The sequence below is a fragment of the Streptomyces sp. NPDC034084 genome, assembly GCF_055575535.1.
Window position 1 is genome coordinate 1,110,941 of sequence record NZ_JBVISK010000002.1, and the last position, 56,641, is coordinate 1,167,581.

Annotated in this window: 45 protein-coding genes (2 of these 45 cut by a window edge); 13 read left to right on the forward strand and 32 right to left on the reverse strand. The window is 71.8% G+C overall.

The features are described 5' to 3' along the window. From pucL to ACZ51I_RS10580, 5 genes are all read right to left on the reverse strand, one after another. Positions 1-260 carry the 5' portion of a factor-independent urate hydroxylase gene (pucL, locus tag ACZ51I_RS10560; protein WP_468873602.1) on the reverse strand. Its footprint begins 664 nt before the window's first position, so only the first 260 of its 924 coding nucleotides appear in the window; it begins with the start codon at positions 258-260; the stop codon falls past the left edge of the window. 5 nt (positions 261-265) lie between these two features. Continuing rightward, entirely contained in the window at positions 266-667 is a 402-nt protein-coding gene (uraH, locus tag ACZ51I_RS10565; RefSeq protein ID WP_468873604.1) for a hydroxyisourate hydrolase, read from the reverse strand. Then, the gene (gene uraD, locus ACZ51I_RS10570; protein ID WP_468873607.1) at positions 664-1,188 is read right to left on the reverse strand and encodes a 2-oxo-4-hydroxy-4-carboxy-5-ureidoimidazoline decarboxylase; all 525 of its coding nucleotides are present in this window, start codon (positions 1,186-1,188) and stop codon (positions 664-666) included. Before uraD ends, uraH begins: the two co-directional genes overlap by 4 nt. A gap of 155 nt (positions 1,189-1,343) precedes the next feature. After that, positions 1,344-1,682 (reverse strand): helix-turn-helix domain-containing protein, encoded by a 339-nt coding sequence (locus ACZ51I_RS10575; RefSeq protein ID WP_468873846.1) that lies wholly within the window; start codon positions 1,680-1,682, stop codon positions 1,344-1,346. Between the two features lie 44 nt (positions 1,683-1,726). Then, a complete protein-coding gene (locus ACZ51I_RS10580; RefSeq protein ID WP_189803626.1) occupies positions 1,727-1,981 on the reverse strand; it encodes a YkoF family thiamine-binding protein in 255 nt (84 codons plus the stop codon). A gap of 137 nt (positions 1,982-2,118) precedes the next feature. On the opposite strand from ACZ51I_RS10580, the gene ACZ51I_RS10585 reads away from it, so the two are divergent. The 3 genes from ACZ51I_RS10585 (at position 2,119) to ACZ51I_RS10595 (ending at position 5,550) form a co-directional block, all read left to right on the forward strand. Beyond that, positions 2,119-2,970, forward strand: coding sequence for a TIM barrel protein (locus ACZ51I_RS10585; RefSeq protein WP_468873610.1), 852 nt, complete (start codon positions 2,119-2,121; stop codon positions 2,968-2,970). A 47-nt stretch (positions 2,971-3,017) separates the two neighbouring features. Next, positions 3,018-3,908: a 2-hydroxy-3-oxopropionate reductase gene (locus ACZ51I_RS10590; protein WP_468873612.1), complete on the forward strand. Its 891-nt coding sequence runs from the start codon at positions 3,018-3,020 to the stop codon at positions 3,906-3,908. A gap of 184 nt (positions 3,909-4,092) precedes the next feature. Beyond that, the gene (locus ACZ51I_RS10595; protein ID WP_468873615.1) at positions 4,093-5,550 is read left to right on the forward strand and encodes a catalase; all 1,458 of its coding nucleotides are present in this window, start codon (positions 4,093-4,095) and stop codon (positions 5,548-5,550) included. Between the two features lie 401 nt (positions 5,551-5,951). On the opposite strand, the gene ACZ51I_RS10600 is transcribed toward ACZ51I_RS10595, so the two are convergent. Next, positions 5,952-7,145, reverse strand: coding sequence for an MFS transporter (locus tag ACZ51I_RS10600; RefSeq protein WP_468873617.1), 1,194 nt, complete (start codon positions 7,143-7,145; stop codon positions 5,952-5,954). Between the two features lie 58 nt (positions 7,146-7,203). Here ACZ51I_RS10600 and ACZ51I_RS10605 point away from each other — a divergent pair, with 58 nt between their 5' ends. Next, the gene (locus tag ACZ51I_RS10605; protein WP_468873619.1) at positions 7,204-8,220 is read left to right on the forward strand and encodes an ArsR/SmtB family transcription factor; all 1,017 of its coding nucleotides are present in this window, start codon (positions 7,204-7,206) and stop codon (positions 8,218-8,220) included. 9 nt (positions 8,221-8,229) lie between these two features. Here the strand turns inward: ACZ51I_RS10605 and gcl are convergent, their stop codons facing one another. Next, complete coding sequence (gene gcl / locus ACZ51I_RS10610; RefSeq protein WP_468873848.1) at positions 8,230-10,008, reverse strand: glyoxylate carboligase; 1,779 nt, start codon at positions 10,006-10,008, stop codon at positions 8,230-8,232. 707 nt (positions 10,009-10,715) lie between these two features. Here gcl and ACZ51I_RS10615 point away from each other — a divergent pair. From ACZ51I_RS10615 to ACZ51I_RS10625, 3 genes are all read left to right on the forward strand, one after another. Further along, a complete protein-coding gene (locus ACZ51I_RS10615) occupies positions 10,716-11,387 on the forward strand; it encodes a hypothetical protein (RefSeq protein ID WP_468873850.1) in 672 nt (223 codons plus the stop codon). A gap of 90 nt (positions 11,388-11,477) precedes the next feature. Then, the gene (locus tag ACZ51I_RS10620) at positions 11,478-12,278 is read left to right on the forward strand and encodes a TIGR04222 domain-containing membrane protein (protein WP_468873621.1); all 801 of its coding nucleotides are present in this window, start codon (positions 11,478-11,480) and stop codon (positions 12,276-12,278) included. Positions 12,279-12,297: 19 nt separating this feature from the next. Continuing rightward, positions 12,298-12,813 (forward strand): GNAT family N-acetyltransferase, encoded by a 516-nt coding sequence (locus ACZ51I_RS10625; RefSeq protein WP_468873623.1) that lies wholly within the window; start codon positions 12,298-12,300, stop codon positions 12,811-12,813. On the opposite strand, the gene ACZ51I_RS10630 is transcribed toward ACZ51I_RS10625, so the two are convergent. Together ACZ51I_RS10630 and ACZ51I_RS10635 are read right to left on the reverse strand one after the other, a co-directional pair. Further along, the gene (locus ACZ51I_RS10630) at positions 12,810-14,396 is read right to left on the reverse strand and encodes an AMP-binding protein (protein ID WP_468873625.1); all 1,587 of its coding nucleotides are present in this window, start codon (positions 14,394-14,396) and stop codon (positions 12,810-12,812) included. The genes ACZ51I_RS10625 and ACZ51I_RS10630 overlap by 4 nt on opposite strands. Then, positions 14,393-16,078 carry an AMP-binding protein gene (locus tag ACZ51I_RS10635; RefSeq protein WP_468873627.1) on the reverse strand — a complete coding sequence of 562 codons (1,686 nt, stop codon included), beginning with the start codon at positions 16,076-16,078 and terminating at the stop codon, positions 14,393-14,395. The genes ACZ51I_RS10630 and ACZ51I_RS10635 overlap by 4 nt, the downstream gene beginning before the upstream one ends. 91 nt (positions 16,079-16,169) lie before the next feature. Here ACZ51I_RS10635 and ACZ51I_RS10640 point away from each other — a divergent pair, with 91 nt between their 5' ends. After that, on the forward strand, positions 16,170-16,994 hold the full coding sequence (locus ACZ51I_RS10640) for a helix-turn-helix transcriptional regulator (protein ID WP_468873629.1): 825 nt from the start codon (positions 16,170-16,172) through the stop codon (positions 16,992-16,994). A gap of 70 nt (positions 16,995-17,064) precedes the next feature. Here the strand turns inward: ACZ51I_RS10640 and ACZ51I_RS10645 are convergent, their stop codons facing one another. After that, positions 17,065-18,177 (reverse strand): winged helix DNA-binding domain-containing protein, encoded by a 1,113-nt coding sequence (locus ACZ51I_RS10645; RefSeq protein ID WP_468873631.1) that lies wholly within the window; start codon positions 18,175-18,177, stop codon positions 17,065-17,067. 202 nt (positions 18,178-18,379) lie between these two features. Here ACZ51I_RS10645 and ACZ51I_RS10650 point away from each other — a divergent pair, with 202 nt between their 5' ends. Then, complete coding sequence (locus tag ACZ51I_RS10650) at positions 18,380-19,486, forward strand: magnesium and cobalt transport protein CorA (protein ID WP_468873633.1); 1,107 nt, start codon at positions 18,380-18,382, stop codon at positions 19,484-19,486. 95 nt (positions 19,487-19,581) lie between these two features. On the opposite strand, the gene ACZ51I_RS10655 is transcribed toward ACZ51I_RS10650, so the two are convergent. Both ACZ51I_RS10655 and ACZ51I_RS10660 read right to left on the reverse strand, forming a co-directional pair. After that, positions 19,582-19,878, reverse strand: coding sequence for a hypothetical protein (locus tag ACZ51I_RS10655; protein ID WP_468873635.1), 297 nt, complete (start codon positions 19,876-19,878; stop codon positions 19,582-19,584). A gap of 230 nt (positions 19,879-20,108) precedes the next feature. Next, the gene (locus tag ACZ51I_RS10660; RefSeq protein ID WP_468873638.1) at positions 20,109-21,074 is read right to left on the reverse strand and encodes a glycoside hydrolase family 6 protein; all 966 of its coding nucleotides are present in this window, start codon (positions 21,072-21,074) and stop codon (positions 20,109-20,111) included. Positions 21,075-21,370: 296 nt separating this feature from the next. Between ACZ51I_RS10660 and ACZ51I_RS10665 the strand changes: the two genes are divergently transcribed. Beyond that, positions 21,371-22,384, forward strand: a complete 1,014-nt coding sequence (locus tag ACZ51I_RS10665) for a LacI family DNA-binding transcriptional regulator (RefSeq protein WP_468873641.1) — start codon at positions 21,371-21,373, stop codon at positions 22,382-22,384. A 167-nt stretch (positions 22,385-22,551) separates the two neighbouring features. Here ACZ51I_RS10665 and ACZ51I_RS10670 read toward each other — a convergent pair whose 3' ends face one another. The 8 genes from ACZ51I_RS10670 to ACZ51I_RS10705 all read right to left on the reverse strand — a co-directional run bounded on the left by ACZ51I_RS10670 (position 22,552) and on the right by ACZ51I_RS10705 (position 36,369). Next, positions 22,552-25,179, reverse strand: a complete 2,628-nt coding sequence (locus ACZ51I_RS10670; protein ID WP_468873643.1) for an RICIN domain-containing protein — start codon at positions 25,177-25,179, stop codon at positions 22,552-22,554. Positions 25,180-25,220: 41 nt separating this feature from the next. Continuing rightward, a complete protein-coding gene (locus ACZ51I_RS10675) occupies positions 25,221-27,584 on the reverse strand; it encodes a non-reducing end alpha-L-arabinofuranosidase family hydrolase (RefSeq protein WP_468873645.1) in 2,364 nt (787 codons plus the stop codon). A 547-nt stretch (positions 27,585-28,131) separates the two neighbouring features. Next, positions 28,132-29,751: a sigma-70 family RNA polymerase sigma factor gene (locus ACZ51I_RS10680; RefSeq protein ID WP_468873647.1), complete on the reverse strand. Its 1,620-nt coding sequence runs from the start codon at positions 29,749-29,751 to the stop codon at positions 28,132-28,134. Positions 29,752-29,893: 142 nt separating this feature from the next. After that, complete coding sequence (locus ACZ51I_RS10685; RefSeq protein WP_468873650.1) at positions 29,894-31,135, reverse strand: amidohydrolase; 1,242 nt, start codon at positions 31,133-31,135, stop codon at positions 29,894-29,896. Beyond that, a complete protein-coding gene (locus ACZ51I_RS10690) occupies positions 31,132-31,953 on the reverse strand; it encodes an ATP-binding cassette domain-containing protein (RefSeq protein ID WP_468873652.1) in 822 nt (273 codons plus the stop codon). The genes ACZ51I_RS10685 and ACZ51I_RS10690 overlap by 4 nt, the downstream gene beginning before the upstream one ends. Then, complete coding sequence (locus ACZ51I_RS10695; protein WP_468873655.1) at positions 31,950-33,806, reverse strand: dipeptide/oligopeptide/nickel ABC transporter permease/ATP-binding protein; 1,857 nt, start codon at positions 33,804-33,806, stop codon at positions 31,950-31,952. The genes ACZ51I_RS10690 and ACZ51I_RS10695 overlap by 4 nt, the downstream gene beginning before the upstream one ends. After that, positions 33,806-34,801, reverse strand: a complete 996-nt coding sequence (locus ACZ51I_RS10700) for an ABC transporter permease (protein WP_468873657.1) — start codon at positions 34,799-34,801, stop codon at positions 33,806-33,808. Before ACZ51I_RS10700 ends, ACZ51I_RS10695 begins: the two co-directional genes overlap by 1 nt. Further along, positions 34,801-36,369: an ABC transporter substrate-binding protein gene (locus tag ACZ51I_RS10705; RefSeq protein WP_468873659.1), complete on the reverse strand. Its 1,569-nt coding sequence runs from the start codon at positions 36,367-36,369 to the stop codon at positions 34,801-34,803. Before ACZ51I_RS10705 ends, ACZ51I_RS10700 begins: the two co-directional genes overlap by 1 nt. Before the next feature lie 124 nt (positions 36,370-36,493). On the opposite strand from ACZ51I_RS10705, the gene ACZ51I_RS10710 reads away from it, so the two are divergent. The 3 genes from ACZ51I_RS10710 (at position 36,494) to ACZ51I_RS10720 (ending at position 41,119) form a co-directional block, all read left to right on the forward strand. Next, positions 36,494-37,558 (forward strand): Lrp/AsnC family transcriptional regulator, encoded by a 1,065-nt coding sequence (locus ACZ51I_RS10710; protein ID WP_468873662.1) that lies wholly within the window; start codon positions 36,494-36,496, stop codon positions 37,556-37,558. Between the two features lie 157 nt (positions 37,559-37,715). Beyond that, entirely contained in the window at positions 37,716-39,167 is a 1,452-nt protein-coding gene (locus tag ACZ51I_RS10715; protein WP_468873664.1) for an amidase, read from the forward strand. A 26-nt stretch (positions 39,168-39,193) separates the two neighbouring features. Further along, a complete protein-coding gene (locus tag ACZ51I_RS10720) occupies positions 39,194-41,119 on the forward strand; it encodes an acyl-CoA synthetase (RefSeq protein ID WP_468873666.1) in 1,926 nt (641 codons plus the stop codon). 15 nt (positions 41,120-41,134) lie between these two features. On the opposite strand, the gene ACZ51I_RS10725 is transcribed toward ACZ51I_RS10720, so the two are convergent. From ACZ51I_RS10725 to ACZ51I_RS10780, 12 genes are all read right to left on the reverse strand, one after another. After that, positions 41,135-41,848, reverse strand: a complete 714-nt coding sequence (locus tag ACZ51I_RS10725) for an alpha/beta fold hydrolase (RefSeq protein ID WP_468873669.1) — start codon at positions 41,846-41,848, stop codon at positions 41,135-41,137. Between the two features lie 170 nt (positions 41,849-42,018). After that, the gene (locus ACZ51I_RS10730) at positions 42,019-42,819 is read right to left on the reverse strand and encodes a helix-turn-helix domain-containing protein (protein WP_468873671.1); all 801 of its coding nucleotides are present in this window, start codon (positions 42,817-42,819) and stop codon (positions 42,019-42,021) included. A gap of 151 nt (positions 42,820-42,970) precedes the next feature. Further along, positions 42,971-43,822 carry an alpha/beta fold hydrolase gene (locus tag ACZ51I_RS10735; protein WP_468873674.1) on the reverse strand — a complete coding sequence of 284 codons (852 nt, stop codon included), beginning with the start codon at positions 43,820-43,822 and terminating at the stop codon, positions 42,971-42,973. A gap of 137 nt (positions 43,823-43,959) precedes the next feature. Further along, entirely contained in the window at positions 43,960-45,207 is a 1,248-nt protein-coding gene (locus ACZ51I_RS10740; RefSeq protein WP_468873677.1) for a PucR family transcriptional regulator, read from the reverse strand. Between the two features lie 136 nt (positions 45,208-45,343). Next, positions 45,344-48,205: a helix-turn-helix transcriptional regulator gene (locus ACZ51I_RS10745; RefSeq protein ID WP_468873680.1), complete on the reverse strand. Its 2,862-nt coding sequence runs from the start codon at positions 48,203-48,205 to the stop codon at positions 45,344-45,346. A 104-nt stretch (positions 48,206-48,309) separates the two neighbouring features. Next, positions 48,310-49,146 carry an alpha/beta fold hydrolase gene (locus tag ACZ51I_RS10750; RefSeq protein ID WP_468873682.1) on the reverse strand — a complete coding sequence of 279 codons (837 nt, stop codon included), beginning with the start codon at positions 49,144-49,146 and terminating at the stop codon, positions 48,310-48,312. 131 nt (positions 49,147-49,277) lie between these two features. Then, positions 49,278-52,016, reverse strand: coding sequence for an ATP-binding protein (locus tag ACZ51I_RS10755; protein ID WP_468873684.1), 2,739 nt, complete (start codon positions 52,014-52,016; stop codon positions 49,278-49,280). 26 nt (positions 52,017-52,042) lie between these two features. Beyond that, positions 52,043-52,930, reverse strand: coding sequence for a carbohydrate ABC transporter permease (locus tag ACZ51I_RS10760; RefSeq protein ID WP_468873686.1), 888 nt, complete (start codon positions 52,928-52,930; stop codon positions 52,043-52,045). Beyond that, the gene (locus tag ACZ51I_RS10765; protein ID WP_468873688.1) at positions 52,927-53,892 is read right to left on the reverse strand and encodes a carbohydrate ABC transporter permease; all 966 of its coding nucleotides are present in this window, start codon (positions 53,890-53,892) and stop codon (positions 52,927-52,929) included. Before ACZ51I_RS10765 ends, ACZ51I_RS10760 begins: the two co-directional genes overlap by 4 nt. Further along, positions 53,892-55,226 carry an ABC transporter substrate-binding protein gene (locus ACZ51I_RS10770; protein WP_468873690.1) on the reverse strand — a complete coding sequence of 445 codons (1,335 nt, stop codon included), beginning with the start codon at positions 55,224-55,226 and terminating at the stop codon, positions 53,892-53,894. The genes ACZ51I_RS10765 and ACZ51I_RS10770 overlap by 1 nt, the downstream gene beginning before the upstream one ends. A 104-nt stretch (positions 55,227-55,330) precedes the next feature. Next, the gene (locus tag ACZ51I_RS10775; RefSeq protein WP_468873692.1) at positions 55,331-56,056 is read right to left on the reverse strand and encodes an alpha/beta fold hydrolase; all 726 of its coding nucleotides are present in this window, start codon (positions 56,054-56,056) and stop codon (positions 55,331-55,333) included. 42 nt (positions 56,057-56,098) lie between these two features. Then, positions 56,099-56,641 carry the 3' portion of a GPR1/FUN34/YaaH family transporter gene (locus ACZ51I_RS10780; protein WP_468873694.1) on the reverse strand. It continues 192 nt past the right edge of the window, so 543 of the gene's 735 nt are visible here — the last part of the coding sequence; its start codon lies off the right edge, out of view; it ends in the stop codon at positions 56,099-56,101.

Below are 56,641 nucleotides of genomic sequence, written 5' to 3' on the forward strand. Positions count from 1 at the left end.
AAGTGGCGGGCGAGATGGATGCCGAACTGCTCGGCGGACTCGATGCCGTACTCCTTGGCGAACGCGAAGACGGTGTTCTTCGTCGTGTCGGTGGGGAGGCAGTGGGCGTTGGAGCCGGTGAGGTGGACGTCGTCGAGGTCGCCGGAGAGGGCGACGGAGACGTTCAGGTCCTTGATGTGGTGGGTGGCGCCGTCCCGCGTGATCTTGACGACGCGGTTCTCTGCTTTGCCGTACTGGTTCTGGCCGAGAATCGTGGGCATGTCTGCTAGCTCCCTCGGTAAACGGAGTAGCCGAACGGGTTGAGCAGCAGCGGTACGTGGTAGTGCTCGCCCGGCTTGACGGCGAACGTGATCGCCACCTCCGGGAAGAACGCACCGCTGTCCCTTACGCGGGGGGCGTCCTGCTGCGCCTCGGCTTGCTTCTTGGCGAAGTACGTCTCGGTCTCGAAGTCGAGACGCACGTGGGTGGTTTCTTCCGGCAGCGCCGGCAGGTCCTTGCAGCGCCCGTCCGCGTCGGTGGCGGAGCCGCCGAGCGTGACCCATTCCGCGTCGGAGCCGCTGCGGGCCGCGAGCGTGATGGCCACGCCCTCGGCGGGGCGGCCGATGCTGGTGTCCAGGATGTGCGTGGACACGGAACTTCTCGGCGTGGCCGCGGTGTCGGTGCTCATGCGGAGCTCTCTTCCTCGGAGGTCTCTACGAGACGGGTCAGGCGGATGCGGTTGATCTTGCCCAGTTCGGCGCGGACGATCTCCCGCTCCGTCTCGGGTGAGTTGCCGATCCGCTCCCGGACCGCGTCGCGCATCTGCTCGCCGGTCCTGCCGGTGGCGCAGATGAGGAAGACATGACCGAACTTGTCCTGGTAGGCCAGGTTGAGTTCGAGCATCTCGGCCTTGAGCTCCGCGGAGGCGCCGGCCATCCCGCTCTGTTCGCGGGAGGACGTCGGGTCCCCGGCCTTCGGACGACCGATCGGCGGGTGCCCCGCCATCGCCTCGGCCAGATCCTCGGCGGTCAGTTCGGCCATGGCGGCGTCACTGGCGAGGAAGAGGGCTTCGACGGTGGTGTACGGGCGCTGGGCGAGCAGCTTGCTCCCCCACGCCGAACTGGAACACACCTCGTGGAGCGCGGCGAGGGCCTCGCTGTCCGAGGAGGTGTTGAACCGGGTGAGGCCCGGTGTCGTACCTGAAGTCACGGGAAGCCTCCGTGGCTGTTTTTCGCTGTGCGTCGGACGGGCTGCGGATAGCTAACGCCCTCCGCAACACAACGTCAACACTTTGTTGAAAACTCGGCCACACAAAAGCCGTCGTCCCGACATCCGGACGACGGCTTCTGGTCATCGGTGATCAACTACTCGGCCTTGGCGGCCTTTTCCCTGTTCAGGGCGGTTTCCCGGTTCAGGTAGTTGTACACGGTGAAGCGGCTGACGCCGAGCGCGCCCGCCACCGTCTCCACTCCATGGCGCACCGAGAAGGCACCGCGTGCCTCCAGGACCCGCACGACCTCCTGCTTCGCCTTGCGGTCCAGTTCGGCCAGCGGCATCCCGTGCCGTCTCTCCATCGCCGCGAGGATGTGGTCCAGGGAGTCCGAGAGCTGCGGCAGGCGCACGGCGAGCACGTCCTCCCCCTCCCAGGACAGGACGACGTCATCGCCTTCCGCCTGCGCGGGGACCAGCAGCTCGGCGCCCATGGCGTCCACCAGGGGCTTCACCGCGGCGACCAGGGGGTGCTCGCTCACTTCTCGCCCTCCCCGATCACGTTGACCTGGAGCGAGACGCGCGTGGCACCGGCCGCGAGCGACCTGCGCAGCAGGGCGTCGACGGCGGTGAGCACCGCGTCGGCGCCGCCTTCCGCCGTGTTGCCGAAGGGGCCGACGTCGACCGCGTCGAGCTCGGCCGACTGGATCACCTCACGGGCCACGACCGCGTGCGCCGGCGCCTCGTCGAGGTCGAACGGCTCGGTCGTGAACTCCACTCTCAAACGCTCCATGGCCCCACGCTACGGCCCCTCCCCGCCCCACGGGAGCCCCGGACCTGCGGGGACCTCTTGACAAGTGCGTCGCCCGCCTTGCAACATTCCGTCAGACAGAAACTTACTTCCGCAATACGGAAGGAGCGCCGCCCCTCATGGCCCGCTTCTCAGTAGGCGCAGGCACGGACCAGCGCTTCGATGTGAACCTGTCGATCCTCTTCACGGAACTCCCGCTCCTGGAGCGCCCCGCGGCCGCCGCCGCGGCGGGCTTCACCGCGGTCGAGCTGTGGTGGCCCTGGATCGACACCGCCACCCCCGAGCAGAGCGAGCTCGACGCCCTCAAGAAGGCTCTTGAGGACGCCGGCACCCAGCTGGTGGGCCTGAACTTCTACGCCGGGCAGCTCCCCGGCCCGGACCGCGGAGCCCTCTCCGTGCCCGGGGAAGAGTCGGACCGCTTCCGCGCCAACATCGAGGTGGCCGCCGACTTCGCCGCCTCGGTCGGCTGCAAGGCGCTCAACGCCCTCTACGGCAACCGCGTCGAGGGCGTGGACCCGCAGATCCAGGACGCCCTCGCCCTGGAGAACCTGGTGCTGGCCGCCCGCGCGGCCGACCGCGTCGGCGCGATCCTCCTCGTCGAGACCCTGAACAAGCCGGAGTCGCCGCTCTACCCGCTGGTGAGCGCCCCCTCCGCGATCGAGGTCATCGACAAGGTGAACGCGGCCACCGGCCTCGGCAACGCCAAGTTCCTCCTCGACATCTACCACCTGTCGATGAACGGCGAGGACGTCAGCCAGGTCATCGCGGAGTACGCGGCCAAGACCGGCCACGTCCAGATCGCGGACAACCCGGGCCGCGGCGCGCCGGGCACCGGCGACCTGCCGCTCGAGCAGCTCCTCGACGAGCTGAAGAAGGCCGGTTACGACGGCTGGGTCGGCCTGGAGTACAAGGCCGCCGACGCCGCCGCTTCCTTCGAGTGGCTGCCCGCCGAGGCCCGCCCGGCCCGCTGACGCAGGCTCCCTCCCCGTACCACCTTGTTTTGAGAGGCACCCTCACCATGAGCACTCTTCCCAAGATCGCATGGATCGGCCTCGGCATCATGGGCTCCCCCATGTCCGAGAACCTGATCAAGGCGGGCTACTCCGTCACCGGCTTCACCCTGGAGCAGGACAAGCTGGAGCGCCTGGCCAAGGCCGGTGGCACCGCCGCGGGCTCGATCGCCGAGGCCGTCAAGGACGCCGACGTCATCATCACGATGGTGCCCGCCTCCCCCCAGGTCGAGGCCATCTCCTACGGGCCCGAGGGCATCCTGGAGAACGCCAAGCAGGGCGCGCTGATCGTCGACATGTCGTCGATCACCCCGCAGACCTCGGTCGACCTCGCCAAGAACGCCAAGGAGAAGGGCATCCGCGTCATCGACGCGCCCGTCTCCGGCGGCGAGGCCGGCGCCATCGAGGCCGTGCTCTCGATCATGGTCGGCGGCGAGCAGGCCGACTTCGACGAGGCCCTCCCGATCCTGGAGGCCCTCGGCAAGACGATCGTCCTCTGCGGCCCGCACGGCTCCGGCCAGACGGTGAAGGCCGCCAACCAGCTGATCGTCGCGGTCAACATCCAGGCCTGCGCCGAGGCCGTGGTCTTCCTGGAGAAGTCCGGCGTGGACCTCAACGCCGCCCTGGACGTCCTCAACGGCGGTCTGGCCGGCTCGACCGTGCTGACCCGCAAGAAGGACAACTTCCTGAACCGGGACTTCAAGCCCGGCTTCCGGATCGACCTGCACCACAAGGACATGGGCATCGTCACCGACGCCGCCCGCAACGTCGGCGCGGCCCTCCCGGTCGGCGCGGTCGTGGCCCAGCTCGTCGCCTCGCTGCGCGCGCAGGGTGACGGCGGCCTGGACCACTCGGCCCTGCTGCGTGCCGTCGAGCGCCTCTCCGGCCAGCAGGTCTGATCCCCCGCCCCTCCTCGGGGGCCCCTGATTTCCGGTCGGCGGCGGCGCTGACACCTGTCCTGTCGCGCCCAGGCGTCGCCGCCGACCGGAACACCACACTTCACTTTCAACAAACTGTTGACGTCTTGTTCGAGCCGAATTTACGCTCCTCGGACTCAGCAGAGCTCCCGTACGGAAGGTCACGATGTCGAAGCGCGTGCTTACGACCGAGTCCGGCGCCCCCGTCGCCGACAACCAGAACTCCGCCACCGCCGGCGTCGGTGGCCCTCTCCTCCTCCAGGACCAGCACCTGCTGGAGAAGCTCGCGCGCTTCAACCGTGAGCGGATCCCGGAGCGCGTGGTGCACGCCCGTGGCTCCGGCGCGTACGGCTACTTCGAGGTGACCGACGACGTCACCGCGTACACCAAGGCGAACTTCCTCGGTGAGGTCGGCAAGAAGACCGAGACCTTCATCCGCTTCTCCACCGTGGCCGACTCGCTCGGCGGCGCGGACGCGGTGCGCGACCCCCGCGGCTTCGCCCTGAAGTTCTACACCGAAGAGGGCAACTACGACCTCGTCGGCAACAACACCCCGGTGTTCTTCATCAAGGACCCGATCAAGTTCCCCGACTTCATCCACTCCCAGAAGCGCGACCCCTTCACGGGCAAGCAGGAGCCGGACAACGTCTGGGACTTCTGGGCGCACTCCCCCGAGGCCACCCACCAGATCACCTGGCTCTTCGGCGACCGCGGCATCCCGGCCTCGTACCGCCACATGAACGGCTTCGGCTCGCACACCTACCAGTGGACCAACGAGGCGGGCCAGGCCTTCTTCGTCAAGTACCACTTCAAGACGAACCAGGGCATCCGCTCCCTCTCCGCCGAGCAGGCCGCCGAGCTCGTCGGCAAGGACGCCAACTCGCACCAGACCGACCTGCTCCAGGCCATCGAGCGCGGTGTGAACCCCTCCTGGACCCTGTACGTCCAGATCATGCCCGCCGCCGAGGCCGCGGACTACCGCTTCAACCCGTTCGACCTCACCAAGGTGTGGCCGCACGCCGACTACCCGCTGCAGCGCGTGGGCCGCCTGGTCCTCGACCGCAACCCGGACAACGTCTTCGCCGAGGTCGAGCAGGCCGCGTTCTCCCCGAACAACTTCGTCCCGGGCATCGGCCCCTCGCCGGACAAGATGCTCCAGGGCCGCCTCTTCGCCTACGCGGACGCCCACCGCTACCGCCTCGGTGTGAACCACACCCAGCTGCCGGTGAACGCCCCCAAGGCGACCGTGGCCGAGAACTACGGCCGCGACGGCCTCATGGCCACCCGCAACGGCTCGCGCCACGACAAGAACTACGAGCCCAACTCGTACCAGGGCCCGGCCCAGACCGACGCCGCGCTCTCCGCGCCGCTCGCGATCCACGGCTGGACCGGCACCCACGAGGCGCCGCAGCACGCCAAGGACGACGACTTCTTCCAGGCCGGCGAGCTCTACCGCCTGATGTCCGAGGACGAGAAGAAGCGCCTGGTCGCCAACATCGCCGGCAGCCTGTCCCAGGTGTCCCGCGAGGACGTCATCGAGAAGAACATCGCGCACTTCGCCGCCGCCGACGCGGACTACGGCAAGCGCGTGGCCGAGGCGGTCAGCGCCCTGCGCGAGGACTGATCCCACCGCAGCACCCAGACTGCGTACGGCACCTGACGGGAGGTCAGTGCCGTACGCGGTCCGGATCGCCGGCCCGGATGAGGGGTGGCCGGCGGACCGGACAAGCGTGAGGACCGCGGCGGCGCCGAGCCAGTGCGGTGGTCAGGACGCCGGGCCCCCTTCTTGACCTGAAGGAAGGGGAACCGCCACGGCGCCCGTCGGCACCGCCGCGGTCCCAACGCCCCCTCCCTCCGAGGGGATCCCGCAGCACCCGCGACAGTCCCCATATCTCCGCCCGGCGACGCGAACGTCCTGTCGCGCCAGCCTCGCGCCGCCGGGCGGTCACCAACGGGAGAGCGCGGAACCAGGTTTACGGTCCCTGGTTCCGCGCTCTTCTTCGTTGTACGGAGATGCCGGCCGGCCTACGCCGCGGAGAGCGTCACCGGTCCCGGGGCGCTCCGCCCACCCCGGTCGGCACGGGCGAGGAGGAACGTCACGGTGAGCGAGGCGAGGGCGAGCAGCACCATCCCCGTGCGCGGTGACGTGCACTGGGCGAGGGTGCCGGCCAGCGCCGCGCTCACCCCCTGGAGCGCGAGCATCCCCGAGGCGTGCAGCCCGAGCGCGTGCCCGCTCAGCTCCTCCGGCACCAGGGCCATCAGCCGCTCCTGGTGCAGCAGACTCGCCCCGTACCCGACCGCCGACACGGTCACGAGGACGAGCGCGAGGGGCAGCGCCGGATCGAGGGCGAACAGCAGGAACGGGGCCGCTAGCAGCGCCTGGAGCGGGAAGCGGAGGCCGGCCCGCAGCCGCGCCGGTACGAAGCGGCCGACGGCGGTGTCCCCGACGAGCATCCCGAGCGCGCCGCAGGCGAAGAGGAGCCCGGCGCTCTCGGGGGCGTACGGCACGAAGAGCGATTCGCAGCCGACGACGAGACCGTTCGGCACCCAGAGCGCGAGATAGACCCGGCGGCGGGCGGGCACGGACCAGAGCCGTCCGTTGGTGCGCCAGGTCTCCGCGACCGACGGCCGCCCGGAGGCGCGGGGTGGACGCGCCCCGAGGCCGAGGCGGGCGGTCAGGGCGGCGGCGAGGTAGAGCCCGGCGCCGGCCAGGACCGCGCCGCGGGGCGAGAGCAGGGCGATGAGAAGCCCGCCGGTGGCGAAACCGCCGATCTGGAAGGCACCGGTGGCCATGTTCGTCACCGAGCGGCCGAGGAGGTACTCCTCGCGCGGCAGGACCTCGTTGAGGAGCCCGTAGCGCACCCCGCCGCCCAACGAGGCCGCGAGACCCTCGGCGAGCAGGATCACGAAGACCGCCCAGGTCGGCAGGGCTGGGATCGCCAGGACGGCGGTGCCCAGGGCGAAGAAGAGAGCGATGCCGGAGAGCGCGGCGCGCGGCGGCAGCCGGTCGGCGGCGGAGAGCAGGGTGGTCGCGCCGAGGAGCTGGGCGAGCGACGGGCCGAAGAGGGCGAGCGCGGAGAGGAACGGGGACCCGGTCGCGCGGAGGACGAGCGTGGCGAGACCGAGTCCGGCGACGGTCTGGGCCGAGGTGTGGGCGGCGCCGGTGAGGAAGAGCGGGGTGAACTCGGGCGTACGGAAGAGCGCGCGGTAGCGGGGCATGCGGGGAGTCTCGGAGAGCGCGGCGGACCACCGGTAATCTTTCGCGGGGAGGCGAAACATGGGCTGGTGGCGGATCGGCACGGACACCCTCGCGGGGAGCTCGTTCCTGCTCTCGCCGCTCGCCGAGACGGTCGCCTCGCTCAAGACCCTGCACGCGGCGGCGGCGACGCACCCGGGCGAGCGTGCCTGGCTCGACCGGCACCTGCCCGCGTACCGGGAGCGGCTCGCGGCCGAGCCGCTCGACGCGCTGCTCGTACGCGCGGCGATCGGACCCACCTGGAACGCGGACTTCCTCACGCCGACCCCGCTGGGAGACCGCGAGCACGGCTTCGAGGAGGAGGTCGAGGCGGTCCGGGCGACCGAACCGGCCGAAGCCGTGGACCAGTTGGCGGTGGCGCTCGGCGGCCCGGTGCCGGAGCCGCTGCGCTCGGCACGGGATCTGCCGGAGCGGCTCGCGGGCGTGCTCGGCTGGGTGTGGCAGGAGACCGTACGGCCGGAGTGGGCGCGGCGGCGCCGCGTCCTGGAGGCCGACGTGGTGGCGCGGACGGCCCTGCTGGGCCGGGGTGGCTGGGCGGCGGCGCTCGACGAGCTGAGCCCGGGGAGGATGCGCTGGCTCGGCGACGGACGGCTCCAGATCAACACCCGCGACTACCCGCCGCGTTCGGTCGACAAGGGGCGGTTGCTGCTCGTGCCCGTGACGCCGGCCACCGGCTGGGTGTCGTGGGAGGCGACGGAGCGGTACGCGATCGTCTACGCCTGCTCGGGAGTCCTGGCGGACGCGGCGGGACCGGCGGTGCCGGAAGCCTTGGGGGCCCTGCTCGGAACGGCCCGCGCCGGCGTGCTCGTACGGCTCGGATCCCCGCTGTCGACCAGCCAGTTGGTGGCGCTCACGGGGCAGGGGCTGGGCTCGGTCGGTCGTCACCTGAAGGTGCTGCTCGACGCCGGGCTCGTACGGCGTGGGCGGGCTGGCCGCTCGGTGCTGTACGAGTGGACGGAGGCGGGCGCGGTGCTCGTGGCGGCGCAGGAAGGCCCCCGCTCCGGTGCTCCTCGGGGCGGGGGCCGGTCCCTCTGCTGAGGGGGTCGATCAGACCTTGAGGGCCTTGATCGCGGTCGGCGCGTGGCCGGGCTCGGTGGCCAGGTCCTCGAACTCGGTGACGTCGCTCATGTCGACGGTCTTGCTCATGGCGATGTTGGTGATGCGCTCCAGGATCGCCTCGACGACGACCGGGACCTGGTGCTCGACGGCCAGCTTCTTGGCCTCCTCGAGCGCCTCGCCGAGCTTGTCCGGGTCGGTGACGCGGATGGCCTTGACGCCCAGGCCCTCGGCGACCTTGACGTGGTCGACGCCGTAGACGCCGATCTCCGGGGTGTTGATGTTCTCGAACTCGAGGTTGACCTCGAAGTTGATGCCGAGGCCGCCCTGCGCCTGCCGGATCAGACCGAGGTAGGCGTTGTTCACGAGGACGTGGACGTAGGGGACCTTGTGCTGGGCGGCGACCGCCAGCTCCTCGATCATGAACTGGAAGTCGTAGTCGCCGGAGAGCGCGACGACCGGGGTCTCCGGGTCGGCGGTGGCGGCGCCGATCGCGGCCGGGATGGTCCAGCCGAGCGGGCCGGCCTGGCCGCAGTTGATCCAGTGGCGCGGCTTGTAGACGTGCAGGAACTGGGCGGCCGCGATCTGGGAGAGACCGATGGTGGTGACGTAACGGGTGTCCTGGCCGAACGCCTTGTTCATCTCCTCGTAGACGCGCTGCGGCTTCATCGGGATGTTGTCGAAGTGCGTGCGGCGCTGGAGGGTGGCCTTGCGCTCCTGCGCGGAGGCGGCCCAGGCGGTGAAGTCCGGCAGCTTGCCGGCGGCCTTCAGCTCCTTGGCGATCTCGATGAAGAGCTCCAGGGCGACCTTGGCGTCGGAGGCGATGCCGTAGTCGGGGGCGAAGATCTTGCCGAGCTGCGTGGGCTCGATGTCGACGTGGACGAACTTCCGGCCCTTGGTGTACGCCTCCAGGTTGTAGCCCGTGTGGCGGTTGGCCCAGCGGTTGCCGATGCCCAGGACGAAGTCCGACTCCAGGAAGGTCGCGTTGCCGTAGCGGTGCGCGGTCTGGACGCCGACCATGCCGGCGGCGAGCTCGTGGTCGTCCGGGATGGTGCCCCAGCCCATGAGGGTGGAGATGACCGGGATGTTGGTCAGCTCGGCGAACTCGACGAGGAGGTCGGTCGCGTCGGCGTTGATGATGCCGCCGCCGGCGACGATCAGCGGGCGCTCGGACTCCAGGAGGAAGCTCAGGGCCTTCGCGGCCTGCGCGCGGCTGGCCTGCGGCTTGTAGACCGGCAGCGGCTCGTAGGTCTCCGGGTCGAACTCGATCTCGGTCAGCTGGACGTCGATCGGCAGGTCGATGAGGACCGGGCCGGGGCGGCCGGAGCGCATCAGGTGGAAGGCCTGCTGGAAGACACCGGGGACCTGCGCGGCCTCCAGGACGGTCGTCGCGGCCTTGGTGACCGGCTTGGCGATCGTGGCGATGTCGACGGCCTGGAAGTCCTCCTTGTGGAGCTTCGAGACCGGAGCCTGGCCGGTGATGCAGAGGATCGGGATGGAGTCGGCGATCGCCGAGTACAGGCCGGTGATCATGTCGGTGCCGGCGGGGCCGGACGTACCGATGCAGACGCCGATGTTGCCGGCCTTGGCACGTGTGTAGCCCTCGGCCATGTGGGACGCGCCCTCGACGTGGCGGGCGAGCGTGTGGCCGATGCCGCCCACGTTCTTGAGCTCGCGGTAGAAGGGGTTGATCGCCGCGCCGGGGACGCCGAACGCCTGGGTGACGCCTTCGCGCTTGAGGATCTCAACGGCCGCTGCGGCGGCGGTCATACGAGGCATGGGAGTGCTCCTGCTTCGGCCGGGCGGATCCAGGCGGACACCTCGTCTCGGGAGGCCCGTGCGCCTGTTTCCGTAATGCGGAAATACTGTTCTGCTATACGGAAGCAATGTAGGTGGGGTGGCGGAGAGCCGTCAAGAGAAGTCCGCCCGCCGGGATCACGGAAGTGGCCGAACACCCTCCCCCGGCGCCTCGGATGGGTGGACGATGGGGCGGAACGACAGGGGGTTGAACCATGGGCGAGCCGGTACCGGTGCGCTGTCCGAAATGCCTGCGCACGCAGGCGTACGCGGCGCCCGTCTTCCCCTGCGCGTGCGGGAGCCCGGTCGCGCCCCCGGTCACGGCGGGCGCGGTGGCGGTGCCGATCACCCACCGGAACTGGACGGACGAGTGGGTCACCGTCCGCTGCGAGGCCTGCGGCCGGGAGAACGACTGGCCCCACCCGGAGCTGGGCTGCCCGTGCGGGACGGTGCTGCGGGTACCCGTGCGGCCGGTGGGGGCCGTGGAGACGGTGGCGGCCGGGGGTACGGGGGCGGGGTCGGCGGACCAAGGGGCGAGCCCGGGCGAAGGCGCCACGGGGAACGGGGGCGGCGACCGGGACGGCGGACCTGGTGAGGCCGAGGGCGGTGACAGGGACGGCGGACCTGCTGAGGCCGAGGGCGGTGACAGGGACGGCGGGCCTGGTGAGGCCGACGGCGGTGTGGCCGGAACCGGCGCGGGCGCGGTACCGGCGGCGCGGGAGCCGGAGGCGTCGCCGCCGTCGCCCCCGCCACCCGTGCCGTCCCCCCAGGCAGGCCCACCGCCTTCCGGTGGGCTCCTGCCCCGTCCCGAGGAGACCGGTTCCCCGTGGTTCGGGCCGAGGCCGAGTGGCGGGGACGGTACGGCAGGGCGTGGCGCGGGCGAGCACGACCCTCCCCGCCCGCGCACCTTCGCCGAGCGGTATCCCCCGCACATCCCGCCGCCGCCCACGGTCCCCCGCCCCGCTCCGCTGCGCGGAGCCTTCCGGCCCGTGACGATCCGGACCTCGCGGGACGCGGTCGCGGCAGCCGCCGGGTATCTGCGCTGGCTCGGTTTCCGGGACGTCGTCCAGCCCGAGGAACGCCCCGCGTCCGGCGTGGACCTGCGGGCTCCCGGCCTGGTCGCCCAGGTCGACCCGAGCACCCGGCCCACCGGACTGCGCGCCGTCGAGTGCCTCTGGCTCAACGGGCTGAGCGCCGCCGCCGCGAGCGTGTTCTTCTCGCTCGCGGGCTACACCCCGGAGGCCCGCTCGCGCGCCGCCGAGGTCGGCCTCCCGCTGTTCGTCCTCGACCTGACCGGCACGCCCCAGCCCGTCAACGACGCCGCGGAGGACCTGGCGGCGGGCGGCGCCTGAGCCCCACGCCTCCTCGGGCATCCGAAATCGGCCATTCACGCGTGACGATCACGCTCTCCCGGGCACAACACCTTCGGGGGGGTGGGCGTCATGCCGACGGGCGCGTGGTGGTTCATCGGGGCGGGCTGGGGCGAACTACTGCTCGCCGCGCTGCTGTTGGGAGCCGGCAGAACCCGCAGCGCGGAGAGCGGCGCGGCCGGCATGCCGTCGCCTCAGGCCCTGGCGCTCCTGCGGGGCGGGCGGCGGGCGGCCGTCACCGTGGCCCTGGTGGCGCTGCACCAGCGCGGGGCGGTCGCGGCGGGGCGTAAACATACGGTTCGGGCCAATGGCGGACCGGGCCGCACACGGGATCCCGTGCAGCTCGGCGTGCACGGGGCGCTGCACCGGGCCCTCGCGCTGCGGACGCTCACGCAGCGTCCCGAGGCGCGGCGGGCGGTGGACGCGCTGCGCGACGAGCTGTACGGGACGGGGCTGCTGCGGTCGCCGGCGCGGCTGTGGGCGGCCCGGGCGCTGCTGGGCTGCGTACCGCCGACCGTGCTGGTGGGGCCGTGGGTCACCGGGGCCTCCGGGGCTGCCCTCGCCGTCGCCCTCGTGGCCGGGCTGCCGCCGCTCCTCGTGATGCCGGCGCTGCTGCGGTTGCCGGACACGACGGGGGCGGCGCGGCGGCTGCTCGCCGGACTGCGGGAGCGGTATCCGCTGCCGGCCCACCGCCGTGAGGTGACGGACGGAGGGCTCGTCCAGCTGTACGTGGCGCTGTACGGCGATCCGGCCCTGGCCCTGTTCCTGCCCCGCTTCTCCCACGAGGGCGGCCTGCTCGACCGGCCGCCCGGGGACGACCGGAACCGGCCCCCGGCGGAGGGACGGCCGGGGGCGGACGGCTCCCCCCGCTGAGGCCGCGCCATACTGTCGTATGCGCATCAGAGCGGCCGCTGCGGCCGAACTCCCGCTGCTCCAGGACATCGAACGGGCGGCGGGCGAGCCGTTCCGCGCCCTCGGCATGGCGGCGATCGCCGACGACGAGCCGCTGCCCCTGGACGTCCTGGAGACCTACCGCAGGGCGGGCCGGGCCTGGGTGGCGGTGGACGCCGCCGACCGCCCGGTCGCGTACCTGCTCGCCGACACCGTCGACGGCGCCGCCCACATCGAGCAGGTGTCCGTGCACCCGGACGCCGCCCGCCGGGGCGTCGGCCGGGCGCTGATCGAGCACCTGGCGGGGGCCGCCAGGGAGCAGGGCCTGGCGGCGCTGACCCTGACGACCTTCACCGAGGTGCCGTGGAACGCCCCGTACTACACGCGGCTCGGCTTCCGCCCGCTCACCGACTCCGATCCGGCGCTCACGGAGGGACTGCGGGCCATCAGCCGCGCCGAGGCGGCCCACGGCCTCGCGCTCTGGCCGCGCGTCTGCATGCGCCGGGAAGTGAGCTAGGAACCGTACTTCTGCCGCAGTTCCACCTTCCGTACCTTCCCGCTCACCGTCATCGGGAACTCCGCGAGGATCTCCACCCTGCGCGGGATCTTGTAGTGGGCGAGCCGGTCCCGGCAGAAGGCGGTGATCTCGTCGAGGGTGGGCGGGGCGGCGGGGTCGCGCGGGATCACGCAGGCGAGGATCTCCTCGCCGTACCGCTCGTCGGGGACGCCGACGACCTGGACGTCCGCGATCTTGGGGTGCCGGTAGAGGAACTCCTCGATCTCGCGGGGGTACACGTTCTCCCCGCCCCGGATGATCATGTCCTTGATGCGGCCGACGATCTGCACGTATCCGTCGTCCCGCATGACGGCGAGGTCACCGGTGTGCATCCAGCGGCCGGTGTCGATCGCCTCGGCGGTCTTGTCCGGCTCTTCCCAGTAGCCGAGCATCACGCTGTAGCCGCGGGTGCACAACTCCCCCGCCGTGCCCCGCTCGACGGTGAGTCCGGTCGCCGGGTCGACGACCTTGACCTCGACGTGCGGCATGACCCGCCCGACGGTGCCGGTGCGGCGGTCCAGGTCGTCGTCGCGGCGGGTCTGGGTGGAGACGGGCGAGGTCTCGGTCATGCCGTAACAGATCGACACCTCCGCCATGTTCATCTCGGCGACGACCCGCTTCATCACCTCGACCGGGCACGGCGAGCCCGCCATGATCCCGGTGCGGAGGGGGGAGAGGTCGTACGTGGCGAAGTCGGGGAGGTTGAGCTCGGCGATGAACATCGTCGGCACCCCGTACAGCGAGGTGCAGCGCTCTTCCTGGACCGCCCGGAGGGTTGCGGCGGGGTCGAAGGAGGCGGCCGGGATCACCATGCAGGCGCCGTGCGAGGTGGCCGCGAGGTTGCCCATGACCATGCCGAAGCAGTGGTAGAAGGGGACGGGGATGCAGATGCGGTCCTGCTCACTGTAGGCGATCATCTCGCCCACGAAGTAACCGTTGTTGAGGATGTTGTGGTGGGAGAGCGTGGCGCCCTTCGGGAAGCCCGTCGTCCCCGAGGTGTACTGGATGTTGACGGGTTCGTCGCAGGAGAGCGGCTCGGGACGCAGCTCCCCGGGCGTCCGGGCGAGCAGCGCGTCCCAGGTGGGGTCGCCGAAGTAGACGGCCTCACGCAACTCCGGGCAGTCGCCGCGCACTTGCTCGACCATGGCGCGGTAGTCGCTGGTCTTGTGGGCGAGCGAGGCGAAGAGCAGGGAGATCCCGGCCTGCTCGAGGACGTACGCCAGCTCGTGGGCGCGGTAGGCCGGGTTGATGTTGACCATGATCGCGCCGATGCGGGCGGTCGCGTACTGGACGAGCACCCACTCGGCGCAGTTGACCGCCCAGATGCCGACCCGGTCTCCCTTGCGGACCCCGCTGCCGAGCAGGGAGCCGGCCAGCCGGTCGACGTCCGCGCCGAACTGCGCGTACGTCCAGCGGCGTCCGGTGGGGACGTCGACGAGGGCCTCGCGGTCGGGCCAGGCGGCGACGGCCCGGTCGAGGTCGGCGCCGATGGTGTCGCCGAGGAGCGGCGTCTCGGACACCCCGTGCGCGTACGAGAGGCTCATACGAGGTCCCCTTCCACGTACTCCGTACCGCCGCCCTCCGCCGTGAGTCGGCGCAGTTCGACGCGCCGGATCTTGCCGGAGACGGTCTTGGGCAGGTCGGCGAACTCGATGCGCCGGACGCGCTTGTACGGGGCGAGGACCGCACGCGAGTGGGCGAACAGGGCCTTCGCGGTCTCCTCGCCCGGCTCCCAGCCGGCCGCGAGGACGACGTAGGCCTTGGGGACGGCGAGCCGCAGCGGGTCGGGGGCGGGGACGACGGCCGCCTCGGCGACGGCCTCGTGCTCCAGGAGCGCGCTCTCCAGCTCGAAGGGGCTGATCTTGTAGTCGGAGGCCTTGAAGACGTCGTCGGCCCGCCCGATGTACGTGATGTAGCCGTCCGCGTCCCGGGAGCCGATGTCGCCGGTGCGGTAGTAGCCGTCCGCCATCGCCTCCGCCGTGCGCTCCGGGTCGCCGTGGTAGCCGGTCATCAGGCCCACCGGGTGGGCGGAGAGGTCGAGGCAGATCTCTCCCTCCTCGACGTCCGGCCGGCCGCTCACCGGGTCGACGAGGGTGACGCGGAAGCCGGGGCTCGGGCGTCCCATGGAGCCCTCCTTGAGCCGCTGGCCGGGGCTGTTGGACACCTGGACGGCCGTCTCGGTCTGGCCGAAGCCGTCCCGGATGGTGACGCCCCAGGCGCGCCGCACCGACTCGATGACCTCGGGGTTGAGCGGTTCGCCGGCGGCGACGACCTCGCGCGGCGGGGTCTTCAGCCGGCTCAGGTCGGCCTGGACCAGCATCCGCCACACGGTCGGCGGGGCGCAGAAACCGGTGACGCCGTTGCGCTCCATCTCGTCCATGAGGCGCGCCGGGTCGAAGCGGGTGTAGTTGTGGATGAAGACGGTCGCCTCCGCGTTCCACGGGGCGAAGAGGTTGGACCAGGCGTGCTTCGCCCATCCCGGCGACGAGATGTTGAGGTGCACGTCGCCGGGCTTGAGGCCGATCCAGTACATCGTCGAGAGGTGGCCGACGGGGTACGTGACGTGGGTGTGCTCGACCAGTTTGGGGCGGGCGGTCGTGCCGGAGGTGAAGTACAGCATCAGCGTGGCGTCGGCGAGGGTGACTCCGTCGGGCTCGAAGACGTCCGACTCCTGGGCGGCGAGCTCGTACCCCAGCCAGCGCACCCCGTCGCCGCCGACCGCGATCCGGGTGTAGTCCCCGGGGACGTCGTCGAACTTGGCGGTGTCCTCGGCGCGCGCGATGACGTGCCGGGCGCGGCCCCGGTCGACGCGGTCGCGCAGGTCGGCGGGGCCGAGGAGCGGGGTGGCGGGGATGAGGACGGCGCGCAGCTTCATCGCGGCGAGCACGGTCTCCCACAGCTCGACCTGGTTGCCGAGCATCAGGATGATCCGGTCGCCGGCGCGTACGCCCTGGGCCCGGAGCCAGTTGGCGACCCGGTTCGAGCGGGCGGACATCTCGGCGAAGCTCACCCGCGTCTCGGAGGCGTCCTCCTCGACGATGTGGAGGGCGGTGCGGTCGTTGTCCCGTGCGATGACGTCGAACCATTCGAGCGCCCAGTTGAAACGGTCGGGCCGGGGCCAGGCGAAGCCCTCGTAGGCCGTCTCGTAGTCCTCGCGATGCTGCAGCAGGAAGTCCCGGGCGGCCCGGAAGCTCTCCGTCGCGCTGGTCGCGCTCGTGGGCGTCATGTGTCCTCCTCATTGCGGGACCTGTCCCGGACATCGTGTAATCGGTGACCCAGGTCTCACTACCCCCGTTCGGGGGTGAAGGAGTGGTTCCGTGCCCGAGATGACGGAAGCGGCGGAGTTGCGGACGGCGCTGTCGCGGCTGAGACGCGCCAGCGGACTGCCCGTCGTCTTCGGCGGGCTGCTCCAGGAGGGGGCCGCGGGGCGCACGCTGCGGATCGCCGAGCTGAGCGGGGCCGTGACGCCCGCGCTGCGCGGTCTGGCGATCTCGGCGGGCTCCGGCCTGGGGGGCAAGTGCCTGGCCCTCTCCCGGCCGTGCGCGGTCACGGACTATCCGGCGTCGCGGCACATCACCCACGAGTACGACGGCCCGGTCTCGGCGGAGGGGCTGCGCGCGGTGATCGCCGTCCCCGTCGTCGTACGGCGCAAGGTGCGCGGGGTGCTGTACGGGGCGCTGCGCGAGTCCCTCCCGATCGGCGAGCGGGTCTTCGACGCGGCGATGGCGGCGGCCCGCGACGTGGAGCAGGCCCTCGCGGTACGGGACGAGGTGCGGCGACTGCCGGCGCCCGCGCCGCCGGGACCGTCCTGGGAGGAGGTCCGCCGGGCGTACGGGGAGCTGCGCGAGCTCGCGCCGAAGGCCGGCGATCCGGAGCTGCGGGCGCGCCTCCTCGCGGTGTGCGGCCGGCTGGAGACGGCCGCTACCGCTCCCGCGCGGCTCCCGGGGGTGGCCCTCACCCCCCGCGAGACGGACGTCCTCGCGGCGGTCGCCTCCGGCGCGACGAACGCGACGGCGGCGGAGCGCCTGGGCCTCCGCCCGGAGACGGTGAAGGGCTACCTCCGCTCGGCGATGCGCAAACTGGGCGCGCACACCCGCCTGGAGGCGGTGGTGGCGGCCCGGAGGGCGGGGGCTCTGCCGTAGCCGGCCGGGGGCCGGGCCGGCCACCGCCGTGGCGTCACCCCACCGGCCTCGAACCTCGTGCCGCCGCTGGTCACTTCCCCGCGTACGCGACGTCGTACAGGGTGCCGGGAGGTGTCATGAGCCGGAGGGTCCGCTCGGCCTCGGCGGTGAGCGCGGTGCGCGTCGCGCGCGGCAGGGGCGCGAAGGGTTCGATGGTGAGCGTGGTGCTGTCCTTCGCCTCGTCGAGGTGCCAGATCCCGGCGAGGAAGCCGTCGACGAGGAACGTGCGGTGGGCCTGGTTGCCGGTCCAGGTGCGGGAGCGGTGCTCGGCGGGGACGACGCGGGTGCGGTCGGCGTGTGAGAGGAGCAGGTTGTCGAACTCGGGGAGGAAGCGGGGCGGGGCGGGGGTGTCCTCGTCGGGGCGGGGCGCGTCGGGGAGGTCGAAGAGCTCGGTGCCCCGCTCGTCCCGGAAGACCAGGAGCTCCGGCCGCAGCCGCTCGAACGCCGGGCGGAGGCGCGTGAGCCCGCACCAGAGCTGCATGTCCTTGACGGAGGCGGGGCCGAAGGCGCCGAGATAGCGCAGCACGGTCTCGTCGAGGTCGGCGGCTACGTCCGCGGGCCCGTCGAACCACGTGCGGACGGTGGTGAGGGCGACCTGCCCGCTGCGCCGCCAGAGGCCGCGCGGGGTGACCTGCACCATCAGGAGCAGGCAGCGGGCGGCGATGGAGAGCGCCTGCGGGTCGGCCTCCGGCCACTCCCGCAGCAGGTGCTCCCGCAGCTCCTTGGGGGTGCGGGGCCGCTCCTCGACGTACGCGGTCGCCAGGGCGGTGAGCCGGTCGAGGTCGACGCCGTCGAGTCCCTTGCGGAACATCTTCAGCTCCCGGTCGATGGCCCCGGCCTGCACGAGCCGGCGCAGGCCGACGGCGTCGCGGGCGGTGTGGGTGTGGACGGTGGAGCGGAGCGAGACGATCCGGGCCACCCGCCGGGACTCCATCAGGGCGGACAGGTCCTCGGGCCGGAACCCGTCGAGGCGGGCGGCGAGCGCGTAGTACGGGGGCTTGGTGTTCTGGGCCTGGAGCCCGACGAGGTGGGCGACGGCCTCCTCGACGCCGAGCGGCGCGGGACGCAGGAGCAGCTGCCGTTCGAGAGTGGCGCGGTTCAGCGCGCGGGGGCCGAGCACGGGCTGGGTCGTCTTGGGGGCCATGCTCAGCACGCTACCGAGGCTTGCGGACAGCTGCCGTCCTCAACGCCGAACCGGCGAGCCCGGGACGGGATGCGGACGGGAGGGATTCACCCCATATATCCTGCTCCGGACTCACAGACCCGCAGACCCGCGCACCCGCGGATTCGCAGGCCCCAGACCCGCCGATCCCCCGACCCGCACGCCGAGGTGGAGGTCCACGACGATGTCCGACCGCCGACCGCACGCCGCTTGGCGCCGCCGGCCCGAGCCGCCGCCCGCCGCCTCGTCCGCGGGGCCGCCCTCCGCGGAGCCGAGCGTGGTGCGGTCGGCGCTCTACCGCGACGGCCGCCGGGTCTCCTCCCCCACCACGCTCGCCGACACCTTCCGCCAGCTGCGCGAACACCCCGACGGCATGGCCTGGATCGGCCTCCAGCGCCCCACCGAGGAGGAACTCCACTCCCTGGCTGCCGAGTTCGACCTGCACGAGCTGGCCGTCGAGGACGCGATGGAGGCCCACCAACGCCCCAAGCTGGAGCGGTACGGCGACACGCTCTTCGTCGTCCTGCGCGCCGCCCGCTACCTCGACGCCCAGGAGGAGGTCGACTTCGGCGAGCTCCACATCTTCGTGGGCCCGGATTTCCTCATCACGGTCCGGCACGGCGCCGCCCCCGACCTCTCGGCCGTCCGCCGCCGGATGGAGGAGAACCCGGGCCTCCTTGCCCTGGGTCCCGAAGCGGTCCTGTACGCGATCCTCGACGCGGTGGTCGACGGCTACGCCCCCGTGGTGGCGGGCGTCCAGAACGACATCGACGAGATCGAGACGGAGGTCTTCGGCGGCGACCCGGCGGTCTCCCGCCGCATCTACGAACTCTCCCGCGAAATGGTCGAGTTCCAGCGCGCGACCCGCCCCCTGGTGGGCATGCTCCACGCCCTGATGGCCGGCTTCGCCAAGTACGGCACCGACGAGGAACTCCAGCGCTACCTCCGCGACGTCGCCGACCACGTCACCCACACCAGCGAACGCGTCGACGGCTTCCGCCAGGCCCTGACGGAGATCCTCACGGTCAACGCGACCCTGGTCACCCAGCAACAGAACGCCGAGATGCGCGCCTTGGCGGAAGCCGGCTTCGAACAGAACGAGGAGATCAAGCGGATCTCGGCCTGGGCCGCCATCCTCTTTGCTCCCACACTCGTGGGAACGATTTACGGCATGAACTTCGACTCCATGCCGGAGCTGCACTGGACCTTCGGATACCCCTTCGCCATCGGCCTGATGGGGGCGGTATGCATCAGTCTGTACATGGTTTTCAAGCGACGGGACTGGCTGTAGGCGGCACACAGCCGTACGGGGCGCTGGGGAGTCCCTGGGGGGAAGCCCGGCCGCGGGGAGTGGCCTCCCGGGGCCGGGCGCGGAGGGGGTGGAGATCAGCGGTTGTAGGTCAGCGGCGGTGCCGCGTTGCGGGCGAGGGTGTGGGCCTGGTCCGGCCACCAGGTGCCCGCGGGGGGATCGACGATGCCGTACTCGGGGTCGATCGTGCCGCCGGTGTTGCGGGTGCAGCTGCCGTCGGACTCGCCGGGGATCTTGACCCACAGGTAGGGGTGCCCACGCTCTGATCGAACCAGGCGTCGGTCCAGCGCCAGGTGGCGGGGTCGGCGGAGTCGACCGCGTTGCCGGGGGCGCCGTCGTTGGGCGCGGCGGGCGAGTAGTACTGGCCGGCGCACCAATCCGTGCGGCCGCGGGCGTGCTCGGGCCCTTCGGTGGCGAACCACATGCACTTGGCTATCCAGGTGCCGTAGCGCGCGTTGTGGTCGGTGGGGTGATTGTTGGACACGTTGAGCGCGAAGCCGTCACTGAGACTTCATGAAGGCTCCTGGTCGAGGGGTGGTGGGGACGAGCAGGCCCTGTGGCCCGGTCGCAGGGCGGCGGACACCGAGCCACAGGAGCCGGAAGGTCAGTAGCCGTAGATCATCTTGTACGCGACCTCGGGGAGGAACTGGCCGGCCGTGGAACCGGCTCCGACGCCGCAGTTGCCGTCGGACTCGCCCGGGGCCTTGATCCACAGCAGCATCTCGGCGCCGCCGCCCATCCGGGTGGGCGTGCCGATGCGACGGCCGGCCGGGTTGCACCACTCGCCGTTGGCGCCGTTGCCGTTGCGGCTGGTGTCGACGACGAACGGCTTGGTGTAGCCATAGCGGGCGGACAGTTCGCTGTTGACGGCGTTGCCGTAGGCGGTGTTCTGGGCGGTGGTGTAGAAGTTCGAGATGTTGAGCGAGAAGCCGTGGGCCTGGCGCAGGCCGGCTTCGTGGAGGCGCTGGGCCATTGCCGCCGCGCCTATCCAGCCGGGGTTGCCGGCGTCCAGGTAGACCCAGGTGTTCGGGGCCTGGCGGTTGAACTCGGCGAGGGCTGTGCCGAGCATGCCCTGGCGTTCGCGGATCTGGGCCTGAGTCAGGCACCCGTAGTCCGCGAGGGAGTCCGGTTCGAGGAGGACGACGGCCGGGCGGTTGGCGATCCCGCCGGCGAACTGGGCGATCCAGGTCGCGTAGGCGGACGGGGTGGCGGCGCCGCCGCCGGAGTGCCCGCCGCAGGAGTCACGGAGAGGGATGTTGTACGCCACCAGGAGAGGGAGTTTGTCCGCCTGGTCGGCCGCTCCCGCGTACGCGCCCGTCGCGGTGCCGATGGTGCTGCTCCAGGCGCCGAACCAGCGGGCCATGGGCGTGTTGGCGAGGGACGCGTTGATCGCGGGCGTCCGGCCGTCACCGGGGTGGGCGGCGACCCATTGCTTCGCGCTGGAGCTCGGGTCCACGTAGAACCCGCTGGTCATGGTGGTCGGGTCCGCCGCGTGGGCGGAGGGCGCGACGATGAGGGCCAACGGCAGCGCGATGACGGCTGCCGCGAGGGCACGGATGCTGCGGCGCATGGCGGTACCTCGATTCCTGACGAGGGAGCGCCGCACGCTCTCGTCCCGAGCGGGCGGCGCACTGAGGAAGTGCGGTGGTACGGCACCCCTGGGCGTGGAAGCGCTCCCACTGGAAGCGATCCCAGCATGGCCTTCGGAGCCTTGGGGTGTGGCCGGTATCGTGTGACGCCCTGTGCAACCTGTCAAGTGGGCCTGCGTGAGCGGCACTTCACATGACTGGGGGAAGGCCTTACAGTCAGAAACTGGAAGCGCTCCCAGTCTTCCACGTGTTCCGGAGGGGACAGGAGAGGCGGATCATGACCGAAGGCGCTTCACACCGGCTGTCGACACTCGACGAGGTGGCCGAACTGGCGGGTGTCTCACGGTCGGTGGCCTCCCGTGCGCTCAACAACGCCCCGCACGTCAGCCGTGCCAAGCGCGAGGCGGTCGAACGGGCCGTCCGTCAGCTCGGTTACGTACCCAATCCGACCGCCCGCGCGCTGGCAACACGTCAGACCGGCGCGGCCGCTCTCGTCGTCTCGGGGGAGGACCCCTCGATCTTCGCGGATCCGTTCTTCGCCCAGGTGATCGTGGGGGCCTCGGCCGCCCTGGAGGACGCCGATCTGCACCTCATGCTCTGCCTGGCCGCCTCCGACCGGGGGCGCAGGCGCGTCGAGCGGCTCCTGAGGTCCAGGGGCGCCGACGGTGTGATGCTGATGGCGCTGCGCGAGGACGACCCGCTGTCCCGCATGGCCGAGGAGGCGGAGCTGCCCGTCGTGTTCGGCGGGCGACCGGTCGGCATGACCCCCCGGTGGTACGTGGACGTCGACAACGCCGGCGGAGCGCGCGCGGCGACCGAGTACCTGATCGCGGCAGGCCGGACCAGGGTGGCCACGATCTGCGGGCGCCTGGACACCGAGGTCGGGCGAGCCCGGTACCGCGGCTACCAGGACGCCATGCTGGCGGCGGGGCTGGAACCGCACCTCGCGGAGGGCGGCGACTTCACCGAGCCCAGCGGGGCCGCTGCCATGGCCGCGCTCCTCGCGAACCATCCCGACCTGAACGGGGTGTTCGCCGCCAGTGACAACATGGGGGCCGGGGCGCTGCGCACGCTGCGCGAGGCCGGCCGCCTGGTCCCCTCTGACGTCGCCGTGATCGGCTTCGACGACTTGGCCGTGTCCCGCATCGCCGATCCGCCGCTCACCACGGTGCACCAGCCCATAGAGGGTCTCGGCCGGGAGATGGCGCGGATGCTCGTCGCGCTCATCGACGGCCAGGATCCCACCCCTCTGATCCTCCCCACGCGCCTGGTCACCCGCGCCAGCGCCTGACGAGCCGACCTCGCCGCCCCCCTGCGGCGAGGCCCCCTCACTCCCTCACCGGGTCCTTCGGAAAGCCGCCGTCCCACCGGTATGTCGCACCGGTCAAGAGGGCGGCCTTCCGCTACTGGCAGGGCGTCAGCTCGTACGTCGGACGTGCGTCCGCTCCAACGTCGGGGTCAGGACGGGTCGCCGTACTGGAGGCCGCGTCCGTTGGTGCCGACATACACGCGGCCGAAGGTGTCGGGGTCACCGGTGATGACGCCGACGCCGCCGATGCTGCCCCACTGGTGGGCGTCGTCGTTGACGCGGAGCCAGGTGGCTCCCTTGTCGGTGGAGCGGAAGACTCCGGTGACGTCCTTGACGGTGCCGATCAGGTAAAGGGCCTGGTAGGTGGCGCCGGGGGCGGCCTTTCCGAAGCCGAGGGCGGAGGCGGACTTCACCGTGGTGAGCCGGGTGAAGGTGCGGCCGCCGTCGGTGGAGTGCAGCAACCCTTGGCCGCCGCCGGAAATCCACAGGTCCCCCGCGAGGCCGGGGACGGCCGTCAGACGGCCGTCGGTGGGGAGCCCGGTGGCCCGGGTGGTGAAGGTCGCTCCGCCGTCGGTGCTGGCGTGGAGCGTGCCGCCGGCCAGCGAGTAGAACGTCCTGGCCGAGGACCGGTCGGCGACGACCACGGCACCGGTGCCCAGGCCGCTGACCTTCGACCAGCTCGCCCCCTTGTCGACTGAACGGTACGGGGCCTGGCCGGCCTGGGTCCAGACGATGGCGGAGCCGTCCGCCGAGAGCGCGACGCGACCGTCCTGGGCGCCCGCCACCGGCTCCGCCCCGAAGCCGTGCCAGCTGACGCCGCCGTCGGTGGAGTAGGCACCGTCCTGCGCGCCACCACGGCCGACACGCACCATCACCGAGGGGTCGGACTGGGCGAAATCGATGTCGGTGCTGTTGGACATCGTCGGGTTGCTCAGCCGCCCGGCGGGCACCTTGGTCAGGTCCTCGTGGCGGAAACCGCCTTGGTCACCCATGGCGGTGACGACGGTGGCACCGCCGGGCGGGGCGATCGCGTCCATCAGCGCGGTCTCCTCAAGACCGCCCGCGCCCGCGGTCCAGTGGCTGGTGCCGCCACTGTCGGTGGCGTCGGCGTCCTTGCTGCGCCAGATGCCGTTGCCGGTGCCGTACAGCACATGACCGGAGGCGAAGGGGTCGATGGCCAGGGCCGTCATCCAGTGCCCGGTGTGGGTGCCGATGTACGGAGCGGCCGAGGCGTCCCGTACCGACCTGCCCGACAGCGCCTTCCAGGTCGTGCCGCCGTCGGTGGTGCGGTAGATCTCGTCCTCGGGCCACCAGCGGTCGAGGGTGGTGACCATCACCGTGGACGGCTTGCGCGGGTCGACGGCCAGGCCGGAGAACCCGTAGCCGCCCTGCGAGGGGGAGACGTTCTTCCACGTCCCTCCCTGCGGCGTGTACTTCCACACCGAGCCCGCCGTCACGCCGTTGGGCCCGAGGGCGTTGGTGTACGTCAGGTACAGCGAGCCGTCACCGGAGACCACGCCGTGCTGCGGCAGTTGGCCCGCGGGCTGCCCGGAGACGGCCTGCCAGGTGCTGCCGCCGTCGGTGGAGCGGTACAGGGAGGTGGACTTGTCCGCGACGCCGACGTAGATCGTCCGGTCGCCGGCCGGGCTGTACGTCACGAAGGAGACGCCCGCCCCGCTGCTCGCCCCGTCCTTGACGGGGAACGAGGAGACCTGCCGCCACGTCGCACCGCTGTCCGTGCTGCGCCACAGGCCGTTCGTGCGGGTGCCGAGCAGCAGGGTGCGGTTGTCCGAGGGGTCGATCACGAGCCGTTCGCCGGCCCCGCGGCCGTCCTCGTTGCCGCCCAGCTTGAACGGCAGGTCAGTGCGCTGGAAGGTGCGGCCCCGGTCGGTGGAGCGCAGGATCGCGCCGTTGCCGGCCCAGTCGTTGGTGTAGGTGCCCGCCGCGAGGTAGAGCCGGTTGGGGTCGGCGGAGTCGGTGGCCAGCGCGTCGATGCCGAGCAGGTTCCAGTCCTTCTCGCCGAGCCAGTCGGTCAGTGGGATCCACTGCTCAGCACCGGTGTCCCAGCGGTAGGCGCCACCCATGTCGGTACGGGCGTACAGCAGGCCCTTCTCGCGCGGGTTGAACACCAGGCCGGTGACGTATCCGCCGCCGACCACCCGGGCGTTCCGCCATGTGTACGGGCCGGCCGCGGTCGACGGTGCGGCGTCCACCTTCACGAGTTTCCACTGCTGGTTGGTGCTGCCCGTGCCCGGATACTGAATGATCGCCGCGCCCTGGGCCGTGGAGCCTCCGGAGACATCCAGGACCAGGCCGCTGGCGCGGGAGGTGAAGGTGACGGCATCGGTGCCGCTCACCGTGTCGATCCGCCACTCCTGGGAGGGCGACGAGTTGTCGGTCTGCTGCTCGGCGGCGGCCGACCGGGCGGTCGAACCGCCGGCTATGCCCAGCACTTTGCCGCTGTTGCGGTTCACCAGCTCGTAGGAGCCGTTGCCGGTGGGCCTCAGCTTCCACTGCTGGTTGGCGGTGTTCTGGTCGGTCCACTGCTGGATGCGCGTGCCATCGGCGGTGGAGAAGGCGTTGACGTCCAGCGCCTTGCCGCTGCGTACGGAGACCAGCCGGTAGTAGGCACTGCCGTCGACCGTCGCGGCCTGCGAGTCGTCCTGCACGAACAGCAGGTACGGCACGACGGTGGCGGGCACACCGAGCAGCAGGGCGGTGGCGGTCCTGCGACGGCGGTGACGTCCGCGGCGCGCGCCGTTCGTGGGGTTGTTCATGGGGGGTGTTTCTCCTTGTGTGTAACCGTAAATCGGGCAGCTCAGCGCTGCAGGGTGAGGACACCCGGGCGGTACGGAAGCCGGTCGTAGGGTCCGCCCGCCTGCGGGGACTTGCCCTGGTAGAGGAACTGCAGGTTGCAGGGGTCGATGGTCATGGTCTGGTCGGGGTTGGTGCGGACCAGATCACCGTGGCTGATGTCGTTGGTCCAGGTGGCACCGCTGTTGGCCTTGCCCGCGAAGGGGTTGCTCTCGCCGGCGGCCTGCGGGGTCCACGAACCGCTCAGGCTGGAGGCCGTGAAGGAGCGGAAGTAGCGCTGCTCACTCGCACCCCGGGCTTCGACGATCATGAGGTACTGGTTCCGGCCCTGGACCTTGTAGACCTGCGGCGCCTCGAACAGGTTCTTCGCCGTGTCGCTCATGACCGTCGTGTACGACGAGCCGAAGCTGCCGGGGAAGTTCCCGATCGGCATGCTCGCCCGGTAGATCCTGCCGTTGTCACCGGCGAAGAAGAGGTACATGTTCCGGTCGTCGGCGATCAGTGCCTGGTCGATCGGGCCGGTGGAGGAGTCGGTGCGGGGGATGCTGCCGGTGAACAGCGGCTGCGGCGCGGACCAGCCGTGGGGATTGGTGGGGTCGCTCGACGTGCGGTAGCTGAAGGGCGCTGCCCCCCACTGGTACGCCAGCACCCAGAGCTTCTTCGGCGCGAAGTAGAACAGCGTGGGCGCCACCGCGTTCTGGTTCATCCTCGTCTGCCCGGCCGCCGCCATGTCCGACCAGTTCGTGAAGGGGCTGAACGCCATCGAGCCGTAGGAGGTTCCCGACGCGCTCGACGCGTAGACCAGGTGCTTGCCGTTGTACGTCACATGGGTGAAGTCCTTCAGCGCGGCCCACCCGTTCGACGGCTGCGCGAGGGGGCCGGTCGAACTCCACTTGTACGTCGACGGGAGAGCACACGTACCGCTGCCCGCCCCGGACGGGGCGGTCCACTTCTGGTTGCCGACGGAAGCGCAGGTGTACAACTGGATCCTGGTGCCGTTCGCTGTGGCCGCGCCGATGGCGTCGAGGCACAGACCGGACTGGACGCCGGTGATCGTGCCGTCGGTGTTGATGTTCCACTGCTGGTTGGCGCCGCCGTTGCAGTCCCAGACGACCACCGGTGTGCCGTTGGTGATGCCCTTGTCCTTGGCGTCCAGGCACTTGTTCCCGTGGACCATCAGCTGCTTGGCGGCGGTGTAGGTCCAGCGCTGGCCGGTCTGTCCGCCGCACTCCCCCAGTTGGGCCTGGGCACCGTTGGCCGTGGCGGAGCCGGGGATGTCGATACAGCGGCCGGAGGCCACACCCTTGATCTCCCCCGTACTGCCGGCCGGGGTGACCGGCGGGGTACCTGAGCCGGAGTTGAACGCACGCATGACGGCGGTGTACGCCGGCTTGGGCTTGCCGTTGTCGTCGAACAGCAGTGGATTCTCGCCGCTGCGCCAGGAGTCGCTGTCACGGACGCCCCACACCGTGACGCCGGTGCACCGTGCCACGGACAAGCACGCGTTGACGGTGTTCGCGTAGTGGCTGGGTGACGCCTGGGCGATGTCGAGCTCGGTGATCTGGACGTCGACGCCGAGGGCGGCGAAACTGGCCAGGGTGGTCCTGAAGCTCGTCGGCGGGCCGCCCGCCCCGAAGTGGCTCTGGAAGCCGACACAGTCGATGGGCACGCCTCGGGACTTGAAGTCCTTGACCATGCGGTAGACGCCCTGGGTCTTGGCGTCCGTCCAGTTCTCGATGTTGTAGTCGTTGTAGCAGAGCTTGGACGAGGAGTCGGCAGCCCGGGCGGTGCGGAACGCTTCCTCGACGAAGGTGTTGCCGAGGACTTTCTGGAAGACCGAGTCGCGGAGTCTGCCCGAGCCCCCGTCGGCGAAGGCCTCGTTGACGACGTCCCAGGCGTAGATCCTGCCCTTGTAGTGGGTCATCTCGGTCGTGATGTGGTGGTTCATCACGCTGCGCAGCGTGCCCGGGTCACGGATGGCGCTGACCCAGGAGGGGAGTTGCGAGTGCCAGACCGTGGTGTGGCCGCGCAGGCGCTGACCGCGTGCCAGGGCGCGGTCGACGATCCGGTCCGCGGGACCGAACCGGAAGTTGCCGCGGGACGGTTCGACGGCGTCCCACTTCATCTCGTTCTCCGGGGTGATCATGTTGAACTCCCGGTCCGCGATCGCGGTGTACGTCGGGTCACCGAGCCTGCCGGAGGCTACGGCGGTGCCGAAGTACCTGCCCGAGGAGGCCGCCTGGGTACCCAGGCCCGCGGCCCCGGCGGAGCTGGGGAGGAACGTCACGACGCCGGCAACCAGCGCCGTGGCCGACACTCCTGTCAACAGTGTCCAGCGACGTCGGCGGAGCCGGTGCAGGCCCTTCATGATTCTCCTCGGGGGTTGCGGGTCATTCCGGGTGCCGTGATCGTGCGGGCGTCGGCCAGGGCGGCCTGATCTGCCGCGAGGCGGGCGCGGTGCCGGAGGCGTGGGCGTTCCCGCGCACCGGTCGCCTCGGGTTCGTCGGTGTGTCGTGGCATGGGACTGACTTTCTTCGGGGGACAGGTCCAGGGGGGAGGCCGGGAAACCCGCCGCTCCAGCGCGACGAGCCGAGCGGCGGGAAGGCCACCCCTGAAGTGGAGGCTTGCGGACTCGCGGTCCCGTAACGGAAAAGTCGCGCCGTCCGGAGGATTGCTCGGTGATGCATCTCTCGGTCGGAAAGCGTTATGACAGGTCCCCAGACCTGGTCGTCCCTGGGGGAACGGCGCGCCGCACCGCTCGTCAGTGTCGGAATCCGCTCACGCAGAGGCAGCCGTCGACGCGACGAGGAGCGGAGCCGGGTTCGGGCGCGGCACCCGGCTCGGTACGGGACCGTAATGCGGGATCACCCGCTGTCACTGAGACGGCCTGATCCCTGCTGAGCGGGGAGCGGATCTCAGGCCAAGGGTCGGCGCACGATGAAGGAAGCCTGGCCGGCGAACGCACGAGTGCCGTCGGAGCCGTCGAGCCAGATGCCGCCGTCGCGGTGACGGATGACCGAACCGGGATAGTTGTGCGCGTGCAGGGTCACGGACCCGGCGACCGCCCCGGGGCGCGGACAGAAGGTGGCGTCTTCCCGGAACAGTGCGCTGCCGTCGTCGGTGCTCAGCCGTAGCCGCAGGTAATGGTGGCGGAGATACCGGCCGTCCGCGGCGCGGAAGGTGACGCACCGCGTGTCGGCCAGCCCCCTGACGACCGTGAAGGTGACCCGTTGCCGTGTCCGCTCGCCGCTCGACGCCGAGACCGGGCCGAGCGTTGCGAACTCATCGTCATACGTGACGAACAGTCCGGGCTGGTCCACGGACTGCAGCGACTGCGCGCCCAGCGGAACAGTGTCGGTGACGGCGGACGGACCCGCCGGGGAGGGTGTGGCCGGCGGGGTGGTGGGTGACGGGGCCGGCGTGGGAGTGGCGACCGTGGGAGCACCGCTCGTGGAGGCGGCGACCGTGGGAGCGGCACTGACGCCGGGCACCGGAGGCGCCTTTTCGGGCCATGCCGCGTAGGTGGCGGTCCCGACGACGAGCACCGCGCCGGTGGCGAGGCTGAGCATCGGATGGGCGGCCACCGCGTGGAGTTTGCCGAGCAGCGAGCCGTGCAGACCGCCTCCCCCTGTCGCCGCGCCGGCGGCGGCGTGTGCCGTGGCCAGCCCGGCGGCGCTCGCGCCCGTAGCCGACAGCAGGCCCTTGGCGGCCAGCGCGGCGGTGAGCGCGGCCGGGACGGTGAGCGGTGTGAGGCTGAGGAGCAGCAGTTCGGCCGGAACCCGTTCCGTCGTCGTCGACGTACAGAGGGGGCAGTCGCGGGTGTGGCGCGCGATCCGCTTGCGCCACACGGACGTACGCAGACCGTCCCAGCCGACGACGGTCTCGTTCAGCCCCGGACAGCGCGGGTCCGCCTCCAGCGCGGAGACGATCGTCCGGCTCAGTTCCCATTGCTCGCGCATGCGCTGCAGGCGGACTCCGGCGTGGGCGACACTCAGCCCCATCGCGTCGGCGATGTCCTGGCGGCTCAGCAAGCCGGCGCATTCCTGCCACCACAGCGACAGCAGCACCCGATGATCCGGGTCGAGCCACCGGCCGGCCTCGACCGCATGACGGCGTTCGTCCGACATGTGCAGACGCAGGATCGTCACGTCCTCGAGCGCGCCGCCGACGTCGGGTACCCCGAGTGCCTCGTCGACGACCGTGGTCCTCTCGGCGAGAGTGCGCTGTCGGTGCCAGTGGGTGTTGATCTGACGGAGCGTGATGGACACCAGCCAGGACCGGAAGCTTTCCGGGGCACGCAGGGCCGGTAGGTCGCGCACCACGCGCAGCAGGGTCTCCTGGACGACGTCGTCGACGTCGGCATGTCCGCTCAGCGCTCGCCCGACGATGTTGTAGAGCAGGGGCAGGTATGCGGCGATCAGCTTCTCGCGCGCGCGATCGTCACCGGCCTGCGCCGCGACGACCAGCTCCGCGTGATCCGCGTCCATGAGCCCCATTCCCACCTCTTCAGAGTGATCCGCCGAGTACGGCGCCATACCTTAGCGTCGGCGAAGGCATGCGGCCCAAGCCTGGCCGAAGTACGGCGGCAGCGTGACCTGCCGCCGCCGTCGACGGCGCTCCGGCCGAGCTCCCTTCGTCCGGTACGCGGTGTGGGACAGGCAGAACACCCTCACCGCATCACGCCAGGCGGCTCAGCGCCGCCGACACCAGGGCCTGGACACCTGGCACGAGCACGGAGAGGTCGGGGGCGAAGAGCGGGCTGTGGTTGCCCGGTACGTTGCCGAACTTCTCGGCCAGGTCCGTGCCGGCGGCCGCCTCCCACACGTGGGCCGGAGTGGAGGTGACGTACCAGTAGTCGTACGGGACGCCGTCGGGTGCGAGGAGGGAGAAGTCCTCGCTTCCCATCGCCGCGCCGAAGTCGAACACCGTCTCCGGCCCGAAGAGTTCGCGGTGCACGGCCGCGATCTGCCCGTCGAGTACGGCGTCGTTGACGGTGTTCGGGTAGCCGGGCCGCACCGTGACCCGGGGCGGCTCCGGGCAGCCTGCGGTCCGGCACTCGCCCGCGACGATGCGGCGGACGGCGCCGAGGACCCGGTCGCGTACGTGCGCGTCCTGGGTGCGCAGGTTCAGGGAGAGCCGGGCGTCGGCGGGGATGATGTTGTGCTTCGTACCGGCATGGAACTGGCCCACCGTCAGCACCACCGAGTGAGCCGCCGCGACCTCCCTCGACACCACCGTCTGCAGGCGGGTGACGATGTAGGCGGCCGTCACGACCGGGTCGATCGTCGACTCGGGACGTGAGCCGTGACCGCCCACGCCGTGCACGACGACGTCGATGTCGTCGGAGGCCGACATCGTCAGGCCCGGGGTGTGCGGGTAGAACCCGGCGCGACCGGGCGTGACGTGCTGGCCGAGCAGCACGTCGGGGCGGGGGAAGCGGGAGTGCAGTCCACCGGCGACCATCGCCGCCGCGCCGCCGCCGGACTCCTCGGCGGGCTGCCCGATGACGACCAGCGTGCCGGACCAGGTGTCGCGGGCGGCGGCCAGCGCCTCGGCGGCGCCGGCGAGCCAGGTGACGTGCAGGTCGTGGCCGCAGGCGTGCATGACCCCGTCGACGGTGGAGGCGTACTCCAGGCCGGTGGCCTCCTGGACGGGCAGCGCGTCCATGTCGCCGCGCAGCCAGACGACCGGGCCGTCGCCGTTGACGAGGACGCCGACCACACCGGTGCCGCCGACCCCTTCCGTCACGCCGTAGCCGGCCGCGCGCAGACACGCGGTGAGCTTCGCCGCGGTGCGGTGCTCCTGGAAGGCGAGCTCGGGGTGGCGGTGCAGGTCGCGGTAGAAGTCCATCAGTGCGGTGGGCTTCAGGCCGGCGGTGATCTGCCGCGTGCGGTCGGCGACGACGGTCGGCTCGTTCATACTGCTGACTCCTTCTTGTCGAGCGTCTTCTCGGGCGTCGGCTTCTCCTCGAACGCCGGCACGCTCGCCAGCAGGCGGCGTGTGTAGGGGTGTCGGGGCGCGCGGTACACGTCCCGCACCGGCCCCTGCTCCACCAGCTCCCCGTGGCACAGGACGGCGACCTCGTCGCTGACGTGGCGGACGACGGCCAGGTCGTGGGAGATGAAGACCATCGTCAGGGCCAGCGAACGCCGCAGCGCTTCCAGGAGGTTGAGCACCTCTGCCTGGACGGAGGCGTCGAGCGCGGAGGTGATCTCGTCGGCGATCACCACTTCGGGTTCCACTGCCAGGGCGCGGGCGACCGCGATGCGCTGGCGCTGACCACCGGAGAACTCATGCGGGTACCTGGCCGCTGCCGAGCCGTCCAGCGCGACGGTCTCCAGCCATCGCTCGACCGTCGCCGCGTGCTTCCTGGCGTCGGCCCGCACCGGGTCGACGGCCTCGGCGATGGCCTCACCGACGGTCATGCGTGGGTTGAGCGAGGCGTACGGGTCCTGGGAGACGAGCTGGACGCGGCGGCGTACCGCGACGAGCTCCCTTGCCTTGAGGCCCGTGAGGTCTTCTCCGTCGAGGGTGATGCGGCCGGTACGCACGGGGTGGATACCGACGATCGCCCTGGCGATCGTCGACTTGCCCGATCCGGACTCGCCGACCAGGCCGAGCGTCTGCCCGGCCCGGACCCCGGTGGACACGCCGTGCAGCACCCTTCTGACGCGCCGGCCGTGCCCGAAGGCGACGGTCAGGTCCTCGACGGCCAGCTTGTAGGGGGACGTGGTCATACGGGCTGCTCCTCCTGGCGTACGGCATGGCAGGCGACGGCATCGGTCAGCCGCGGTCGTTCGGTGCCGCAGAGGCCGTCGAGCACCACCGGGCAGCGGTCGGCGAAGGCGCAGCCGTTCGGGCGGTCGGCGGGGGCCGGTGGGCGGCCCGGGATCGTCGTGAGCGGTGCGCGCTCCCCCACCGCGTCCGTGTCCGTGTCCGCGTCGTGGAGGCGCGGGCTCGCGGCCAGCAGGGCTCTGGTGTACGGGTGCCTCGCGCGGCCCGCCCGCAGATCCGCCGCGGACAGTTCCTCCACCACCCGGCCCGCGTACATCACCACCACCCGATGGCAGACCGTGCCGATCACGCCGATGTCGTGGGAGATGAAGAGCATGCTCGTGCCGCGGGTTCGGTTGATGTCCTTCAGGAGGTCGAGCACCTCGGCCTGGACGGTCACGTCGAGGGCGGTGGTCGGTTCGTCGGCGACGATCAGCCGCGGACCGGGCAGGATCGCGGTGGCGATCATCGCGCGCTGCCGCATGCCGCCGGACAGCTCGTGCGGATACTGCCTCACGACCCGGGCCGGGTTCTCGATCCGCACCTGTGCCAGGGCCTCGACGGCGCGCCCACGCGCTTCCCTTCCGCGCACGCCCTGGTGCACGCGGAGCGTCTCGGTCAGTTGTCCGCCCATCCTCAGGGCCGGGTTGAAGGAGGCCGAGGGGTCCTGGTGGACGATGCCGATCTCGGTGGCCAGGCGCCGGGGGTCGGCTTCGGAGGCGGTCAGGTCGAGGTCGTCGAGGGTCAGTTCCGCCGCGTGCGCGGACAGCCCCTCCGGCAGGAGCCGGGCCACGCTCATCGCCGTCAGCGACTTTCCGGAGCCGGACTCTCCCACGAGGCCGAGGATCTCGCCGGGCATGACGTGGAAGGAGACGTCGTCGACGAGACGGGTACCGTCCTGCAGGGCGACGACGAGGTTGTCCACCGTCACCAGGGCGTCCACGGGGGCTCGGTGGGAGCTCGCGGAGGCGGCGACGGCCGGGCGTCCAGTCCTGGCTCTCGTACCGTCGGCACGGGGGTCGAGTCCCGTGGCGAGGCCATCGCCGACGAAGCCCGCGAGGACGCCGGTGACGGTGATGGCGAGCGCCGGGCCGATCGCCTCTGCGGGGTTGGTGTAGAGCGACTCCAGGCCGGAGTTGAGCAGCGCTCCCCAGTCGTAGTCCGGCGACTGCACGCCGACACCCAGGAACGACAGGCCGGACAGCGCGACGAGCACGTTCGCGAAGGCCACCGAGAGCAGTACGAGCAGCGGCCCGGAGATGTTGGGCAGCAGGTGGCGGGCGAGCAGGCGGGAGGGCGGTACGCCCAACAGACGGGCCTGCGTGACGAAGTCGCGCTGCGCGACCGACGCCGCCATGTTGGCGGTGAGGCGGGCGAAGGCGGGTGCTCCGCCCAGGCCGATCGCGAGGACCGAGGCGGTGGGTCCGGTCCCGAGGAGCGTGGCGATCACCAGGGCCAGGATGAGCGCCGGGTAGGAGATCATCACGTCGACCAGACGCAGGCCCAGCTCGCGTACGCGCCGGCCGGAGACCCAGACGACGGTGCCGAGCAGGCTGCCCGCGACGGCGGCGAGCGCGGTCGCGGCGAGCGTCATCTCCAGGGTGAGGCGGGTGGCGACCAGGGTGCGGGCCAGTACGTCGCGGCCGAGGGCGTCGGTGCCGAGCCAGTGGTCGCCGGACGGGTGCGCGCGGGCGGCGCCGCCGAGGGCGGTCGCCCGCTCCTCCCAGAGGAAGGGGGTGACGATGCCGAGGAGGGCGATCAGGCCGAGGCCGGTGAGGGCCACGACGAGCGGGGTGTTCCACCGTACGCGTCGCATCAGTGGCCTCCCTTTCCGGCCAGGGTGCGCGGGTCGAGCAGCGCGAGGACGACGTCGACGAGCAGGTTGAGCAGGGCGGCGAGCAGGCCGAGGACCAGGACACAGCCCTGGATCACGGGATGGTCGCGGACGAGGAGCGCCTCGACGACGCGCTGGCCGATGCCCGGCCAGGCGAAGACGGACTCGACGACGACCGTGCCGCCGAGCAGGCCCGCGAGGATCAGTCCGCCGAGGGTGAGCGTGGCGGTCAGCAGGTTGGGCAGGGCGTGACGGGCGTACAGACGCAGCGGTGGCAGCCGGCGGCCCCGGGCGGTGCGCATGTAGTCCTGGGCGAGGACGTGTGCGGCCTCGCTGCGCACGATGCGGGCCGTGACGCAGGTGGCGGGCAGCACGAGCGCGGCGATCGGGAGCACCATCGACGAGACGGTCTCGGCGCCCGCCGCCGGGAACCAGCCCAGTCCGATGGCGAAGCCGAGGACGAGGAGCGTTCCGATGATGTACTCGGGTGTGGCGCCGACCAGGCCGGTGACGAAGGTGAACGCCCCGTCGGTGCGCCGGCTTCCGCGCGCGGCGACGGCCAGTCCGATGGGCACGGCGAGCAGCAGTACCGCCAGGACGGAGAGGAAGGCGATCTCGGCGGTGAACGGCAGACGGCTGCCGATGATCTCGGCGACCGGTTCCTTCGTCTGGAAGGAGGTGCCCAGGTCGCCGCGGAGCAGGCCGCTCGCATACGTACCGAACTGCGTCGACAGCGGCTGGTCGAGGCCTAGTTCGTGGCGGGCCCGCTCCACGTCGGCGGGCGTCGCGTCGGCGCCCGCGACCACGCGCGCCGGGTCGCCGGGGATGAGCTGCACCATCAGGAACGTGCCGACGACGAGCGTGATCGCGACGGCGGCGAGGCCGGCGAGACGCCGGAGGAGGAAGGTGCCCCAGGGGCCGAGCGTCGTCGTGCGCCCCGCCGCCGTGGCCGTCGCGGCGGTCGGCGTCGTCGCCATCAGCCGGTGACCCGGAGCGTGGAGACGGTCAGGGAGCCGCCCGGCATCGCGAAGGAGACGCCCTTGCGGGCGACGTAGTGCACGTCCACCGTGGCGAGCGGAATCACGTCGTCGGCCTTGAGCAGGGCTTCCTGCGCCTTCTGCCAGGCGGCGCACTTGGCGTTCCGGTCGGTGGTGGAAGTGGCCGCGATGTAGCTCTCCGCGTACGCCGTGTTCTTCACCGCGCCGTAGTTCAGACCGCCCTTGGCGGGTTCGGGGCCCAGGAAGTAGCTGCCGCCGCGCGCGAGGCTCCCGCTGATCAGCGGGAAGACGGTGGCGTCCCAGTCGCCCTGGTTGGCGGTGACGTCGGTGGCCCAGGTGGCGTTGTCGGCGTTGGTGAGCTTCACCTCGGCACCGGCGGTGCGCAGGGCCTCGGCGACATAGGAGTTGCCGGCGCCGCCGGCCACCGCGTTGGACCCCTCCAGCTTGATCGGCACTCCTTCGAGGGCCTTCTTCGCCGCGGCCGGATCGGTCGCGGTCAGCAGGGCGGTGTCGGTGGAGACACAGGCGGACTTCTCGTCCACGTACGACGTCATGGGTCGGCCCGCGCCGCCGAAGACCTTGTTGAAAGCGGTGGCGCTGACCGCCTGCGCGACCGCGTTGCGGACCTTCGGGTCGGCGCCCGGGTGCCCGGGACGCTGGTTGAAGGCGAGGTAGTTCCTGATGAACGGAGCCGACCTGATGGTGTATCCGGCGTTGCCGGTGAACCGCGTGACGTCCGTGCCGGTGAGGGGTGCCAGGTCCAGGGCGCCGGTCCGCAGCTGGTTGGCGAGGGTCGCCTCGTTCCTCGCGATCTGGATCCGCAGCGTGTCGGCCGGCTTCCCCGCAGGCAGCGAGGCGAAGCGCGGATACGCGTCGAAGCCCTTGCGCAGCCTCAGTTCGTAAGAGGCGCCGCGCCGCGCCGTCGCCATCTCGTACGGGCCGGAAGCCGCGCCCTTGACGGGGCCCTGGGCGAGCGCGGCGGAGCCCGCGTCGAGACCTGCCTTGCAGATGATCCCGGCTCCGGTGCCGGAAAGGCCGCTCAGGACCTCGCCCCACGGGGTGGCGGTGGTGATGGAGACGGTCCCGGACTCGTCGTCGCCCGTGATCGTGGTCTTCTCGCCGGCGTTCGCGGCGCCGAAGGTGAGGAGGGCTCCGGCCGAGGTCGTCCGGTAGCGCCGCAGGGAGGCGACGACCTGCGAGGCGGTCAGGGAGGAGCCGTCGGAACAGGTCAGGCCCTTCTTCAGGGTCAGGGTCGTCTTCGTGGGCGTGGACGTCCAGGTCTCGGCCAGACCGGCGACGAACACGCCCCCGTCGTCCTGGCCGATCAACGGCTGGTACAGCAGCGACGTCATCACGTAGTCCGTCCCGCCCGCGCCCTTCGCCGGGTCGAAGGACGTGACGTCGGAGGTGACACCGATCCTGACGGCGCCCCCGCTCCCGCCGCCGCTCGACGAAGGGCCGTCGGCGGAACCGGTGGTGCAGGCGGAGGCCAGGAGGGACGTGGCGGCGACCGTGACGGCGCCGGAGAGGAATCGCGAACGGTGCATGGAGGACTCCCCGGGACGGAGGGCTGAGGGCGGGGGGCGGTGCTGCGGTGTGATGCGGCATACAGAACAGGCCGCTTCCCGCACCGGTCCGAAATTGCAAGAATCCACAGCCGGAGGCGCTCACATGCATGGATCCGCAGCATCTGTCGGACCGGCCACGGCCGACACCCCCTCCCGGGGAACACTCGATGAACTCGATCTCGCCCTCGTCAACGCCCTGCAGATGGCGCCCCGCGCCCCCTGGGCCCAGCTGGCCCGCCCGCTCGGTGTGGACGCGGCGACGCTCTCCCGGCGCTGGGCGCGGCTGCGCGCCTCCGGCGAGGCGTGGATCACCTGCCACGCGGCTCCCTCCCAGGTCGCTCACGGAGCCCTCGCCCTGATCGCGGTGTCGTGCGTGCCCCAGGCACGGGAAGCCCTGGCCGGCCGGCTCGCGCGTCACCCCCAGGCGATGAGCGTGGAACTGGTGGCGGGACCGTGCGATCTGCTCCTGACGGTGGCCACGGCGACCAAGGCGTCGATGACCGCGTACGTCCTCGCTCTCGGCCGCGACGAGGCGGTGACCGCGACCCGCACCCACCTGGTGCAGCATGTGCACCGGGACGGGAGCGAGTGGCGCATGGACGCGCTCTCGCGCGATCAGCGGCGCGACCTGGCGGAGTGCGAGGACGGTGTCGCCCGCCCCGCCGCCGCCGTTCTCGCGCCCGAGGACCGGGCCCTGATGCTCGCCCTCGCGCGGGACGGCCGCCGCTCCATCGCCTCGATCGCCGCCGAACTGGACCGGCCCGAGTCGACGGTGCGACGGCAGCTGCACTCCCTGCTGCACGGCGGCAGAGCGGTACTGCGCTGCGACACCGCCCACCTGCACTCAGGCTGGCACAGTTCGGCGACGATCTGGATGTCCGTGCCTCCCGCGCGGCTCGCCCCGGCGGGTGACGAGTTGAGCCGGCTGCGGAGCACCCGTATGGCGGCGTCGGTGGCCTCGGAGGCCAACCTGCTGAGCGTCGTGTGGCTGCACGCCCTGGACGACCTCGCCCGCTACGAGGCCCAGGCCGCCGCCAGGATCACCTCCGTGCGCGTGCTCGACCGCGCGGTGAACCTGCGCTGGATCAAACGCATGGGGCGCCTGCTCGCCGACGACGGCCGCAGCACCGGCTTCGTCCCGATCGACCTGTGGGCCCCGGTCACCTGAACCACCCCGCCCCGGTGTGCTGCGGTTTCCCGCACAGCACCCCCGGTCGTGGCGGATCCGTGCAATCCGCGGGGCGGGAGGGACAGGTCCATGAGGCTGGCAGCACCGGCGGACGGCCAACCGGCCCGCCTCAGCCCATCGATCGAGAGGAACGCCCATGTCGAGCCCCCCGCCCGCCGGCGACGGCCTCGTCCACCTCAGCGCCACCGAGGCCATCCGGCTCTTCACCCGCGGTGAGCTGTCCCCGGTCGAGCTGATGCGGGCGGTGGTCGAACGCGCCGAGAAGGTCGAACCGCGGATCAACGCCTTCACCGAGCGCCTCTTCGACGAGGCCCTGGAGCAGGCCCGGCACGCCGAGGACCGCTACCTCGGAAAGAACGGCCTGGCCCCCCGCCCGCTGGAGGGCGTTCCGGTCGCGGCGAAGGAGAAGCACGCCCTCCTGGGCCGCACCCTGACGGAGGGCTCCCTCGTCCACGAAGGCCGGATCGCCACCGAGAACGCCCCCGTGATCGACCGTGTCCTCGACGCCGGCGGCATCATCCACGCCCGCACCACCACGCCCGAGTTCTCCCTCTCCACGTACACCCACTCCCGCATGTGGGGCGTCACCCGCAACCCGTGGAACCTCGACTTCACCCCCGGCGGCTCCTCCGGCGGCGCCGGCGCCTCCCTCGCCGCCGGCACGACCCTGCTCGCCACCGCCTCCGACATCGGCGGCTCCACGCGCATCCCGGCCGCGTTCACCGGAACGGTCGGCTTCAAGGCGCCCTACGGCCGCAATCCCGGGCTCGGCGTGCTCGCCGCCGACCACTACCGCGGAGACGGCCCGATGGCCCGCACGGTGGACGACACCATCGTCTTCCAGAACGTCCTGGCCGGTCCCGACCCCCGCGACCACACCTCGATCCGCCCCAAACTAACCCTGCCCACCTCGTACGAGGACGTCGGCGGCATGCGGATCGCGCTGTGCGTGCGGCTGGGCGAGTACGACGTCCACCCGGAGGTCGAGGCCAACACCCGCGCCGCCGCCCAGGCCCTCTCCGGCGCCGGGGCGCACGTGGAGGAGATCACCCTCCCCTGGACCCGTGCCGACCTGCTCACCTCGCTCGCCGGGCACTTCTCGACCATCTTCGGCGCCCTCGTCATCGAGGCCGCCGAAACCCGTCGCGACCTGCTGAGCCCGTACGCGGTCGCCTTCGCCGACACCATGACGTACGCCCGCACCCAGGTGAGCTACCTCGACTCCCTGCGCGCCGAGCACCGGCTGCAACGCGAACTCTCCACCGCCATGGCGGGATTCGACGCCATGCTCTGCCCCACCACCGCCGTCCCGGGCTGGCACGCGGGCGACGACCTCGCGGGCGAGAAGGTCGTGGTGCACGGCGAGGAGGTGGCCGACACCCTGTGGAGCGCCATGACCAGCCCCTTCAACATCAACAACCGCTGCCCCGTCCTCAACGTCCCCTCCGGCATGTCGAGCTGGGGACTCCCCACCGGCCTCCAGATCGTCGGCCACCCCTACGACGACCCGGCCGTCTTCCGCGTCGGCAAGGCACTGGAGATCCTCCGCCCCTGGTCGTACGCGGAGATCGAGAACCGGCTGTCGTAACCGCCCACGCGTGAAAGGAAGTTCCTGTGAACAACCCTCAGCCCGATCCGCTCTGGCCGGCGTACGACCAGCCGGGCGACCTGAAGACGATCGAGTCCCTCGCGCTGGAGGACCGCGGCCTGCCCGCTTCCACCTACGACGTTCTGACCCGTGCCGCCGAGCTGTGGCCCGAGCGGACGGCTCTCACGGTGCTGCCCAGCGCTGAGCAGTGGATGCACGGTGAAGCCGTGGGCTTCGCCCAACTGCGCGACCAGGTGCACCGCATCGCGAACCTGCTCCACCGGCACGGGGTCCGCCGTACCACCGCCGTGGGCCTGCTGACCCCGAACACCGGTCTGCTGCCCGCCGCACTCCTGGCCGCCCAGCTCGCGGGCATCGCCGCACCGGTCAACCCCTCCCTCTCTGCCGAGCACGCCGAACGTCTGCTGGGGCTCGGCGGGGCCGGGGTCCTGGTCGCGGCCGGACCCGAACTCGACCCCGCAGCATGGCGGACGGCCCGCACCGTGGCCGCATCGCTCCGCTGTGCGGCACTCTTCGCGCTGCGCCCCGTCGGCGCACCCGATCCCGCACCCGCTCTGGAGCCGATCGAGGGGGTCGAGGTCGCCTATCTGCACGTCGCGGCCGCCGGTCAGCCGACGGAACTCCGTCCCGGCCTGGTGCCCCCGAAGGCCGACGATCTGGCCGCGTACTTCCACACCGGCGGCACCACCGGCGCCCCCAAACTGGCCGCGCACACCCACGCCAACGAGGTGACCGACGCATGGATGATCGCGGCCAACAGCCTGCTGGAACCCGATTCCGTACTCTTCGCCGGGCTGCCGCTGTTCCACGTCAACGCATTGGTCGTCACCCTGCTGGGACCGCTGCTGCGCGGCCGGCACACGGTGTGGACCGGTCCCCTCGGTTACCGCGAACCGGCGCTGTTCAAGGTCATCTGGAAGATCGTCGAGCATTTCCGGATCGCCACCCTGTCCGCCGTCCCCACCGTCTACGCCGGGCTCGCCCGCGTGCCGCTCGACGCGGACATCACCTCGCTGCGCTTCGCGATCGTCGGGGCGTCCCCTCTGCCGTCGTCGGTACGCGAGGCGTTCGAGGACCACACCGGCGTCCCCCTGTGCCAGGGGTACGGACTGACCGAGGCCACCTGCGGCAGCGCCCGGAGCTTCCTGCGCGAACACCGGCGCCCCGAGGCGGCGGGCCAGCGCATGCCCTACCAGCAGGTGAAGACGGTACGGATCGACAGCGACGGCCAGTGGCACGACCTCCCGCAGGGGGAGCCCGGCGTCCTCGCCGTCAGCGGCCCGAACGTCTTCCCCGGCTACGTCGTCGGCCACGACGTCGACGGGCCGCGCCTGGACCCCCTCGGCGCCGTGCGCGACGGCTGGCTCGACACCGGCGACCTCGCTCGCGTGGACGCTGATGGATTCATCCACCTGCTCGGCCGCGCGAAGGACCTGATCATCCGCGGCGGCCACAACATCGACCCCGCCGTCATCGAGGACGCACTACTCGCCCACCCGGCCGTCACCGGCGCGAGCGCCGTCGGACGCCCCGACCCGCACTCCGGCGAAGTCCCGGTCGCCTACGTCACCGTGGCCCCCGGCACCATCGGCACCGGCCCCGACGAACTGATCGCGTTCGCCGCACGACACGTGCCCGAGCGAGCCGCGGCCCCCAAGGACGTCATCATCCTGTCGGCGCTGCCCGTGACCGACATCGGCAAGCCCTCCAAGGTGCCCTTGCGCCTCGACGCCACCCGGCGCGCGTTCTCCGACGCTCTGGCCTCCCTCGGCATCGCCTGCGCCGACCAGCAGATCCGGTGCGACCTGACCGAAGGCCGCCCGGTGGTGTCCCTGCCCCCGGTCTCCGACTCCGACCTGCGCCGCCGGATCACCGCCCGACTCGCCCCGTACGGCGTGGACTGGGCGTTCGCCGTGGGAGCAGATGCCTGACGGCCGGCCCGCCGGTCAGCTCGTCGCCCTCACCGCGTCCCTGATCAGGTCGGCGACCCGGGTGGGCTCGGACAGGGCGACGGCGTGGGAGGCGGCCGGGAGGTCGACGACGACAGCGCCGGCCCGTGTGGCGCCGAAGCGCTGGAGTTCGGGACTGATCGTGCGGTCCGCCCCGGCCACCAGGGCCCAGGACGGTTTCGTCCGCCACGCCGCCGCGGAGGCGGTCTCCGTGAACGCGGCTGCGGCGAGAGGGCGTTGGGTTGCCGCCAGGACGACGGCGACGTCCTCCGGCATGTCCGCCGCGAAGAGGGAGGGATACGCGCTCTCCTCGATGGTGACCTCGACCGCCGAGTCGCCGTCGAGGAGCGGGTACGTCCACTCCTTGAGGTTCCCTGTCAGCGGGGACTCGGGGAAGCCCCCTTGGAGCCGGTCGAGGCTCTCGCCCTCCTGGGGCATGTAGGCGGCCACGTAGACGAGCGCGACGACGTTCTCCGCCGTACCGGCCACGGTGATCAGCGCCCCGCCGTAGGAGTGGCCGACGAGCACGGCCGGGCCGTCGACCTGCGCGAGGACGGATGCGAGGTAGGCGGCGTCCGACGTCAGGCCCCGCAGCGGGTTCGACGGAGCGATCACCGGGACGCCGCTGCTCCGGAGTTCCGAGATGACGCCTATCCAGCCTGTCGCGTCGGCGAAGGCACCGTGTACGAGGACGACGGTGGGGTTGGTCATGCGAGTTCTCTTCTCGGTGTCGGCCACAGGGGGGGGCGTCGTCACGACGGTCAGGGCGCGGCCCGGAGTTCGGCAAGACGTCGGCGCGACTGTTACTCACGGTAAATCGGTGGCAGCGGCATCTCTTGTCCATGCGCGCACCCGCGCTGTCATGACGACGCACACGCGCCTCAGCGACGTCGCTCGTCCTGGGCGTCGGCGGTCGTCGGCGCGACGGCGGAGGTCGCCAGGGCCTGCCATTGGCTGGGGCTCATGCCGTAGGCCCCGCGGAACGTGCGGCTGAAGTGCGAGGGGCTGCTGAAGCCCCAGCGGTGCGCCACCGCGGCCATGGTGATGCGCCGGTTGGAGCGGCCCAGTTCGAGCCGGCAGAACTCGAGCCTGCGCTGCCGCACCCATTGGCTCACCGTGCTGCCGTCGTTCTGGAAGAGCTTCTGCAGGTACCGGACGGAGATGTGGTGGGCGCGGGCGATCGACTCCGGGGAGAGGTCCGGGTCCATCAGATGTTCTTCGATGTAGGCGCGGATACGGGACAGCATCTCGTTGACGGTCCCGGACGCGTCGTCTGCCTCGTCCGTGGTGTCCGCTTCGAGGAGTTCCATGACCAGGACGGAGAGGAGATGCACGGCTGTCCGGGCACGCCGGTCGCCGATCGTGGACCGGCGGAACTCCGCCTTGGCGGCGAGCGCGGTCAGGAAGTCGGACACCAGCGATCCGAGCCCCTCCCCGCCGCGTACGGGTACGCCGAGCACCTGGTTCAGTTCCGCCTGCGTGACGCCCAGATAGCAGCGTGGCACCCGGAAGAAGATCATCTGGCAGCCCTCGCCGAACTGCACCAGGTGCTGCCGGGCCGGGTCGCAGAAGACCAGGTCGTTCGGCTCCAACAGGGTCGTGGTGCGCTCGTGGACGACGGTGACGGGTCCGCGGACATGGACGCCGAGGTAGACGTGGTTCCGGTCGCTCGTGCCAGGCATCTCGGAAAGCATCTGGACCAGCCGGCCCGAGCCGGAGGAGGGCGGGGTCGGATCGGGCGCTTGCCTGGGCACCCCTTCGGGCGGACGTGACATCAGTGAGAGGGTCATGGGAACTCCAAGCCGTACGGTTCGTGCGGTCGGCGGGGCGGGTTCAGGCCCGGCTCGGCGGCTCCTCGGCCAGGAACTTCTCCACCACGGCGTTGAAGGCCGGCGGGTTCTCCAGGAAGGGGAAGTGCGAGCTCGCCACGTCGGAGGTGAAGACGTGCAGGCGTGCGCCGGGAATCCGCTCGGCGACGAAGCGCTGCGAATCGGGGTGCACATGGCTGCCCTCACAGCCGATCACCAGGCTCGGCACGTCGATCCGGGGAAGCACGTCCCGCCAGTCCTGCGCGCAGTGGTCGAACAGCAGCGGTACGCCCGCGTAGGCGGGTGTCGACCTGATCTCCTCGGCGACGAAGGCCGGCACCTCGGGGTCGGGCTCGCCGGAGAACATGCCCCGGACGAAGTCGGCGCGGACCGTGTCCCCCTCCGGCCCGGCGAGGGCCGCCCCCAGGTACAGCAGTCCCGACACATCGAAGATGGCGCCGGACTCCCGCTGTTCCCGCTCGGTCATCCAGGGCACGGCGGCGACCGCGGCGGGCTGGTCGACGGCGACGAAGCGCCGGATCCGCCCGGTTCCGTACTGGTCGATGAAGCTCCACCACACCGAGACGCCCATGGACCAGCCCAGTGCGTCGAAACGGTCGAGACCCAGATGGTCGACGAGTTCGAGCACGTCGCGGGAGAGCCGGGCGACGCGGTAGCCGTGACGCGGTTTGCCGGACTTGCCGTGGCCGCGGAGGTCCACGGTGACGACGCGACGGCCGGGCGCCAGCCCCTCGGTCTGGTGGCGGAACATCGCCTGCGTCTGCCCCCAGCCGTGCAGCATCACCAGCGGGACGCCCTCGCCGCCGGTGTCCTGGTACGCGAGTCGTACGCCGTCCGTCGTGATCAGTTCTTCCATGACTCTCCCCTGGTCAGAGGCGGTACACCGGTCCCGCCCGTCCCCGACATCATCGAATGGCGCCCGACGCCCGCACCACCGCGAGCTGTAGGAATCGGGCCGTGGATCCTCCTCGCTTTGTCGAAGCGAGTCCGTGGTCAGACGGCCCCGTCGTCGCCCGGGGAGAGGAGTTCCTCGACCCTGAGGCCGAGGTGCAGAGTGAGCCGGTGGGCGCCGTCATCGAGGTCGAGTCCGGTGATCTCCTGGATCTGGCGCAGGCGGTAGTAGAGCGAGGTGCGGTGGATTCCCAGCGCGTCCGCGGTCCTGGGAATCGATCCCGCGTGGTCGAGGAAGCGGCGCAGCGTGTCCCGCAGGCGGTCGCCGCCATGGGCCTCGCTCAGGGTGCGGAGCGGCTTCGGGACCAGGGACGCGTTCAGGGCGTGCTCGGGGAGCTGGAGCAGCACGGCGAGTTCCCCGAGCAGCTCCCAGTCGCCGAGGCTCCTCAGGGCGGGCAGTCGGCGTGCCGCGCGCGCCGCCACGAGCGCCTGCTCGTACGACGTCCAGGCATCGTCCAGGCCGGGGTGCCGGCCACCGACGCCGATCACCGGCTCCGCCGACGGGTCAAGGAAGGTGCGGAGTTCGGCGAGGATGTGAGCGGACTGGGCGGTGACCTCGCGCGGGCCGGGTGGCTGGTCGCGGAGCTGGAGCAGCGTCGCCCGTTCTTTGCCGATCGCGATGAGGCCCTGGGCGGAGCGCGTCTGCCGGAACCCCTCCAGCGCCCCCAACAGGGCAGCTTCGGACTGCCGCAGGAACTCCGTCGCGCAGCTCAGCTGGACGACGGTGACCAGGACGTGCTCCGCCGCTCCGAGCAGTCCGAGTTCCCGGGCTCGCCGGCGTGCGGTGGTACGGGCGGCGACGTCGGTACCGACGAGTGCGTGGACCAGGTCCCGCTCGTCGGCCCTCCGGGTGTCGGCGGCGATGTGCTCTCCGTACATCTGGGCGGCCATGGCCGCCGCGGCCCGGGCGATGGCACGCGTCTCCCGCTCCCCGAGGGCCTTCTCGGGCACGACCACCATGAGCAGCCCGAGGAGATGCCCGCGCTCGCGCAGCGGCACGACGTAACGGGGCAGCAGTCCGAGATCGTCACGGCCGTCGATGAACCCGGCTCTGGGCCACTGGGTCACGCCCTGGGCGAGGACGTGACGGACGGCCGCGTGGTCGGCGCGGCCCTGCAACAGGGTGCCGATGCGTACCGGGTCCTCGTCCCCGAAGTGCCGGCTCGTGCAGACCATGCGGACCAGCGGGTCGTCGACGGCGACGGACCGGCCCAACCGCTCCGCGAGCTCGTCGACGAGCGCCTGGAGCTCGGGGCTGCCAGGGCGGGCTCGCTGGAGCCTTACGGTCATGCGCGGTTCCTCTCTCGACCAACTGTCCCCGCGGACTTCTCCCTTCCGCAGTTCTTGATCATTTTGAGGAATCGGCGACATCGGCACATCACACGAATCGTCCATTGTCGCGAGGCGCGCAGGGGATACGAAGCGACTACTCTCCGCTGTCGCGATGCCTTGCCAACCTGGTCAGCTCCGCGCGCGAGGTGATGTCCAGCTTGGTGAAGATGCGGCGCAGGTGCGAACTCACCGTGTGCGGCGAGACGGAGAGGCGCTCGGCCACCTGTCGGTTGGTCAGTCCTCGGGCCACGAGCCGTACCGCCCGCATCTCCGCGGCCGTCAGCTCGGGCCATGCGCCGGTGATGCCGGCCGGCGAAGGCCTTCGGCGGACACCGGCGGCCCGCAAGCGCCGGCGGACGCGCGCGACGTCCCGCTCGGCGCCCGCCCGGGCGTAGAGCGCGAGGGCCGTGTCGAAGTACGGCACCGCTTCGGGGGTGCGGGTGGCCGCCAGCTTGCGTCCGGCGTCCTCCAGTGCCGACGCCCGGGCCAGGACCCGAGGGCAGTCCTCGTACAACCGGACGGCGCGTACGAGTGGGGCGAGGTCGTTGCCGAGGAGCCCCCGGGCGTGCGCGGCGGTGGCGGCGAGGAATGTGAGGCCGGGGTTGAGCACGGCGCGGCGCTCGGCCAGGGCGACCGCCCGCACGGCCGGTTCGTGCGCGCCGGCCCGGAGCGCCAGGCGGACGAGGACCGGGGCGTCGGCAGGGTCGAGCGAGGCGGCGAAGTCCCGGGCCGCGACGGGCGAGGCCGTCACCGCGTCGAGTTCGGCCATGGCTCGGTCGGGTCGGCCTTCGAAGTCGGCCACCAGAGCCAGCATCCAGGAGCCGGCGTGGCGGACGGCGGGCGAACCGTCACTCCGCATCCGCCGTGCCTCCGCCGCGTGCGCTCGTACGGCCTGCTGGTCGCCCGTGTGCAGGGCGACGCGCATCATCGCGTACCGCAGGGTGACGTCGGCGAGGTCGCCCATGCCGAGATCGCCGGTCGTCGGGGACGCGGCTTCGGCGTCCGCCCGGGCGTCCGTCAGCCGTCCGGCGTCGAGAAGCAGCCGTGAGCGGGTCATGAGCCACATGCGGGTGGCGGCGGTCAGGCCCTGCTCCCTGGTGGTCCGGAGGCCGTCCTCCGCGGCGGCGAGCGCTTCCGCGGAGCGTCCGGCGGCGTTCGACAGGAATCCGTGCCACAGGGCCTCCGGAATCCGCTGCGAGGAGCCGACGCCCGGGGCGGCGGCGAGCACGGCGGCCCGCCCGGCCTGGCGGAACGCCTCGGCCCAGTCCATACGGTGGAAGCTCGCGGCCGAGCGGACCGTCGCCACCGTGGCCTCGGCCGCACGGTCCCCGGCCGCCGCCGCGGTCTCCCCCGCCTCCGTGGCGATCCGCTCCGCCGCCCGGTGCTCGCCCGTCATCGACAGGGCGAGAGAGAGCAGCGCGAGCAGTCGCCCCCTGACGGAGCCGGGGACGCCGGGCAGGGCCGCCCCCGCGCGGGCGTGCCGGACCGCCTCGGAGAAGTCGTACGGTACGGCGAGGCGGGCCAGGGCGAGGCGGATGCGCGCCTCGCCCTCGGGTGCTTGACCGCCGGTCGCCAGGGCGGAGGCTCCCAGGTCACGTGCCCGGGCGGTCTGGCCCGTCTGCCCGAGCAGCTGGATCGTCTCAGCGATGCCCCTCGGCCGTTCCGGAGAGTCCGCCGTGGTGAGTTCCAGGGCCTTGAGGCCGAGTTCGGCGGCACGTCCGGGAACGGTGGCCGCGAGTTCCGCCGCGGCGGTGCGCAGCCGGTCGGCCTCGGTCGCGTCTGGTCGCACCCTCCCGGCCTCCGCCGCATCCCCCGGTGCCGCTCCCCCGGCGGGCGGCCCGGGGCGCCGGCCGGGGGCTGCCGCGCCCCCCGGCGGCGGCTCGGCGGCCTGACGGCGCAGGGCCTGCCGCAGGGGCAGCGGGAGGCCGGCTTCCACGGCCTCGCCGATCAGGTCGTGGCGGAAGGCGAGGCGATCGCCCCTTTCGGCGAGCAGACCGGAGTCGAGGGATTCCTGCACCGCCGTGATGAGCGCCGCCGTGGACCTGCCGAGCAGTTCGGCGAGCAGCGCGACGGTGACCGGGCCGCCCACGGCGGCCGCCGTCCGCACCAGCTCCCGGGCCTCGTCCGACAGCTGGCCGAGGCGGCGCACCACAGAGGGGAGTACCCGTGGGGCCGGGGGCCCGTCCGGCAGCCTGGCCATGCCGTTCTCGATCGTCACCAGCTCGGCGTCCCGGAGCGAGCCGAGCAGTTCGACCAGCAGCTGGGGCACCCCCTCGGCGCGGCGGGCGACGCCGAGGACGTCCGGGCCGGGAGGAGCGCCCAGAACGTCCTCGGCAAGCCGTGCGGTCGCCCGGTCCCCCAGCGCTCCCAGCGCCAGCTCGTGTGCGCCCGCCTGCCGGATCCTGTCCAGGGTCGTGCGCACTCCCGACGGCACGCTGCCGCCACGCACGGCGACCAGCCACAGAATGGCGTGCGACGAGAGTCCGGCCGCGAGGGTGTGGAAGGTGAGAAGCGTCAGGTCGTCGCACCACTGGAGGTCGTCGAGGACGACGAGCAGGGGGCCGTTCCGGGCCGTCTCCCGCAAGCGGTCGCCCAGTTCCTGGAGCAGCCAGAACCGCCGGCCGGGAGTCGTGGCGAACTCCCGGAGACGGCCGATCCCCGGGGGCGGTTCCTCGCTGGAGAGCACACCCTTGAGAAGCGGGCCGAGCGGTACGAACTGGTCGTCCGGGTCCGCCGCCCCCTCGAACACCCTCGTCCCGCGCCGCCTCGCGGCCCCCGCGGCCTCCTCGAGAATCCTGGATCTGCCGATGCCGGCGGGGCCTTCGACTCGGACGATCCCGCCTTCGCCCCGGTCGAGCGCGTCAAGCCGCTCACCGATGAACGCCAGTTCGACCTCTCTGCCGCGGAGGGGCGTCCGTACACCGTCGAGCTCCCCGGGCACGGTCCGTGTCGTCACTCGGTTCACGCTCATTCCGCCGGTCTGGTCCGCACGGGTGGGTTCGATCCGCGTGCGGTACGGCGGAACAGTATGGGCCACCCCGGCGGGTCGACGGTGCGGCGTCACTTCGCCAGGAAGGCGAGGAGGGCGGTGTTGACCTCCTCGGCGTGGGTCCACAGCAGACCATGCGGGGCGCCCTCGATCTCGACGTAGTCGGCCGACGGAAGCGCCTTGTGGAAGGGGCGTGCGGTGCCCTCGGCCGGCAGGATGCGGTCGGCGGTGCCGTGCAGGATCAAGGCCGGCACGTCGACGGCGGGGATGTCGGCGCGGAAGTCGGTGTACCAGGTCGCCGGCGCGGCGGACGCGGCGAAGGAGCCGCCGCGAGCCGCGGTGTTCCAGCTGTTGCGGACGGCCTCCTCGCTGATCCGGGTGCCCAGGTTCTCGTCGAGGTTGTAGAAGTCGTTGAAGAAGGCCGTGTAGTAGGCGTAGCGGTCGGCCTTCACGTCGGCGACGACGCCGTCGAAGAAGTCCTTCGGGGCGACGCCGTCCGGGTTGTCGTCGCTCTTGAGCAGGCAGGGCTCGAGCGAGGCGAGGAAGGCGACCTTGGCGACCCGGCCGGAGCCGTACGTGGACACGTAGCGGGCGACCTCGCCCGTGCCCATGGAGAAGCCGACCAGGACGGCGTCGTTCAGGTCGAGGGTCTCCATGACGGTGTTCAGGTCGGCGGCGAAGGTGTCGTAGTCGTAGCCGGTGGTCGGCTGCGAGGACTGCCCGAACCCGCGGCGGTCATAGGTGATCACGCGGTAGCCGGCGTCGAGCAGCGCGGCGCTCTGGCGCTCCCAGGAGTGGCCGTCGAGCGGGAAGCCGTGGATGAGGACGACCGGCTGACCGGCGCCCTGCTCCTCGAAGTACAGCTCGACGGGGTTGGTGTTCTCCTGGCCCACGGTGATGTACGGCATGGGGTTTCTCCTCTGTTCGTGACGACTGTCCGCGCGTCGGAGCGGCGCGGCATGCCGTCACGCTAGGACCGGTCCCGCGCCTCCTGTTGCCCTGCGGCGCACCGCGCCTTGCACGAGGGCGCAGAGGTCGCTCAGTCGGCGATGGCGGGCCCGGCGTCGCCCTCCGCCAGCACGATCCTCGCCAGCTGGACCCTGGAGTGCACCGAGAGCTTGCGGAAGATCGACGCCAGATGGGTGTGGACCGTGTGCGGGGAGACGAGGAGGGCGGCCGCGGCCGACCGGTTGGTGTGACCCGCGGCGATCAGCCCGGCCACCTTGCGCTCCGAGGCCGTCAGCGCGTCCCAGCCCTGGCCGGGGCGCGGCCGGGGGCCGCCCCGGCGCCGACCGGAGCGGTTCGTGGCCCGTTCCAGATCGGCCCGTACCCGGTCGGCCTCGAAGTCCGCCCCCGCCGCTGCGTAGAGGTCGTACGCCCTGGTCAGGGCGGGCACCGCGGCGGCGTCGCCCGCGGTGATCAGCGCGCGCCCGAGGTCGGCGGAGGCCGCGGCGAGGGGCAGCGGCCGAGGGCCGGTGAGGAGGATGCGGACCGATCGCTCCAGGAGTCCGCGGTCGGCGTTCATCAGGGCGGCCGCGTGCGCGGCCGCCCCCTGCGCGGTCGGCACGGAGGGGTTGCGGGTGGCGTGCTGCGCCGCCTGGGCCACGAGGTCCTCGGCCAGGGTCCGGTCCCCGGCGCGCAGGGCGAGCCGGACGGCCTGGACGACATGGGGGCGCAGCAGCCGCCAGCGGAGGAAGGGGTGGTCCCGCTGGACGGAGCGGACCCGTTCGGCCGCTGCCGTGTGGTCTCCGCCGGCGTCGGCGAGGACGGCCTCGAGGTACTGGTGTGTGGCGTGGTTGCCCGTGTTCGGCCGGGCGGCCACGGTCGCCCTGACGACGTCCAGGTGTTCCCGCGCGGCTTCGCGGTCGCCGCGCAGCATCGCGAGGAGGCCGCGGTTGACCCGGATGTTGACCAGGTTGCCGGGCACGTGGAGGTCCGCTTCGAGGCGTTCGGCGGTGACGAGGTCGGCGTCCGCGTCGTCGAGCCGTCCGAGCCCCATGTTGAGGGTGCCCTGGGCCCAGATCAGCATGGCGGGGCGCAGGGGAGCGTCGCCGGCCGTCCTGAGCAGGTTCCGTACGGTGTCGAAGTCGTCCATGTGGATCCGTGCGACGGCCTCCTCGGGGAGAAAGGCGGTGTCGAACACGCTGAGCGCCGTGTGGTGTTCGACGGCGGCGGCACAGTCGCCCGCGTTGAGGGCGATTTCGCCGAGGCCCCAGAGCGCGAGGACGCGGGCCTCCCGGTCACCGGCCCGCTCCGCCTCGGCGAGCGCCCGTTCGCCGGTCTCGCGGGCGGCTCCGAGGTCGCGTCCGCGGGAGTGTGCCAAGGCCTGGCGTGCGGTCAGCCGGGCGCGGATCGCCGGGTCGGTGACGGCTGCCAGTGCCGCTGTCGAGCGGCGGGTGAGCTCCTGGACGTCGTCGAGGTGCCACAGCGTGTCGCCGAGTACGGACTGCAGACGTGCGAAGGCGTCGAGGGGCGGCTGCCGGGCGAGCAGCGCGTCGCCGGTCTCCCGTGCCCGGGTGTACCGGCCCGCGCGGGTCAGGGCGACGATGGCCCGTTCTCCCACGTCGAACACCATGGGCGCATGGGGCGGTACGAGTTCCAGGGCACGTACGGCCAGGTCGGCGGCGAGGTCGGGCATCACGGCGAGCACGTCCGTGGCGGCCGTGCCGAGCAGACTGATCGCCTGCTGGTCGCCGGGCTCGGCGCTCTTCAGCAGATGCGGGACCGTCTCGGCGGAGCTCCGGCCCGCCGCGACGAGCCGGCTCGCGGCCTCCCGGTGCAGCGCCCGGCGTACGGAGGGGGCGAGGTCGGCGTACACCGCCTGGCGGAGCAGGTCGTGGCGGAACAGGAGGCGTTCGCCCTCGTCGTGGAGGAGCGCGGCGGAGATGGCCTCGTCCAGTTCGGCGCTGAGCGCGGAGGCGGGCCGGCCGCACAGGGCGGCGGCGTCGCCGAGGGTGAACGCGCGGCCGAGGACCGAGCCGATCCGCAGGAAGTGGAGGGTGCCCGGTCGGAGGGCGGCCAGCCGGTCGCGTACGCCGAGGACCAGCCTCTCCGGAGGTTCCGGCCCGTCCGCGCCCGATTCCGCGAGGCCCGTGAGCATCTCGGAGGCGAGGAACGGGTTGCCTCCCGCGCCGTCGAGGAGCTCCGCGACCCGCGGCGGTAGGGTCCCGCCGAGGACGTCCCGTGCCAGCTCGGCCAGGGCCCTGTCGGACAGCGGCCGGAGGGGGAGGGTGGTCGTCCGCGGCCCCTGCCCGTACCGCTCCGGGTCGTCCCTGCCCGTGAGCAGCCAGAGGACCGGGGAGCTGAGCAGCCGGGCCGGCAGGACACTCAGGGCGAACCGGCTCAGCGGGTCGGCCCAGTGGACGTCGTCGACCGCGATCAGTACGGGCGTGCCCGCCGAGCGTTCCTCGATCAGCTGGGCCAGTCGTTCGACGAGCCAGATGCGCTGGTCGTGGTGGCCCGCGAGGTCCGCGAAGTCCGTGCTGGACAGCAGTGGCGGGTCACCGTGCAGGAGGCCCGAGGCCAGAGAGGCGAGCGGTGCCAGCTCGTGCAGTTCCTCGGCGCGTCCGTGGCTGACGACGAACCCGTGGTCCCGTGCGATGGAGAGGATCTCCTGGAGCAGGACGGTCTTCCCGATCCCGGGCTCGCCCCGGAGCAGCGCGAGCGCTCCGCCCTCGCCGTCGCGCACCGCCTCGACCAGGGCGCGCAGCCGCTCCAGCTCGGCTTCGCGTCCCCGCAGGCCGGGCCGGCTCAGGCCCGCGCTCCCGGGCGTCGCCACGCCTTCTCCCCCGGGCCGGTCGGGGATCATCCCTTGACCGATCCGGCGAGCAGTCCCCGGGCGAAGTGCCGCCGGAGGGAGAAGAAGACGAGGAGCGGGACGAACGCCGCCACGAAGGCTCCCGCGGTGAGCCGCTGCCACTCGTTGCCGTACGTCCCGGTCAGGCTCGCCAGCCTGACCGTCATCGGCGCGGTCTCGGCCGTTCCGCCCGACAGCGTCAGTGCCACGAGGAGGTCGTTCCACACCCAGATGAACTGGATGAGGGCGAAGGTGACCAGGGCGGGGCGGGCCAGCGGCAGCACGACCCGGAGCAGCAGCGTCCCGTGCGACGCCCCGTCGACGCGGGCGGCCTCGATCAGGTCCCGGGGCAGCCCGGCCAGGAAGTTGTGCAGGAGGAACACCGCGAACGGCAGCGCGAAGACCGTGTGGGCGAACCAGACGTGGCCGAACCGCGCGGGGCCGGTGGCGTTCCACGCGGGCAGGAACAGCCAGCCCTGGGAGAAGAGTCTCAGGAGGGGGACGAGCGCCATCTGGAGCGGCACGATCTGGAGCGCGAAGATGCCGACGACGAGCGCGTCGCGCCCCCTGAAGTCGATCCACGCCAGGGCGTACGCCGCGAAGAAGGCCGGCACGAGCGGGAACAGCACCGAGGGAAGGGTGATGACGACGGAGTTGACGAAGTGCTCAGCGAGCCGGCCCGACCCGTTCCCGCCGCCGGACAGCACCTCGCCGTAGTTGTCGAGCGTGAGCTGGGGCGATCCGAACACGGTCCACCAGCCGGTCGTCTTGATCTCGTTCTCGGGGCGGAGCGAGGAAAGCAGGAGGCCAAGGGTCGGTGTCGTCCAGAGGACCGCGATCACCACGGCGACCGACGAGAAGGCGCGGGAGGCCAGACGCTCCCGGACGCCGTTCATCCCGCCCTCCGCCGCGCCCTGACCTGGTGGGCGACGAAGGGGGTGACGAGGGCGAAGAGGAGCACGGCGAGAGCCGCGCCGCGGCCCGTCTCGCCGTAGCGGAAGGCCTGGTCGTACATCTCGTGGGCGATGACGCCCGTCTCGAACTGTCCGCCGGTCATGGTCTTCACGATGTCGAAGGCCTTGAAGGTGCCGATCGCCTGGGCGAGGAGCACGACGAGCAGCGTGGGTCTGATCGACGGCATGGTGATCCGCCGGAAGATCTGCCGGGGGGACGCGCCGTCGAGAAGGGCCGCCTCGGTGATCTCACGGGGAACGGCCTCGATCGCGCCGGCCAGCAGGACGGCCGCGAAGCCCGCCTGGGTCCACACCATCACCACGATGAGGAACAGGACGTTCCAGGGGGAGTCCACGAGCCATTGCCTCGGTTCGCCGCCACACATGACGACGAGCTGGTTCAGCAGCCCGATCTGATGGGTCTCCGCGGGTCGGTAGGCGTAGACGAACTTCCAGACGACACCCGCCCCGACGAAGGAGATCGCCATCGGCATCAGGACGAGGGACAGCGCGAACGCCCTGAACCGCGACCGTACGACGGCCGCCGCGTAGAGCAGACCGACCGAGGTCGCCGACAACGGCACGAGCACCACCCACGCCAGGGTGTTGCGCAGCGCGACCAGCGCCCGGGGGTCGGTGAACATCCACACATAGTTGTCGAAGCCGGCCCACGCGTCTCCCCCGGCGTCGGTGAACGACAGCACCAGAGTGCGCAGACCGGGGAGGAGAAGCCCGACCGTGAGCAGCAGCAGCGCGGGTGCCAGCAGGATCAGGGCCGCGGCCCTCCTCCGTACCGGCCCCCGGTGCAGCGCCAGCAGGATGAGGGCGACCACCGCCGCGAAGGCGGCGACGCCCTGGAGCAGGTACAGCAGCTTGGGCTGCTGGGCGACGACGTCGAACGACATCAGTGGCTCGGCCAGGACCGTTCGACGGAGTCGGCGACCTGCCGGGTGTCCGCGCCGCCGATCCAGTCGACGGCTCCCTTCCAGAACGTCCCGGCGCCGACGGACGCGGGCATCAGGTCCGAACCGTCGAACCGGAACTGTGTCCTGGGATCCTGGAGCAGCTGGATCGAGAGCCTGTCGACCGGGGTCGCGGCATTCGCCGGGTCCACGCCCCGGTTCGCCGAGACGAACGGCCCCTTCCTCATCCGCGCGTTCGCGAAGTCCGCGGAGGCCAGGTACTCCTGGAAGGCCCGCACCTCGGGTCGGTCGGCGAACGCAGCGGTGAACACCCCGCCGCCCAGCACGGGGTGGCTGTCCGCGTCGGTCCCTGGAAGGAGGAAGGCGTAGACGTCCTTGTCCGGTCCGATCTCGGTGCCCTCCGGCCACAGACCGGCGTAGAACGAGGCCTGGCGGTGCATCGCGCAGTCGCCGGAGAGAACCGGTGTGCCGGCCTCCTGGAAGGAGATCGAAGCCATCGACCGGGCCGGGCCGAAACCGCCGTTGGCGTAGCGGTCGTTCTTGAGGATGGCCCCCACGGTGTCCATGGCCCTGATCACTCGCGGATCGTCGAACGGGATCGTGTGGGCGACCCACTGGTCGTAGACGGCCGCGCCCTGCTGGCGCAGGAGGACGTCCTCGATCCAGTCGGTCACGGGCCAGCCGGTCGCCTCGCTCGACTCGAGGCCCGCGCACCAGGGTTTGACGCCCGATGCCGCGACCTTCTCCGTCACGGCCATCAGCTCGGACCAGGTGCGGGGAACGCTCAGTCCCCTGTCGCGGAAGAACTTCGGCGAGTACCAGACGAACGACTTCACGTTCGCGACCAGTGGCGTGCCGTAGAGGGTGCCGTTCACGGTCGCGTAGCTGTTCCAGTCCGCCGACCAGCCCTGCTTCGCGAGGGCCACGACTCCGGCGCTCGCGGGCTTGAGCTTCCCCGCCCGCGCGAAGCGTTCCAGCAGTCCGGGCTGCGGGAAGAACGCCACGTCGGGCGCGCTTCCGCCGTCGACCCGGAGCTGGATCCGGGCCTCGAACTCCCCGTCCCCCTCGTACCGGACGTCGATTCCCGTGCAGTCCGCGAAGTCCGCCCAGGTCTCTTCGAACAGGTCGGCCTCCCGGTCCCGGTTCTCCGCGTAGACGGTGACCTCGGTGCCGGGGTGCTTGCCGTACCTGCCGTACGGCCCGCAGTCCACGGTGGTGGGGCGCGACGGCGAGCCGTCGTCCCGCGGTACACCGCAGGCGGTGGCGAGGGTGGCGAGGGTGATGACGGCGAGCGCGAACTTCGCGCCGAACCTCATGGGTGGATCTGCCTCCGATCGCCCGCCGACGGGATCTCGGGGGCGATCAGAAGCTACCAGCGGTCGAACAATATCGACTAATCGTTCGATCCTGAACGATCGGGTCAGTGGGCGGTGGACCGGATCGCGTCCTGGATCAGCTCCACGACGGCCTTGGGCTGGGCGAGCATGACCAGGTGAGAGGAGTCGACCTCGACGGTGGTCATGCCGGCGCGCTCGTAGCCGTACCGCTCCACGTCGGGGTTGATCGTGCGGTCGGAGGAGGCGACCAGGCCCCACGAGGGCTTGGTCTTCCACGCCGCGACAGGCGCCGTCTCCGCGAAGGCACGTGCGGCCAGGGGGCGCTGGGAGACGGCGAGCACCGCGGCGAGGCCGGGGTCGACGTCCGCCGCGAACAGGGCGGGGAACCGGTCGACCGCCACCGAGACATCGGTGCCGGTCTCGGTGGAGCCGGCCACCGGGAACGGGGTGTGAACGAGCGCGTCGGCGAGGCCGGAGTCGGGGAAGCGGCCCTGCAGCTCGCCCAGGCTCTCGCCTTCCTCCAGCGCGTATCCCGCGAGGTACACCAGGGCGCGGACGTTGTCCTCCGTCCCGGCGAGGGTGATGACGGCGCCGCCGTAGGAGTGCCCGACCAGGATCACGGGGCCTTCGACGGCGCGTATCACCGAGGCGATGTACGCGGCGTCGTCGACGAGACCGCGGTTGGGCACGGCCGGGGCCAGTACCTCAAGGCCCGCGGCGGTCAGTTCGGGGATGACGCGGGCGAAGCTGGAGGCGTCGGCGAAGGCGCCGTGGACCAGGACGACGGTGGGGCGGGCGTGTCGGGACATGGCAGAACTCCTGGATGGGGGACGGGGTGGTGGTGAGGACGGTCAGAGGGTGCGGCGCACGCCCGCGTGGCGTTCCAGGTTGCGGAGCTGGACGGCCAGGTCGCCTTCCACGGCGAGGTGGGCGGGGCCGCTGCGGCCGATGGGCAGGACCTGCTCGCTGCGCATGTCCTCGAGCATCAGGGCGAACGCCGTGTACATCGCGACGAGGGCCACCACGAGGCCGAGCGCACCGGACGTGCGCGTCAGCCATTCGGCGCCGGTGATGCCCCCGAGGCCGGTGGCGGCCCAGCGGGGCAGGGAGACCGCGAGGACGAACCACAGCGCGCGCTTGGGCCGGGTCACGGCGGTCATCAGGGCCCCGAAGCAGAGGAGCGCCAGGTTGAACACGCCGAGGACCTGGAGGCCGTCGTCCGCGCCGCTGAGCATGATGAGTGCGTAGGGCAGCCAGCTGCCGGCGAACACCGCCATCAGCGTCGCCGCGATGACGTCACGGGCGCCGAAGGCCAGTACGCTCACGAGGAGTTGGAGGACGAAGGCCGGCAGCACGGTGAAGGCGACGGCGGCGCGGGCCGTCTCGTCGAAGAG

What these genes read in the sequence shown, in the direction of transcription:
- uraH (WP_468873604.1), bottom strand. Translation starts at nt 667, where the DNA reads ATGAGCACCGACACCGCGGCCACGCCGAGAAGTTCCGTGTCCACGCAC.
- ACZ51I_RS10575 (WP_468873846.1), bottom strand. Translation starts at nt 1,682, where the DNA reads ATGGGCGCCGAGCTGCTGGTCCCCGCGCAGGCGGAAGGCGATGACGTC.
- ACZ51I_RS10580 (WP_189803626.1), bottom strand. Translation starts at nt 1,981, where the DNA reads ATGGAGCGTTTGAGAGTGGAGTTCACGACCGAGCCGTTCGACCTCGAC.
- ACZ51I_RS10585 (WP_468873610.1), top strand. Translation starts at nt 2,119, where the DNA reads ATGGCCCGCTTCTCAGTAGGCGCAGGCACGGACCAGCGCTTCGATGTG.
- ACZ51I_RS10590 (WP_468873612.1), top strand. Translation starts at nt 3,018, where the DNA reads ATGAGCACTCTTCCCAAGATCGCATGGATCGGCCTCGGCATCATGGGC.
- ACZ51I_RS10595 (WP_468873615.1), top strand. Translation starts at nt 4,093, where the DNA reads ATGTCGAAGCGCGTGCTTACGACCGAGTCCGGCGCCCCCGTCGCCGAC.
- ACZ51I_RS10600 (WP_468873617.1), bottom strand. Translation starts at nt 7,145, where the DNA reads ATGCCCCGCTACCGCGCGCTCTTCCGTACGCCCGAGTTCACCCCGCTC.
- ACZ51I_RS10605 (WP_468873619.1), top strand. Translation starts at nt 7,204, where the DNA reads ATGGGCTGGTGGCGGATCGGCACGGACACCCTCGCGGGGAGCTCGTTC.
- gcl (WP_468873848.1), bottom strand. Translation starts at nt 10,008, where the DNA reads ATGACCGCCGCCGCAGCGGCCGTTGAGATCCTCAAGCGCGAAGGCGTC.
- ACZ51I_RS10620 (WP_468873621.1), top strand. Translation starts at nt 11,478, where the DNA reads ATGCCGACGGGCGCGTGGTGGTTCATCGGGGCGGGCTGGGGCGAACTA.
- ACZ51I_RS10625 (WP_468873623.1), top strand. Translation starts at nt 12,298, where the DNA reads ATGCGCATCAGAGCGGCCGCTGCGGCCGAACTCCCGCTGCTCCAGGAC.
- ACZ51I_RS10630 (WP_468873625.1), bottom strand. Translation starts at nt 14,396, where the DNA reads ATGAGCCTCTCGTACGCGCACGGGGTGTCCGAGACGCCGCTCCTCGGC.
- ACZ51I_RS10635 (WP_468873627.1), bottom strand. Translation starts at nt 16,078, where the DNA reads ATGACGCCCACGAGCGCGACCAGCGCGACGGAGAGCTTCCGGGCCGCC.
- ACZ51I_RS10645 (WP_468873631.1), bottom strand. Translation starts at nt 18,177, where the DNA reads ATGGCCCCCAAGACGACCCAGCCCGTGCTCGGCCCCCGCGCGCTGAAC.
- ACZ51I_RS10650 (WP_468873633.1), top strand. Translation starts at nt 18,380, where the DNA reads ATGTCCGACCGCCGACCGCACGCCGCTTGGCGCCGCCGGCCCGAGCCG.
- ACZ51I_RS10660 (WP_468873638.1), bottom strand. Translation starts at nt 21,074, where the DNA reads ATGCGCCGCAGCATCCGTGCCCTCGCGGCAGCCGTCATCGCGCTGCCG.
- ACZ51I_RS10665 (WP_468873641.1), top strand. Translation starts at nt 21,371, where the DNA reads ATGACCGAAGGCGCTTCACACCGGCTGTCGACACTCGACGAGGTGGCC.
- ACZ51I_RS10670 (WP_468873643.1), bottom strand. Translation starts at nt 25,179, where the DNA reads ATGAACAACCCCACGAACGGCGCGCGCCGCGGACGTCACCGCCGTCGC.
- ACZ51I_RS10675 (WP_468873645.1), bottom strand. Translation starts at nt 27,584, where the DNA reads ATGAAGGGCCTGCACCGGCTCCGCCGACGTCGCTGGACACTGTTGACA.
- ACZ51I_RS10680 (WP_468873647.1), bottom strand. Translation starts at nt 29,751, where the DNA reads ATGGCGCCGTACTCGGCGGATCACTCTGAAGAGGTGGGAATGGGGCTC.
- ACZ51I_RS10685 (WP_468873650.1), bottom strand. Translation starts at nt 31,135, where the DNA reads ATGAACGAGCCGACCGTCGTCGCCGACCGCACGCGGCAGATCACCGCC.
- ACZ51I_RS10690 (WP_468873652.1), bottom strand. Translation starts at nt 31,953, where the DNA reads ATGACCACGTCCCCCTACAAGCTGGCCGTCGAGGACCTGACCGTCGCC.
- ACZ51I_RS10695 (WP_468873655.1), bottom strand. Translation starts at nt 33,806, where the DNA reads ATGCGACGCGTACGGTGGAACACCCCGCTCGTCGTGGCCCTCACCGGC.
- ACZ51I_RS10700 (WP_468873657.1), bottom strand. Translation starts at nt 34,801, where the DNA reads ATGGCGACGACGCCGACCGCCGCGACGGCCACGGCGGCGGGGCGCACG.
- ACZ51I_RS10705 (WP_468873659.1), bottom strand. Translation starts at nt 36,369, where the DNA reads ATGCACCGTTCGCGATTCCTCTCCGGCGCCGTCACGGTCGCCGCCACG.
- ACZ51I_RS10710 (WP_468873662.1), top strand. Translation starts at nt 36,494, where the DNA reads ATGCATGGATCCGCAGCATCTGTCGGACCGGCCACGGCCGACACCCCC.
- ACZ51I_RS10715 (WP_468873664.1), top strand. Translation starts at nt 37,716, where the DNA reads ATGTCGAGCCCCCCGCCCGCCGGCGACGGCCTCGTCCACCTCAGCGCC.
- ACZ51I_RS10725 (WP_468873669.1), bottom strand. Translation starts at nt 41,848, where the DNA reads ATGACCAACCCCACCGTCGTCCTCGTACACGGTGCCTTCGCCGACGCG.
- ACZ51I_RS10730 (WP_468873671.1), bottom strand. Translation starts at nt 42,819, where the DNA reads ATGCCTGGCACGAGCGACCGGAACCACGTCTACCTCGGCGTCCATGTC.
- ACZ51I_RS10735 (WP_468873674.1), bottom strand. Translation starts at nt 43,822, where the DNA reads ATGGAAGAACTGATCACGACGGACGGCGTACGACTCGCGTACCAGGAC.
- ACZ51I_RS10740 (WP_468873677.1), bottom strand. Translation starts at nt 45,207, where the DNA reads ATGACCGTAAGGCTCCAGCGAGCCCGCCCTGGCAGCCCCGAGCTCCAG.
- ACZ51I_RS10750 (WP_468873682.1), bottom strand. Translation starts at nt 49,146, where the DNA reads ATGCCGTACATCACCGTGGGCCAGGAGAACACCAACCCCGTCGAGCTG.
- ACZ51I_RS10760 (WP_468873686.1), bottom strand. Translation starts at nt 52,930, where the DNA reads ATGAACGGCGTCCGGGAGCGTCTGGCCTCCCGCGCCTTCTCGTCGGTC.
- ACZ51I_RS10765 (WP_468873688.1), bottom strand. Translation starts at nt 53,892, where the DNA reads ATGTCGTTCGACGTCGTCGCCCAGCAGCCCAAGCTGCTGTACCTGCTC.
- ACZ51I_RS10770 (WP_468873690.1), bottom strand. Translation starts at nt 55,226, where the DNA reads ATGAGGTTCGGCGCGAAGTTCGCGCTCGCCGTCATCACCCTCGCCACC.
- ACZ51I_RS10775 (WP_468873692.1), bottom strand. Translation starts at nt 56,056, where the DNA reads ATGTCCCGACACGCCCGCCCCACCGTCGTCCTGGTCCACGGCGCCTTC.